The 57,671-nt window shown below is 62.3% G+C and carries 43 protein-coding genes and 1 pseudogene; 30 read left to right on the top strand and 14 right to left on the bottom strand.

All coding sequences use genetic code 11. The features are described 5' to 3' along the window. Positions 1-10 precede the first annotated feature (10 nt). The 4 genes from AOA59_RS10730 (at position 11) to AOA59_RS10720 (ending at position 4,068) form a co-directional block, all read left to right on the top strand. Positions 11-1,309 carry a urate hydroxylase PuuD gene (locus AOA59_RS10730; RefSeq protein WP_099487241.1) on the top strand — a complete coding sequence of 433 codons (1,299 nt, stop codon included), beginning with the start codon at positions 11-13 and terminating at the stop codon, positions 1,307-1,309. A 181-nt stretch (positions 1,310-1,490) separates the two neighbouring features. Next, complete coding sequence (locus tag AOA59_RS10725) at positions 1,491-2,837, top strand: nucleobase:cation symporter-2 family protein (protein WP_099487239.1); 1,347 nt, start codon at positions 1,491-1,493, stop codon at positions 2,835-2,837. 53 nt (positions 2,838-2,890) lie between these two features. Continuing rightward, complete coding sequence (locus AOA59_RS31975) at positions 2,891-3,259, top strand: hypothetical protein (protein WP_143522774.1); 369 nt, start codon at positions 2,891-2,893, stop codon at positions 3,257-3,259. A gap of 23 nt (positions 3,260-3,282) precedes the next feature. Beyond that, complete coding sequence (locus tag AOA59_RS10720) at positions 3,283-4,068, top strand: outer membrane protein OmpK (RefSeq protein ID WP_017137852.1); 786 nt, start codon at positions 3,283-3,285, stop codon at positions 4,066-4,068. Positions 4,069-4,192: 124 nt separating this feature from the next. On the opposite strand, the gene AOA59_RS10715 is transcribed toward AOA59_RS10720, so the two are convergent. Both AOA59_RS10715 and AOA59_RS10710 read right to left on the bottom strand, forming a co-directional pair. Beyond that, positions 4,193-5,323 carry a patatin-like phospholipase family protein gene (locus AOA59_RS10715; protein ID WP_099487237.1) on the bottom strand — a complete coding sequence of 377 codons (1,131 nt, stop codon included), beginning with the start codon at positions 5,321-5,323 and terminating at the stop codon, positions 4,193-4,195. A gap of 28 nt (positions 5,324-5,351) precedes the next feature. Then, on the bottom strand, positions 5,352-6,287 hold the full coding sequence (locus AOA59_RS10710) for a lipid A biosynthesis lauroyl acyltransferase (protein WP_099487235.1): 936 nt from the start codon (positions 6,285-6,287) through the stop codon (positions 5,352-5,354). A 118-nt stretch (positions 6,288-6,405) separates the two neighbouring features. On the opposite strand from AOA59_RS10710, the gene minC reads away from it, so the two are divergent. The 8 genes from minC (at position 6,406) to AOA59_RS10675 (ending at position 14,603) form a co-directional block, all read left to right on the top strand. Then, positions 6,406-7,143, top strand: coding sequence for a septum site-determining protein MinC (gene minC / locus AOA59_RS10705; protein WP_099487233.1), 738 nt, complete (start codon positions 6,406-6,408; stop codon positions 7,141-7,143). Between the two features lie 200 nt (positions 7,144-7,343). Beyond that, a complete protein-coding gene (gene minD, locus AOA59_RS10700; protein WP_056861097.1) occupies positions 7,344-8,156 on the top strand; it encodes a septum site-determining protein MinD in 813 nt (270 codons plus the stop codon). Positions 8,157-8,159: 3 nt separating this feature from the next. Beyond that, positions 8,160-8,414 (top strand): cell division topological specificity factor MinE, encoded by a 255-nt coding sequence (gene minE / locus AOA59_RS10695; protein WP_003175252.1) that lies wholly within the window; start codon positions 8,160-8,162, stop codon positions 8,412-8,414. Positions 8,415-8,509: 95 nt separating this feature from the next. Continuing rightward, complete coding sequence (locus AOA59_RS10690) at positions 8,510-9,145, top strand: pseudouridine synthase (protein ID WP_099487231.1); 636 nt, start codon at positions 8,510-8,512, stop codon at positions 9,143-9,145. Between the two features lie 196 nt (positions 9,146-9,341). Beyond that, the gene (locus AOA59_RS10685; RefSeq protein WP_017137857.1) at positions 9,342-10,631 is read left to right on the top strand and encodes a M18 family aminopeptidase; all 1,290 of its coding nucleotides are present in this window, start codon (positions 9,342-9,344) and stop codon (positions 10,629-10,631) included. 182 nt (positions 10,632-10,813) lie between these two features. Then, positions 10,814-10,990, top strand: coding sequence for a hypothetical protein (locus tag AOA59_RS32655; protein ID WP_164488409.1), 177 nt, complete (start codon positions 10,814-10,816; stop codon positions 10,988-10,990). Positions 10,991-11,062: 72 nt separating this feature from the next. Continuing rightward, positions 11,063-13,228 carry a mechanosensitive ion channel family protein gene (locus tag AOA59_RS10680; RefSeq protein WP_065911494.1) on the top strand — a complete coding sequence of 722 codons (2,166 nt, stop codon included), beginning with the start codon at positions 11,063-11,065 and terminating at the stop codon, positions 13,226-13,228. A 16-nt stretch (positions 13,229-13,244) separates the two neighbouring features. After that, positions 13,245-14,603: an amidohydrolase gene (locus AOA59_RS10675; RefSeq protein ID WP_065911496.1), complete on the top strand. Its 1,359-nt coding sequence runs from the start codon at positions 13,245-13,247 to the stop codon at positions 14,601-14,603. Between the two features lie 141 nt (positions 14,604-14,744). Here AOA59_RS10675 and AOA59_RS10670 read toward each other — a convergent pair whose 3' ends face one another. The 5 genes from AOA59_RS10670 to AOA59_RS10650 all read right to left on the bottom strand — a co-directional run bounded on the left by AOA59_RS10670 (position 14,745) and on the right by AOA59_RS10650 (position 19,533). Beyond that, complete coding sequence (locus AOA59_RS10670; protein WP_028617283.1) at positions 14,745-14,969, bottom strand: MbtH family protein; 225 nt, start codon at positions 14,967-14,969, stop codon at positions 14,745-14,747. 82 nt (positions 14,970-15,051) lie between these two features. Continuing rightward, complete coding sequence (locus AOA59_RS10665) at positions 15,052-16,464, bottom strand: aspartate aminotransferase family protein (RefSeq protein WP_099487229.1); 1,413 nt, start codon at positions 16,462-16,464, stop codon at positions 15,052-15,054. A 175-nt stretch (positions 16,465-16,639) separates the two neighbouring features. Beyond that, complete coding sequence (locus tag AOA59_RS10660) at positions 16,640-17,407, bottom strand: N-acetylmuramoyl-L-alanine amidase (RefSeq protein ID WP_099487392.1); 768 nt, start codon at positions 17,405-17,407, stop codon at positions 16,640-16,642. Between the two features lie 123 nt (positions 17,408-17,530). After that, on the bottom strand, positions 17,531-18,853 hold the full coding sequence (locus AOA59_RS10655) for an ATP-binding protein (RefSeq protein WP_065911500.1): 1,323 nt from the start codon (positions 18,851-18,853) through the stop codon (positions 17,531-17,533). Then, positions 18,853-19,533 carry a response regulator transcription factor gene (locus AOA59_RS10650; RefSeq protein ID WP_017134987.1) on the bottom strand — a complete coding sequence of 227 codons (681 nt, stop codon included), beginning with the start codon at positions 19,531-19,533 and terminating at the stop codon, positions 18,853-18,855. Before AOA59_RS10650 ends, AOA59_RS10655 begins: the two co-directional genes overlap by 1 nt. 163 nt (positions 19,534-19,696) lie before the next feature. Between AOA59_RS10650 and dsbD the strand changes: the two genes are divergently transcribed. The 4 genes and pseudogenes from dsbD to AOA59_RS10630 all read left to right on the top strand — a co-directional run. After that, a complete protein-coding gene (gene dsbD / locus AOA59_RS10645; RefSeq protein ID WP_099487228.1) occupies positions 19,697-21,424 on the top strand; it encodes a protein-disulfide reductase DsbD in 1,728 nt (575 codons plus the stop codon). Next, positions 21,424-22,275 carry a TlpA disulfide reductase family protein gene (locus AOA59_RS10640; RefSeq protein WP_099487226.1) on the top strand — a complete coding sequence of 284 codons (852 nt, stop codon included), beginning with the start codon at positions 21,424-21,426 and terminating at the stop codon, positions 22,273-22,275. Before dsbD ends, AOA59_RS10640 begins: the two co-directional genes overlap by 1 nt. Beyond that, positions 22,251-23,012, top strand: a complete 762-nt coding sequence (dsbG, locus tag AOA59_RS10635) for a thiol:disulfide interchange protein DsbG (RefSeq protein WP_099487224.1) — start codon at positions 22,251-22,253, stop codon at positions 23,010-23,012. Before AOA59_RS10640 ends, dsbG begins: the two co-directional genes overlap by 25 nt. A gap of 124 nt (positions 23,013-23,136) precedes the next feature. Further along, a pseudogene (locus AOA59_RS10630) lies at positions 23,137-23,244 on the top strand (thiol:disulfide interchange protein DsbG); the annotation flags it as partial. A gap of 117 nt (positions 23,245-23,361) precedes the next feature. Here AOA59_RS10630 and AOA59_RS10625 read toward each other — a convergent pair. Together AOA59_RS10625 and AOA59_RS10620 are read right to left on the bottom strand one after the other, a co-directional pair. Continuing rightward, positions 23,362-36,252 carry a non-ribosomal peptide synthetase gene (locus AOA59_RS10625; RefSeq protein WP_099487222.1) on the bottom strand — a complete coding sequence of 4,297 codons (12,891 nt, stop codon included), beginning with the start codon at positions 36,250-36,252 and terminating at the stop codon, positions 23,362-23,364. A 51-nt stretch (positions 36,253-36,303) separates the two neighbouring features. After that, the gene (locus tag AOA59_RS10620; RefSeq protein ID WP_065911512.1) at positions 36,304-37,056 is read right to left on the bottom strand and encodes a thioesterase II family protein; all 753 of its coding nucleotides are present in this window, start codon (positions 37,054-37,056) and stop codon (positions 36,304-36,306) included. A gap of 300 nt (positions 37,057-37,356) precedes the next feature. Here AOA59_RS10620 and AOA59_RS10615 point away from each other — a divergent pair, with 300 nt between their 5' ends. Beyond that, the gene (locus tag AOA59_RS10615) at positions 37,357-37,908 is read left to right on the top strand and encodes an RNA polymerase factor sigma-70 (protein WP_005789991.1); all 552 of its coding nucleotides are present in this window, start codon (positions 37,357-37,359) and stop codon (positions 37,906-37,908) included. 223 nt (positions 37,909-38,131) lie between these two features. Here AOA59_RS10615 and AOA59_RS10610 read toward each other — a convergent pair whose 3' ends face one another. Beyond that, a complete protein-coding gene (locus AOA59_RS10610) occupies positions 38,132-38,920 on the bottom strand; it encodes an ABC transporter substrate-binding protein (protein ID WP_099487220.1) in 789 nt (262 codons plus the stop codon). A gap of 93 nt (positions 38,921-39,013) precedes the next feature. Next, positions 39,014-39,637, bottom strand: coding sequence for a TetR/AcrR family transcriptional regulator (locus tag AOA59_RS10605; protein ID WP_056861083.1), 624 nt, complete (start codon positions 39,635-39,637; stop codon positions 39,014-39,016). 153 nt (positions 39,638-39,790) lie between these two features. On the opposite strand from AOA59_RS10605, the gene AOA59_RS10600 reads away from it, so the two are divergent. From AOA59_RS10600 to AOA59_RS10565, 8 genes are all read left to right on the top strand, one after another. Beyond that, entirely contained in the window at positions 39,791-41,569 is a 1,779-nt protein-coding gene (locus AOA59_RS10600; protein WP_099487218.1) for an acyclic terpene utilization AtuA family protein, read from the top strand. A gap of 12 nt (positions 41,570-41,581) precedes the next feature. Beyond that, positions 41,582-42,454: an SDR family oxidoreductase gene (locus AOA59_RS10595; protein WP_099487216.1), complete on the top strand. Its 873-nt coding sequence runs from the start codon at positions 41,582-41,584 to the stop codon at positions 42,452-42,454. Positions 42,455-42,457: 3 nt separating this feature from the next. Further along, on the top strand, positions 42,458-44,071 hold the full coding sequence (gene atuC, locus AOA59_RS10590) for a geranyl-CoA carboxylase subunit beta (protein ID WP_099487214.1): 1,614 nt from the start codon (positions 42,458-42,460) through the stop codon (positions 44,069-44,071). Positions 44,072-44,136: 65 nt separating this feature from the next. Then, positions 44,137-45,294, top strand: a complete 1,158-nt coding sequence (gene atuD, locus AOA59_RS10585) for a citronellyl-CoA dehydrogenase (protein WP_099487213.1) — start codon at positions 44,137-44,139, stop codon at positions 45,292-45,294. Next, on the top strand, positions 45,291-46,052 hold the full coding sequence (locus tag AOA59_RS10580) for an enoyl-CoA hydratase/isomerase family protein (protein WP_099487211.1): 762 nt from the start codon (positions 45,291-45,293) through the stop codon (positions 46,050-46,052). Before atuD ends, AOA59_RS10580 begins: the two co-directional genes overlap by 4 nt. Before the next feature lie 131 nt (positions 46,053-46,183). Next, entirely contained in the window at positions 46,184-48,100 is a 1,917-nt protein-coding gene (locus AOA59_RS10575; RefSeq protein ID WP_099487209.1) for an acetyl/propionyl/methylcrotonyl-CoA carboxylase subunit alpha, read from the top strand. A gap of 74 nt (positions 48,101-48,174) precedes the next feature. Beyond that, a complete protein-coding gene (locus AOA59_RS10570) occupies positions 48,175-48,717 on the top strand; it encodes an exonuclease domain-containing protein (RefSeq protein ID WP_017134973.1) in 543 nt (180 codons plus the stop codon). Between the two features lie 63 nt (positions 48,718-48,780). Further along, positions 48,781-49,065, top strand: a complete 285-nt coding sequence (locus AOA59_RS10565; protein WP_027603886.1) for a pyrimidine/purine nucleoside phosphorylase — start codon at positions 48,781-48,783, stop codon at positions 49,063-49,065. Between the two features lie 47 nt (positions 49,066-49,112). Here AOA59_RS10565 and AOA59_RS10560 read toward each other — a convergent pair whose 3' ends face one another. Together AOA59_RS10560 and AOA59_RS10555 are read right to left on the bottom strand one after the other, a co-directional pair. After that, the gene (locus AOA59_RS10560) at positions 49,113-49,919 is read right to left on the bottom strand and encodes an MOSC domain-containing protein (RefSeq protein WP_099487207.1); all 807 of its coding nucleotides are present in this window, start codon (positions 49,917-49,919) and stop codon (positions 49,113-49,115) included. 296 nt (positions 49,920-50,215) lie between these two features. Further along, a complete protein-coding gene (locus AOA59_RS10555) occupies positions 50,216-51,151 on the bottom strand; it encodes a chemotaxis protein CheV (protein ID WP_017134971.1) in 936 nt (311 codons plus the stop codon). 535 nt (positions 51,152-51,686) lie between these two features. Between AOA59_RS10555 and AOA59_RS10550 the strand changes: the two genes are divergently transcribed. From AOA59_RS10550 to AOA59_RS10540, 3 genes are all read left to right on the top strand, one after another. Then, positions 51,687-52,136 (top strand): hypothetical protein, encoded by a 450-nt coding sequence (locus AOA59_RS10550; RefSeq protein WP_170875815.1) that lies wholly within the window; start codon positions 51,687-51,689, stop codon positions 52,134-52,136. Between the two features lie 378 nt (positions 52,137-52,514). Beyond that, positions 52,515-53,408, top strand: a complete 894-nt coding sequence (locus AOA59_RS10545) for a sensor histidine kinase (protein ID WP_099487205.1) — start codon at positions 52,515-52,517, stop codon at positions 53,406-53,408. Next, on the top strand, positions 53,405-54,064 hold the full coding sequence (locus tag AOA59_RS10540; RefSeq protein ID WP_069788098.1) for a response regulator transcription factor: 660 nt from the start codon (positions 53,405-53,407) through the stop codon (positions 54,062-54,064). The genes AOA59_RS10545 and AOA59_RS10540 overlap by 4 nt, the downstream gene beginning before the upstream one ends. Here the strand turns inward: AOA59_RS10540 and yegS are convergent. Next, positions 54,023-54,943: a lipid kinase YegS gene (gene yegS, locus AOA59_RS10535; protein WP_065911540.1), complete on the bottom strand. Its 921-nt coding sequence runs from the start codon at positions 54,941-54,943 to the stop codon at positions 54,023-54,025. The genes AOA59_RS10540 and yegS overlap by 42 nt on opposite strands. Positions 54,944-55,141: 198 nt before the next feature. Between yegS and soxC the strand changes: the two genes are divergently transcribed. Beyond that, positions 55,142-56,434: a sulfite dehydrogenase gene (soxC, locus tag AOA59_RS10530; RefSeq protein WP_099487203.1), complete on the top strand. Its 1,293-nt coding sequence runs from the start codon at positions 55,142-55,144 to the stop codon at positions 56,432-56,434. Continuing rightward, positions 56,421-57,005 (top strand): c-type cytochrome, encoded by a 585-nt coding sequence (locus AOA59_RS10525; protein WP_099487201.1) that lies wholly within the window; start codon positions 56,421-56,423, stop codon positions 57,003-57,005. The genes soxC and AOA59_RS10525 overlap by 14 nt, the downstream gene beginning before the upstream one ends. Positions 57,006-57,671 lie beyond the last annotated feature (666 nt).

Raw genomic sequence — 57,671 nt, 5'->3', positions numbered from 1 at the left:
GGTAAAGACTGTGGAAGCACATTTGATGGAATGGCTGAACCTTAGCGTGCGCTGGGTTCACATGATCACTGGCGTCGCGTGGATCGGCGCTTCCTTCTATTTTGTCTGGCTGGAAAACAACCTTAATCGCGTCAACCCAAAGGACGGCCTGGCCGGTGACTTATGGGCGATCCACGGTGGCGGTATCTACCACCTGGAAAAATACAAACTGGCCCCGCCGACCATGCCGGACAACCTGCACTGGTTCAAATGGGAAGCCTATTTCACCTGGATGTCGGGCATCGCGCTGCTGTGCGTAGTGTTCTACGCCAACCCGACCTTGTACCTGCTGGCCCCGGGCAGCAGCCTCAGCGGTCCCGAAGGCGTGTTGCTGGGCATTGGCTCACTGTTCGTCGGCTGGTTCATCTACTCCTTCCTGTGCGACTCGGCACTGGGCAAACGCCCTGCCCTGCTCGGCTTTATCCTGTTTGTGCTGCTGATTGCAGCGGCCTACGGCTTCAGCAAGGTGTTCAGCGGCCGTGGCGCCTACCTGCACGTGGGCGCGGTGATCGGCACCATCATGGTCGGCAACGTGTTCCGCATCATCATGCCCGCCCAGCGCGCATTGGTGGCGGCCATCGCCGAGAACCGCACACCTGACCCGGCGCTGCCGGCCAAAGGCTTGCTGCGTTCGCGCCACAACAACTACTTCACCTTGCCGGTGCTGTTCATCATGATCAGCAACCACTTCCCAAGCACCTTCGGCAGCCAATACAACTGGCTGATCCTGGCCGGGATCGCGGTGGCGGCGGTGTTGGTGCGTCACTACTTCAACACGCGGCATAACAGCCAGAAGTATGCGTGGACCTTGCCGGTGGGCGCGTTGGCGATGATTTGCCTGGCGTATGTAACCGGTCCCAAGCCTGTTTCGACTGCCCCGGATGTGGCCAAGGCGCCCGCGGCCATCGAATACCAACCCTTGCCGGAAACCGCATTGGGCGGTGGTTTGAAACCTGCCGCGCCAGCCGCACCTGCTGCAGAACCTGCTGCGGCACCGGCCCAGGCGACGATTGATTTCGACAAGGTGCATGGCGTGATCCAGGAACGCTGCGCCGTGTGCCACTCGGCCAAGCCCACCAGCCCACTGTTCAGCACCGCCCCAGCCGGCGTGATGTTCGATACCCCGGCGCAGATCCAGCAGCAGGCGGCGCGCATTCAAGCGCAGGCCGTGGCCAGCCAGATCATGCCGCTGGGCAACATCACCCAGATGACCCAGCAGGAGCGCGATTTGATCGGCACCTGGATCAACCAGGGGGCGCGCACCAACTAACAGCCTGAGTAACACAAATCCAAAATGTGGGAGCTGGCTTGCCTGCGATAGCGGTGCATCAGCCACCAGATGAGTTGCTGAGCCACCGCCATCGCAGGCAAGCCAGCTCCCACAGGGATTTGTGGTGATTTACAGAGTGCGTTACGAACAACACAACAATAAAAAAGATCCGAGGTGTTGCATGACCGAGTTAGTCGAACCGCAGATCCCCGCCGCACCCGCCATGGTGCGGCTGCCCCTCTTGCAACTGATTCTGGTAGGCCTGCAACACGTCTTGCTGATGTACGGCGGCGCCGTCGCCGTACCCCTGATCATTGGCCAGGCCGCAGGCTTGAGCCGTGAAGAAATCGCCTTTCTGATCAACGCCGACCTGCTGGTGGCTGGCATTGCCACCATGGTGCAGTCATTCGGCATCGGCCCGGTGGGCATTCGCATGCCGGTGATGATGGGCGCCAGTTTCGCCGCCGTCGGCAGCATGGTGGCCATGGCCGGCATGCCGGGTATCGGCCTGCAGGGCATCTTCGGCGCGACCATCGCTGCCGGTTTTTTCGGCATGCTGATCGCGCCGTTCATGTCCAAGGTTGTGCGGTTTTTCCCGCCGTTGGTAACCGGCACCGTGATCACTGCCATCGGCCTGTCGCTGTTCCCCGTGGCCGTGAACTGGGCCGGTGGCGGCAGCGCTGCTGCAACGTTTGGCTCGCCGGTTTACCTGGCGATTGCCGCGCTGGTGCTGGCGACCATCTTGCTGATCAACCGTTTCATGCGCGGCTTCTGGGTGAATATCTCGGTGCTGATCGGCATGGCGCTCGGCTATGGCTTGTGCGGCCTGCTTGGCATGGTCGACCTCGGCGGCCTGGCCCAGGCGCCGTGGGTGCAGGTGGTGACGCCACTGCATTTCGGCATGCCCAAGTTCGAGTTGGCGCCGATCCTGTCGATGTGCCTGGTGGTGGTGATCATCTTCGTCGAGTCCACCGGGATGTTCCTGGCGCTGGGCAAAATCACCGGCCAGGCAGTCACGCCAAAGATGCTGCGCCGTGGCTTGCTGTGTGACGCCGGCGCCTCATTCTTCGCCGGTTTCTTCAACACCTTTACCCACTCCTCGTTCGCCCAGAATATCGGCCTGGTGCAGATGACCGGCGTGCGCTGCCGCTCGGTGACGATCATGGCCGGGGCGTTCTTGATCGTGCTCAGCCTGCTGCCCAAAGCCGCCTTTTTAGTAGCATCGATTCCACCGGCAGTATTGGGCGGCGCCGCCATTGCCATGTTCGGCATGGTCGCGGCGACCGGCATCAAGATCCTGCAGGAGGCCGACATTGCCGACCGCCGCAACCAGTTGCTGGTGGCGGTGAGCATCGGCATGGGCCTGATCCCGGTGGTGCGTCCGGAGTTCTTCGCGCAGTTGCCTTTGTGGATGAGCCCGATTACCCACAGCGGAATCGCCATGGCCACCCTCAGCGCCTTGTCGCTGAACATCCTGTTCAACATCCTCGGCGGTTCGGAACGCCCCGCCGTCGCCCACACGCATTGATTTCACCTGTTAGCAAAAAACAACAAAAATAATAACCGACAGGAAATACCCACATGCACCCCATTGACCTGGGGCCGGCCACAAGCCGCGCCCCATTCTCGCCCCCTGCGCTCTCTAACAGCGCACTTGAGCCAAGGCCTGGGAGCCAGTATTCTCCGCGCCCGCTCGAATCGACTCAAAAAAAAACAGCGAATGTAAAAGCTGACTGCAGGGCCAACTTATCCTGGCCCAATGTCTGCGGCCAACGTGCAGAAAAAACCACCGGATTCGACTGCATCAAGTGCAGCCGAAGGCCTTTTATTGGCTTTTTAAACACCTTGGCGCAGCTCTTGCTAAAAGCACTAAAGCTGACCAAACAGACGATTTTTGCAGCGAACCAAAAGGCGCCACACCAGAGCGCCTGCGTAGAAAAACAACCATAAAACTTTGACTCGGGAGCAACCGAATGAAACCTATGTTCAAAGGCCTGATGCTGGCAGGATCCCTGCTGGCCGGCGGCCAAGCCGTGGCAGGCGATTTGTTGCAGTGGCAGAACAACAGCCTGACGTACCTGTGGGGCAAGAACTTCACCGTCAACCCGCAGATCCAGCAAACCGTCACCTTCGAGCACGCCGATGCGTGGAAGTACGGCGACAACTTCCTGTTCGTCGACCGCATCTTTTACAACGGCAAGGAAGACGGCAACGTCGGCCCAAGTACTTACTACGGCGAGTTCAGCCCGCGCTTGTCGTTCGGCAAGATCTTTGACAAAGACCTCTCATTCGGCCCGATCAAAGATGTGCTGCTGGCCTTCACTTACGAGTTCGGCGAAGGCGATAACGAGTCGTACCTGCTGGGCCCGGGCTTTGACTTGAACATCCCTGGCTTCGACTACTTCCAGTTGAACTTCTACCAGCGCCAGACCGAAGGCAATCGCCCGGGTGATGGCGTGTGGCAGATCACCCCGGTGTGGTCGTACACCATTCCCGTAGGCAACTCCAACGTGCTGATCGACGGCTTTATGGACTGGGTGGTGGACAACGACAGGAACGCCCGTGGTACTTACCACGCCAACCTGCACTTCAACCCACAGGTCAAATACGACTTGGGCAAGGCGCTGCATTGGGGCGAGAAGCAGCTGTATGTCGGCTTCGAATATGACTACTGGAAGAACAAGTACGGGATCGAAGATTCCGGCGCGTTCAAGACTAACCAGGACACGGCGAGCTTCCTGGTCAAGTATCACTTCTGATTGAGCAACACCAATCCCCTGTGGGAGCTGGCTTGCCTGCGATAGCGATCTGTCTATGCCAAATGTACTGGCTGACACACCGCTATCGCAGCGGTTCGACGATTCGACAAGCCAACTCCCACATTCAGATCTGTGTAAGGCCCAGGAACCGCGACAATTCCTCGCGCTTGGCCAGCGCGTCTTTCCTGCCCAATTCAATCAACTCGCTGCAATACCCCGCCTCGAACAGCAAGTAACTCAACACCCCCGCCCCACTGGTCTTGGTCGCCCCCGGACCGCGCAAAAACAAACGCAACGCCGCCGGCAACTCCTGCCGATGCCGCGCTGCGATTTCATCGATCGGCTGGCTGGGTGCAATCACCAGCACCTCTACCGGCGCCAGCCCAGGTGCAACATGGCTGAATTGGTTCAGACGCTCCAACAGCTCGATATCGCTTTCCAGGCTGTCAATGAACGTGCTGTTGAGCATATGCCCACCAATCTGCGCCAAGGTCGGCTCCTGGCCGGTGTAGGTACGCTGCATCGAAGGTTCATTGCCCCGCGGGTTGCCGCTCACGCCCACCACCAGCACCCGGCTGGCCCCCAGGTGCAAGGCCGGGCTGATGGGCGCGGATTGGCGCACGGCACCGTCGCCGAAATATTCCTGATCGAGCTTGACCGGCGCAAACAGCAAAGGGATCGCGGAGCTGGCCAGCAAGTGCTCAACCGTCAGTTGGGTCGGCACACCGATGCGCCGATGACGCAGCCAGGCATCAATCTTGCCGCCGCCCTGATAGAAGGTCACCGCTTGCCCGGACTCATAACCAAAGGCCGTGACCGCGACCGCATGCAGATGCTTGTTGCGGATCGCCTCATCAATGCCGCGCAGGTGCAGTTTGTCGTTGAGCAAGTCGCGCAACGGCGTACTGTTGAGCAACGCCACCGGCACCTGGGCACCCAGGCCCAACAGGCTATGGATAAAAAAACGGCTGGCCTGGTGCACCACGCCCGGCCAATCGCTGCGCAATACCAGATGGCTGCGAAAGCCCTGCCAGAACGCGGTAAGGCGTTGGATGGCCGCCGTGAAATCCGTGGCGCCACTGGCCAGGCTCACCGCATTGATCGCGCCGGCCGAGGTGCCGACAATCACCGGAAAAGGATTAGGCGCCCCCGGCGGCAGCAACTCGGCAATCGCCGCCAGTACCCCCACCTGATACGCCGCTCGCGCCCCGCCACCGGAAAGAATCAAGCCTGTGACCGGTTCAGCTGGGCGCATTGCGTCACTCCATAGAAGAAAGTAGCGGTTACCGGCGGCGCGGTTCGTACAGCTTAGCCTCGCCCGGTGGCCGGCTCTTGAAGCGCCGGTGTGTCCACAGGTACTGCTCGGGGCATTCGCGCACCGAGGCTTCGACCCACTGGTTGATGCGCAGGCAGTCAACCTCGTCGCTCTCACCGGGGAAGTCGCTCAACGGCGGGTGGATCACCAGGCGGTAACCGCTGCCATCGGCCAGGCGCTCCTGGGTGAAGGGCATCACCAGCGCCTTGCCCAGCCGCGCAAACTTGCTGGTGGCGGTCACGGTAGCGGCCTGGATGCCGAACAGCGGTACGAAAATACTCTGCTTGGCGCCGTAGTCCTGATCCGGCGCGTACCAGATGGCGCGGCCCGAACGCAGCAGCTTGAGCATGCCGCGCACGTCGTCGCGCTCTACCGCCAGGGAATCGAGGTTATGCCGCTCACGGCCACGGCGCTGGATAAAGTCGAACAGCGGGTTGCCGTGCTCGCGGTACATGCCATCGATGGTGTGCTTCTGTCCGAGCAGGGCCGCGCCGATTTCCAGGGTGGTGAAGTGCAAGGCCATCAGGATCACACCCTTGCCATCCAGATGCGCCTGCTTCAAATGCTCAAGCCCTTCGACATGGGCCAGGCGCGCCAGGCGCGACTTGGGCCACCACCAGCTCATGGCCATCTCGAAGAAAGCGATGCCGGTGGACGCGAAGTTTTCCTTGAGCAGCCGTTTACGTTCCTTGGCGGATTTTTCCGGGAAGCACAGCTCGAGGTTGCGCGCGGCGATGCGGCGACGATCAGCAGCCACACGGTACATGCCGGCGCCAAGTAATCGACCAATGGTCAGCAATGCACGGTAGGGCAACTGGGTCATCAGCCACAACAGGCCGAGTCCCAGCCATAACAGCCAAAAGCGCGGGTGAAAAAATACAGCTCGAAAACGCGGGCGATCCATTACAGATTCCGGTAAAGACAAGGGCCGCGCATTCTACAACGTTCGACTCGGCTTGCGGCCCGCGGATGTTCTCGTTATAAGTCTCGACACTTTTCGTGACAAGCCGCTTTTGCCGACCATGAGCCAAACCGAACCGCTAGACCAAGATCCCGTGTTCCAGCTGAAAGGCAGCATGCTCGCCATTACCGTGCTGGAACTGGCCCGCAACGACCTCGACGCCCTGGACCGCCAGCTCGCCGCCAAGGTCGCCCTGGCGCCGAACTTCTTCAACAATGCCCCGCTGGTCCTGGCCCTGGACAAACTCCCGGCCGGTCAGGGCGCGATTGATTTGCCCGGCCTGATGCGCGTCTGCCGCTCCCATGGTTTGCGAACCCTGGCGATTCGTGCCAGCCGCATCGAAGACATTGCCGCGGCCATCGCTATTGAACTGCCCGTATTGCCACCTTCCGGTGCCCGCGAGCGCCCGCTCGAACCGCTCGAAGGTGAAGTGAAGAAAAAACCGGAAAAACCGCCGGAACCTGCGGTCAAGCCTACAAAGATCATCACCTCCCCCGTACGCGGCGGGCAGCAGATTTACGCCCAGGGTGGCGACCTGGTGGTGATCTCCTCGGTAAGCCCCGGGGCGGAACTTCTGGCCGATGGCAACATCCATGTATACGGCCCCATGCGCGGACGTGCCCTCGCCGGCATCAAGGGCGATACCAAGGCGCGGATTTTTTGCCAGCAGTTGAGCGCTGAGCTAGTGTCCATCGCAGGCCAGTACAAGGTTTCAGAAGATTTGCGCCGTGATCCGCTGTGGGGGGCCGGGGTGCAGGTCAGCCTGTCGGGCGATGTGTTGAACATCATCCATCTTTAACGGATACTGCCGCATTTTCCAAGCATCTCTAGACTCTGATAGCAAAGCGAAACCGGCAAGACTTGTGTAGGAATAATTGGAAGTTGGCGTTTCCCTGCGGAAACCACATCTTTTTCCTACAAAGGCTGTCCGCCTGCAGCGAGTTCCAAGAGATGTTTTTCAGGGGCTGAAAAGTCCTTTTTCCTTAGGGGTGAAACACCTTGGCCAAGATTCTCGTGGTTACATCCGGCAAGGGTGGTGTGGGTAAGACCACCACCAGCGCCGCTATCGGTACCGGCCTCGCTCTGCGCGGCCATAAAACAGTCATCGTCGACTTCGACGTCGGTTTGCGTAACCTCGACCTGATCATGGGCTGCGAACGCCGCGTGGTGTACGACTTCGTCAACGTGGTGAACGGCGAAGCCAACCTGCAACAGGCCCTGATCAAGGACAAGCGCCTTGAGAACCTGTACGTGCTGGCCGCCAGCCAGACCCGCGACAAAGACGCGCTGACCAAGGAAGGCGTAGGCAAAGTCCTCGCCGAACTGAAAGAAACCTTCGAATACGTGGTGTGCGACTCCCCGGCCGGTATCGAGACCGGTGCTCACCTGGCGATGTACTTCGCCGATGAAGCCATCGTCGTCACCAACCCGGAAGTCTCCTCGGTACGTGACTCGGACCGCATGCTCGGCCTGTTGGCCAGCAAGTCCCAGCGCGCCGAAAAAAATCAAGACCCGATCAAGGAGCACTTGCTGCTCACCCGCTACAACCCTGAGCGCGTCAGCAACGGCGAAATGCTCGGTGTTGAAGACGTGAAGGAAATCCTCGCAGTGACCCTGCTGGGCGTGATTCCGGAATCCCAGGCGGTCCTCAAGGCTTCCAACCAAGGTGTTCCGGTAATTCTCGACGACCAGAGCGACGCCGGCCAGGCGTACAGCGATGCAGTTGATCGCTTGCTGGGCAAGACCGTGGAACATCGCTTCCTCGATGTTAAGAAGAAGGGATTCTTCGAGCGTATCTTTGGAGGCAACTAAACAATGAAATTTCTCGACTTCTTTCGCGCCAACAAAAAGCCAAGTACCGCGTCGGTAGCGAAAGAGCGTCTACAGATCATCGTGGCGCACGAACGCGGCCAACGCAGTACCCCGGACTACCTGCCAGCCTTGCAGAAGGAACTGGTCGAGGTGATCCGCAAGTACGTCAATATCGGCAACGATGACGTGCATGTCGCCCTGGAAAACGACGGCAGCTGCTCGATTCTGGAACTCAATATCACCCTGCCTGATCGTTAATCGAACAGGCGGCCGCCACGGCGGCTCGATCACCTTGATCCCGTTCGGGAACCGGGTGGACGAGCCGCCGTTGGCGTTTGTTACGAGGCTGTTTAATGCCGCTGTCCACTATTCATATCCTGCATCAGGACGCCGCCGTCCTGGTGGTGAACAAGCCGACCCTGCTGCTCTCGGTGCCTGGCCGCGCCGACGACAACAAAGACTGCCTGATCACCCGTCTGCAGGAAAACGGCTACCCCGAAGCCCGTATCGTGCATCGCCTGGACTGGGAAACCTCAGGGATCATCCTGCTCGCGCGCGACGCCGACAGTCACCGCGAACTGTCGCGCCAGTTTCACGACCGCGAAACCGAAAAGGCCTACACCGCCCTGGCCTGGGGCCAGCCGGAACTGGACAGCGGCAGCATCGACCTGCCCTTGCGCTACGACCCGCCGACCAAGCCACGCCACGTAGTCGACTATGAGTTTGGCAAAAACGCACTGACCTTCTGGAAAGTGCTGGAGCGTTGTGGCGATTGGTGCCGCGTGGAACTCACGCCGATCACCGGGCGTTCGCACCAGTTGCGGGTGCACATGCTGTCGATCGGCCATCCGCTGCTCGGTGATGGCTTGTACGCCCATGAACAAGCCCTGGCCGCCTGGCCGCGTCTGTGCCTGCATGCGAGCATGTTGAGCTTTACGCACCCGCAAAGCGGCGAGCGGCTGCGCTTTGAGTGCCCCGCCCCCTTCTAAACTGCAAACACAGTCAAATGTGGGAGCTGGCTTGCCTGCGATAGCGATCTGTCTGTGCCCAATATATTGGCTGACACACCGCTATCGCAGGCAAGCCAGCTCTCACATTGGCCTTGCAGGTTTTTCAAGAGAGTAGCTTCACTTCAAATGTGGAGCCAATACGGTAAACTCCGCGCATTGCTGTCTGGAGCTATTTATGCGCGAAGCGTTGAATCAAGGCCTGATCGACTTCCTCAAGGCCTCCCCTACTCCTTTTCATGCCACTGCAGCCCTGGCCCAGCGCCTGGAAGCGGCCGGTTACCAGCGTCTCGACGAGCGCGAAACCTGGGCCACCGAGGCCAACGGGCGCTATTACGTCACCCGTAACGACTCCTCGATCATCGCCTTCAAGCTCGGTAAGCATTCGCCGCTGCAAGACGGCATCCGCATGGTCGGCGCCCACACCGACAGCCCGTGCCTGCGGGTCAAGCCCCAGCCGGAGCTGCAACGTCAGGGCTTCTGGCAGCTGGGTGTGGAAGTCTACGGCGGCGCGCTGCTGGCACCGTGGTTTGACCGCGACCTGTCGCTGGCCGGCCGCGTGACCTTCCGCCGCGACGGCAAGGTCGAGAGCCAACTGATCGACTTCAAGTTGCCGATTGCCATCATCCCCAACCTGGCCATTCACCTGAACCGTGAAGCCAACCAGGGTTGGGCGATCAATGCCCAGACCGAGCTGCCGCCGATCCTTGCGCAGTTTGCCGGTGACGAGCGGGTGGACTTCCGCGCCGTGCTCACTGAGCAACTCGCCCGCGAACACGGCCTGAACGCCGATGTGGTGCTCGACTACGAGCTGAGTTTCTACGACACACAAAGTGCTGCGGTGATCGGCCTCAATGGCGACTTCATCGCCGGCGCGCGCCTGGACAACCTGTTGTCGTGCTACGCCGGCCTGCAAGCCTTGCTCACCAGCGAAAACGACGAAACCTGCGTGCTGGTGTGCAACGACCACGAAGAAGTCGGCTCCTGCTCGGCCTGCGGTGCCGATGGCCCGATGCTGGAACAGACCCTGCGCCGTCTTCTACCGGAAGGTGAGGAATTCGTACGCACCATTCAGAAATCTCTGTTGGTGTCGGCAGACAATGCCCACGGCGTGCACCCCAACTACGCCGAGAAGCACGACGCCAACCATGGCCCGAAACTCAACGCCGGCCCGGTGATCAAGGTCAACAGCAACCAGCGCTACGCCACCAACAGCGAAACCGCCGGGTTCTTCCGCCATCTGTGCATGGCCCAGGAAGTGCCGGTGCAAAGCTTTGTGGTGCGCAGCGACATGGGCTGCGGCTCGACCATCGGCCCGATCACCGCCAGCCACCTGGGCGTGCGCACCGTGGATATCGGCTTGCCGACGTTTGCCATGCACTCGATTCGCGAGCTGTGTGGCAGCCATGATCTGGCGCACCTGGTGAAGGTGCTGGGCGCGTTTTATGCGAGTCGCGATTTGCCCTGAGACCGAGGCGCGGCCATCGCAGGCAAGCCAGCCCCCACAGGGAATGCATTCCAATGTGGGAGCGGGCTTGCCCGCGATGGCAGTTTCACTCACAGCCAACACTATCTGATTCACATCAACACCACTTTCCACAATCCGGCCTAGACTTGTCAGTATTCCCACTCCGACAAGGCCGTCGCCCCATGATCTCCATGTCCTCGTTCCACGCCATGCTCATTCCCATCATCATCGGCATGATCCTGCTCGCGACCGGCTTCAACTTTCGCGACAAGCCCGTGGGTGTGTTTGGCATGTGGATCGGCATGCTGTTGATCCTCGGCACCGTGGTTTACAAGATCCTCGCCAAACTCGCGGAATAACAAATGCACTCGCATTGGGCATAGCGGCCTCGTACACTCGGTCAATTCGTCGTTTTCAAGGTTGACCGCCTCGTGCTTTCCCGTCTGTTTGCCCTGCCCTGCTATTTTCTGATCGCCCTGCTCACGCTGCTGCCCCTTGCGCCGGCACACGCCGTGAGCCTGCCCGGCCTGTTGGGCAGCACCAACAAGACCCAGCCCCAGGCCGATGTGCCGCTGGGCCAGTCGCTGGACGAGGTGATCAAGACCCTGGAAAACGACCAGCAGCGCACCCAGCTGCTGAGCGACCTGAAGAAGCTGCGCGAAGCCACGCGAAAAGCCCAGCCCGCGACCGAACAAGGCGTGCTCGGCCTGATCGGCAGCACCCTGGCCGGGCTTGAATCCCAGTTTTCCGGGGCCGACAGCCCGCTGGGGCGCTGGTCCAACGAGGTCGACCTGGCCAAGGATGAACTCACGGCGTTGATGCTGCCGGCCACCGAATGGCTGCCGATCATTTTCGGTTTTGCCGTGATCCTGGCAGTGTGGAGCCTGCTGGCCGCCGCGCTGATCTGGCTCAGCCACCGCGTACGCGAGCGTTTCGGCTTGCCCGAAGAACTGCCGCAACACCCGCGCACCTGGGACATGGTGCGTTTCGCCCTGCGTAAATTAGGGCCATGGATGATTGCGTTGATCATCACCGTTTACCTCAGCTACGCGCTGCCTTCGTCCCTGGGCAAGTCCCTGGCGATGGTGCTGGCCTATGCGCTGGTGGTCGGCACCTGTTTCTCGGCCATCTGCGTGATTGCCTTCTCGGTACTCGACGGCCCGCACCGCCACCGGGCGCTGTATATCCTGCGTCATCAGGCCTTTCGCCCGCTGTGGTGGATCGGCAGTTTTGCCGCCTTCGGTGAAGCCCTGAGCGACCCAAGGCTGGTTGCGGCGCTTGGCCAGCATCTGGCCCACACCGCCGCGACCGTCGCCAATGTGATGGCCGCGCTGTCCACCGGCGTGTTTATCCTGCGCTTCCGCCGCCCGATTGCGCATCTGATCCGCAACCAACCGCTGTCGCGCCGCCTTACACGCCGCGCCCTCACCGACACGCTCTCGATTATCGGCTCCTTCTGGTACATCCCGGCGCTGTTGCTGGTGGGTATCTCGCTGTTCGCCACCTTCCTGTCGGCCGGCGACACCAGCACCGCACTGCGCCAATCGCTGCTGTGCACGGTGTTGCTGGTGTTGTGCATGGTGATCAACGGGCTGGTGCGCCGCCATGCGCTCAAACCGCAACGCGGGCACAAACGCCACGCGCTGTACTCCGACCGCCTGAAAAGCTTCGTCTATACCCTGGCCCATCTGGTGGTGTGGCTGGTATTCATCGAGCTGGGCCTGCGCGTGTGGGGCCTGTCGATGATTCGCTTCACCGAAGGTGACGGCCATGAGGTCAGCGTCAAACTGTTCGGCCTGGGCGGCACGCTGCTGTTTGCCTGGCTGATCTGGATCCTCAGCGATACCGCGATCCACCATGCCCTCACCCGCTCGCGCAAAGGCCTGGCCAATGCACGTGCGCAGACCATGATGCCGCTGATCCGCAACGTGCTGTTCGTGACCATTTTTATCATCGCCGCCATCGTCGCCCTGGCGAACATGGGCATGAACGTCACGCCGCTGCTGGCCGGTGCCGGTGTGATCGGTATCGCCATCGGTTTCGGCGCACAGTCGCTGGTAGCCGACTTGATCACCGGCCTGTTCATCATCATCGAAGACTCCCTGGCGATTGATGACTACGTGGATGTCGGCGGCCACCTCGGAACCGTCGAAGGCCTGACCATCCGCACCGTGCGCCTGCGCGACATCGACGGCATCGTGCACACCATCCCGTTCAGCGAAATCAAGAGCATCAAGAACTACTCGCGGGAGTTCGGCTACGCGATCTTCCGGGTGGCGATCCCCTTCAACATGGAAATCGACGACGCCATCAAACTGATGCGTGATGTTGGCCAGAAAATGCGCAACGACCCACTGCAACGCCGCAACATCTGGTCGCCGCTGGAGATTCAGGGCGTGGAAAGCTTTGAGTCCGGCAGCGCGATCCTGCGGGCGCGCTTCAAGACCGCGCCGATCAAGCAGTGGGAAGTGTCACGGGCGTTCAACCTGTCACTCAAGCGCCAGCTGGATGAAGCCGGGCTGGACCTGGCGACACCGCGCCTGAGCGTGCAGGTGGTGACCGCCGGTACGGTGCAGGAGAAAGATCAACAACAATAAACAAGGAGAGGTCTGTATGCGTTTGAACGGTCTGACACACCCATGGGTTTTCGGCATGCTCTGCGGGCTCGCCAGCAGCGCGGTGATTGCCGCCAGCAATGGCCAGGGCAATGACCTGGAGAGTGCCCGGGAAGCAATCGCCACCCAAGCCAAAATCCTCGAACCAGCGTTACTGGAAACCCGCCGCGATATCCACGCCCACCCCGAGCTGGGCAATACCGAAACCCGCACCGCCGAACTGGTCGCCAAACAACTGCGCGACCTGGGCCTTGAAGTCAAAACCGGCGTGGCCCGCACCGGCGTGGTCGCCATTTTGAAAGGTGCGCTACCCGGCCCGACCGTGGCCCTGCGTGCCGACATGGATGCGCTGCCGGTCAAGGAAGTCGCCGACCTGCCCTTCGCCTCCAAAGCCAAAGGCACCTACCTGGGCAAGGAGGTCGACGTGATGCACGCCTGTGGCCACGACGCCCACACCGCCATTTTGCTCAGCACGGCGAAAATCCTTACTGGCATGCGCGAGCGCCTGCCCGGCACCGTGGTGTTTTATTTCCAGCCGGCCGAAGAAGGCCCGAGCGACTTTATCCCCGACGGCAAAAACACCTGGGGCGCGAAAATGATGGTGCAGGAAGGCGTGATGAAGGCGCCCAAACCGGACGCGGTGTTCGGCCTGCATGTCTGGGCTGGTGTGCCTGCCGGGCAGATCGCCTATCGCCCTGGCCCGACCCTGGCCAGCTCCGATGACCTGCGCATCAAGATCCTCGGCAAACAGACCCACGCCGGCCGCCCGTGGGACGGCATCGACCCGATCACCGTCGGCGCGCAGACCATCGTCGGTTTGCAAACCGTGGTGAGTCGGCGCACCGACATCTCGTCATTTCCGTCGGTGGTGAGCATCGGCACCATCAATGGCGGCACCCGCTACAACATCATCCCCGAGTCGGTGGACATGAGCGGCACCCTCCGCTCCTACGACTACGGCATTCGCCAGAAGCTGCACGCGGACGTGCGCCAGACCGTGGAGAAAATCGCCGAAAGCGGTGGTGCCAAGGCCGAGGTCACGATCATCGAAAAATACGACCCGACCATCAACAACCCGGCACTCACCGAAAAAATGCTGCCAAGCCTGCGTTGGGCGGCCAAGGATGATGTGGTGCAAGGCCCACTGGTGGGCGGCGCCGAGGACTTCTCGTTCTACGCCAAGGAAGCGCCGGGGCTGTTTGTGTTTCTGGGGGTGACGCCGAGGGATCAGGACATGAGCAAAGCGGCGCCGAACCATAATCCGGGGTTCTTTGTGGACGAGTCGGCGTTGGTGGTGGGGGTGCGAACGCTGGCGTCGTTGGCGACGGATTACCTGTATACCAACACACCGCAGTAAGGTTTATGTGGGAGCGGCGGTGCGACGATTCGACTTGCTCGCGAATGCGTCGGATCAGTCAATAGTTGCGTTAACTGACACACCGCATTCGCGAGCAAGCCCGCTCCCACACAGGCCCGCTCCCACAGTTGATCTGGGGTGTCAGCCGGCCAGCGCAGCGCCATCCATCTTCTGGCGCAGGCTCAGCGGGCGCATGTCAGTCCAGACTTCTTCGATGTATGCCAGGCACTCTTTCTTCATGCCGCTCTTGCCCACGGTGCGCCAGCCTTCGGGCACAGCCTTGTAGTCGGGCCAGATGGAATACTGTTCTTCGTGGTTGACCACTACCTGAAACAGGATGTCGTCGCGGTCAAATACTGAGGTCATTGCTGTTCTCCATCGCTGAAAAGCCGGCTGCGCACCACGCGCAGCACTGATATCTGTAGAAACGTACCAGGCCCGCTAAAAATTAGACGCTGGCGACCGCTGCCGTCAGCGCGCGCCCGAAGATCTCGGCCACGCGGTCGACTTCAGCGGCAGTAATCACCAGCGGCGGCAGGAAGCGCACCACGCTGCCGTGCCGGCCGCCCAGCTCCAGGATCAAGCCACGCTTGAGGCATTCGCGCTGCACCCGCGGCGCCAGTTGGCGATGCACCGGCGGGTGGCCCTGGGTATCGGGCGTGCCGTCGGGGTCAACCAGTTCAACGCCCAGCATCAGCCCGCGCCCACGAATATCGCCCAAGTGCGGGAAGTCGCGTTGCAGGATGCGCAGGTGCTCAGCCAGGCGCTCGCCCATGGCTGCCGCGTGGCCGGCCAGGTCGTGTTCCTTGAGGTAGCGCATCACCGCCGAGCCTGCCGCCATCGCCATCTGGTTACCCCGGAACGTCCCGGCATGGGCGCCCGGCAGCCAGGTGTCGAGCCAGTCGCGATACACCACCACCGCCAGCGGCAAGCTGCCGCCGATGGCCTTGGACATCACCACCACGTCCGGGATGATGCCCGCATGTTCAAAGGCAAACATCTTGCCGGTACGACCGAAACCACTCTGGATTTCATCGACGATCAAGGCCACTCCGGCCTGCTCGGTGATGCGGCGCAGGCCGCGCAACCAATCGAGATCGGCCGGGATCACACCGCCCTCGCCCTGCACCACCTCGACAATCACCGCCGCCGGCAAGAGCACGCCGGCTTCCGGGTCGTTGAGCAGGTTTTCCAGGTAATGCAGGTTGACCCGCACGCCTTCCGCGCCGCCCAGGCCGAATGGGCAGCGGTAGTCATAGGGGTACGGCAGGAATTGCACGCCATTACCCAGCAGAGCGCCCAAGGGCTTTTTCGGCCCCAGGCTGCCCATCAGGCTCAGCGCGCCCTGACTCATGCCGTGATAACCGCCCTGGAACGACAACACCGTGCTGCGACCGGTGGCGGTGCGCACCAGCTTCAACGCGGCTTCCACCGCATCAGTGCCGGTGGGGCCGCAAAACTGGATTTTCGCTTCCTGTGCAAGCGTTGCCGGCAACAGGCCAAACAGATCCTGGACGAATTGGTCTTTGACTGGCGTAGTGAGGTCGAGCGTGTGCAGTGGCAGCTCGTCGCTCAGCACCTGCCGGATGGCTTCGATCACCACCGGGTGGTTGTGGCCCAATGCCAGGGTGCCAGCACCGGCCAGGCAGTCGATGAAGCTACGGCCTTCAACGTCTTCCACGTAGATGCCCTTGGCCCGCTTGAGCGCCAGCGGGATACGCCGAGGATAGCTGCGGGCGTTGGATTCCTGCAGGCGCTGGCGGGTCAGCAGCGGGGTTTCTTCGAAGTGGTAGAGCGTTTCCACCGGTGCTGCGCCTGCATGCACCGGTGCGTCTTCGATACGGCTGGTAGCGACTGACATCTCTCGATCCCTCAATACGCGGGTAGGGGTGACCAAACGGGCGATCCGCGTAGGTGCGGATTTCATGTTCTGGAGACGCACCAGCGCTGGGGGGATTTAGGCTTGTTGTGGTTTTTGATCGAAAGCGGGACGCGGAGCGTCCGGGGCGGCATTCCCACGCAGAGCGTGGGAACGATCAAATCCCCCGGTAGCGCTCATTCAACGCATACAAAATCGCACACGTCTCCCCATCCAGCACTCCGCCATAATCGCGCGGCCGAAAGTGCATCTGAAACGCCCGCGTCCTCCATTCAAACGCCTGTCGATTCCAGGCCGGTTTATACCCGCACCGCTGAAATGCCCGCTCCACCTCTACTTCCGGTGGCAACCCAAGACAAAACCGTCGCTGGTACATCCTGCGCGTAGTGTCATCAAACCAGGCGCCGATTCCGGCCTCGAACAAGCACCGCCAGGGCAACCGAGGCCCCGGATCACTCTTGCGCCAATACGCCACATCCGAATGCCCGAGCACATCCAGAGGCCCCACCTGCGGGTACCGCCCAAGCATGTCGCGAACCAACGCGATCAACGTATCAACCTGCTCCCGGCCATATTCGGGGAAGGTAAAGACCCCGGCATCATCGCGCGCCAAATTGACGATCTCGATGCCGATCGCACGGTTGTTGAGGTTATCCAGCCCGCCCCAGTGGCTCACCCCGGCATGCCAGGCCCGTTTGTCCTCGTCCACCAGGCGAAACACCCGCAGTTCGTCATAACCGGCAGCGCCATAGCTGGGCTCATCAGGGTCAGGAAGCAAATAGTGAGCGCTGACGCCCCCTCGGGTCAGTGTGCGTAAAGACGTTGCAAAGGGCGCTGCGGTGTAATGCAGGATGATCTGCCGCACGGGTTCGCCGTTGCGTTGATTAAAATCCTGGGCGGGGAAACTGCTGTCGATCACTAACACAAGAACCATCCTTTTCAATACAGGCCGAGTCATTCAGCCCGTTCAAACGCAAAAAAATTACCGCCATCCTGAAGGGATGGATTTCAGGCTGGCGGTAACTATTTAATGTTTGAAGAAAAGTGTTCAGCGCCGCAGCGGCATGCCCAAGTCGACCCGCAGGCCGTCCGGTTGACTGTCGAATTTCAGCGAGCAGGAGCAGCGCTGCACAATGGCTTGCACGATCGCCAGGCCCAAGCCACAGCCCTCGCTGCTGCCATTGCGCCAGAAACGTTGGGTGAGGTATTGCAGGTCTTCAGCAGAAATCTGCTTGCCATGGTCGCGCACGCGAAACACCACGGTGTCGGCGCTGGTGAACACGCTCAGCTCAACGCGAGTGTCACCCGGCGTATGGCGCAACGCGTTATCCAACAGGTTACGCAGGGCCGCTACCGCCAGCGCCACCGGCATCTCCACCGGGGATTGTGTGAGGTTTTCCGCCAGGATCAGGTCGATACGGCGGTTATCACCCGCATTGGCATCCTGAATCGCCAGCCGCGCCACTTGTTCGGCGCTTGATTGCAAGCCATCGTCAAACGACAGGCTGCCCTCGACCCGCGCCAGCAGCAGTAACTGCTCCAGGGTGCGATGCAAGCGGTCGGCGCCCTCTTCGGCGTGGGCCAGGGACTGGTCCCGGGCCGCGCCGTCGGTCATGCGGGCCACTTGCAGGTGGGTCTTGATCGCCGTCAGCGGGCTGCGCAGTTCGTGGGCGGCATCGCCGGTCAGGCGGCGCTCGCGCTCAATGGTCTTGGCGATGCGCTGCAACAGTTGGTTCTGGGTGTCGAGCAGCGGTTTCAATTCGCTGGGCAGCGGGTGAATCTGCAGCGGTTCGAGGGAATCGGCACTGCGGCGCATCAGGGCATCACGCATGCGGTTAAGGGGCAGCAGACTTTGGCCGATGCCCAGCCACAACAGGCACAGGCAACCCAGCAGGGCCACGCCCACCGGCACCGAGGCCGCCAGCAGGATCGACAGGTTCAGCGCCTCACGCTCCACCTGGCGGTCGGCGGTGGTGATCAGCAGGTCGCCACGGGACAAGGTGAAGCTGCGCCAGCCCACACCGTCAATCATCTGGTCGCGAAAGCCGCTTTTGCGCGACTCCAAACCTTCATCCGGGGTCATGTGGCTGCGCGCCAGGATTTCCCCGCGCAGGGAGCTGACCTGGCAGGCCATACCGCCTGGCACGTTGAGTTGTTCAGTGCGCAAATGCGTAGGCGCGCCGCTCACACTGGCCAGGCCGGGCATCTGCTCGGTCAGCCCGGCCACCATGCGCGCCGATGCCACCAGGCGCTGGTCGAGGGAAAACATCATCTGGTTGCGCAGATCGTTGAGCATCCAGGCAGCTGCCAGGACCCAGATCAACACAAAAGCAGCGCCCAACTTGAACGTCAGGCGCAGGCGCAAACTCATCACGACGCGTCCTCTCCCCCATCCGCCGTGCCCAGGCGATAACCCAGGCCGCGCACGGTTTCGACGATGCCGTTACCCAATTTGCGCCGCAGGTGGTGGATGTGCACGTTGAGGGCGTTGCTTTCCAGTTCGTCGTTGAAACCGTAGACGCTGTCTTTGAGTTGCTCGCTGGACAGCACGCGGCCCTTGTTATGCAACAGCGCCTGCAACAAGGCTTGCTCGCGACGTGACAGGTCGACCGGCTGGCCGGCCAGGAAGGTTTCGCGGCTGCTGGGGTCGTAGGCCAGTTGGCCATGTTCGATCAGGTTGACCCGACGCCCCGCCACCCGACGCAGCAACGTTTGCAGGCGTGCGGCAAGTTCACGCAGGTCGAAGGGCTTGAGCAGGTAGTCGTCGGCACCGGCTTGCAGGCCGTCGACACGGTTGGTGACCGAGTCGCGGGCGGTGAGGATCAGCACCGGAATTTCCAGGCCCTGGCTGCGCTGTTGTTGCAGCAACTTGAGGCCGTCTTCATCGGGCAAGCCCAGGTCGAGCACCATGATGTCGAACGTGGCGGCCTTGAGCATCGCGCGTGCGGCGGCGGCCGAGGCCACGCGCTCGACGGTAAAACCCTGGGCGCCAAGCCCGGCCACAATGCCGCTGGCGATCAGTTCGTCGTCTTCACAGACCAGTACGTGCATGGTTAACCCTTCATGAAAGATAAGGGAATTAAAGGTCGGGCGGATTAAGCGCCGATTATGCCGTGAAAACCGACAGCCTCAGTTTAGAATAGCGCCCGGTTAATCATCGGTTAATCAACACCACACATTGTGTGCCTAACTTGCATCGAACTAAGGCTTGACCATGCGGCATCTGTTTACCTTTCTGCTGGTGTTATTCGCAGGGTTCGCCCAGGCCGCGCCGGGCAACCCATTCGAGACCAAACCCGATTTCCTGCCGGTGGGCAAAGCGTTCACCTTTACCTCCGAGCGTCTTGAAAGCGGCGAAACCCAGCTGTATTGGCAGATTGCCGACGGATATTACCTTTACCAGCAACGCATGAAGTTCGACGGCCTGGCCGAAAAACCCGTGCTGCCGCAAGGCGAAGCCCATAGCGATGAGTTTTTCGGCGAGCAGCAAGTGTACCGCCAGGGCCTCGAAGTGAAGATCCCGGCCGGTGCCACCGGCCAGGTCAAGCTGGGCTGGCAGGGCTGCGCCGATGCGGGCCTGTGCTACCCGCCGCAGTCGATCACCGTGGACCTGGGCGGCAACCCGGCCGTAGCGGCCACCGCACAAGCCCAGGACCAAAGCCTGGCCAGCGGCCTGCAACAGCGCAGCCTGGGCTGGAGCCTGCTGGTGTTCTTTGGCCTGGGCCTGCTGCTGGCATTTGCCCCGTGTTCGCTGCCGATGCTGCCGATTCTCGCGGGCCTGGTGGTCGGCAGCGGTGCCAGCCCGCGTCGTGGTTTTGCCTTGGCCAGCAGCTACGTGGTGTGCATGGCGCTGGTGTATGCGGCGCTCGGCGTACTGGCCGCGCTGCTCGGCGGCAACCTTGCCGCCCTGCTGCAAACGCCGTGGATCCTTGGCAGCTTCGCCGCGCTGTTTGTGATCCTGGCCCTGCCGATGTTCGGCTTCTTTGAACTGCAACTGCCGGCCTTCCTGCGTGATCGCCTGGACAACGTCAGCCGCCAGCAAAGCGGCGGCAGCCTGGTCGGCGCCGGGATTCTCGGTGCGCTGTCCGGCCTGTTGGTCGGCCCGTGCATGACCGCACCACTGGCCGGCGCCCTGCTGTATATCGCCCAGAGCGGCAACGCGCTGCACGGCGGTTTGATCCTGTTCGCCATGGGCATCGGCATCGGTATTCCGCTGTTGCTGCTGGTAACCGTGGGCAACCGTTTCCTGCCCAAGCCGGGCACCTGGATGAACGTGCTCAAGGGTGTCTTCGGTTTCCTGTTCCTCGGCACCGCCGTGCTGATGATTCGCCCGGTGGTCGGCGAAAGCCTGTGGCTCGGCCTGTGGGGCGTCTTGGCGCTGGTGATGGCCTACTGCGGCTGGACCCTGGCCCGCGAATACGGGCTGGCGGCCAAGGTATTCGGCGCCGGCTCCCTGGTGCTGGGCCTGTGGGGCGCAGTGCTGGTAGTGGGCGCGGCCGGTGGCAGCGACGACCTGTGGCAACCGTTGAAGGTCTACAGCGGCTCGAAGATGGCTGCTGCGCCCAGCGCCCACGACGCCTTCATGACCATCAACGACCCGGCCGTGCTGCAAAGCCAGCTCGACAGCGCCAAGGCCCAGGGCCAATGGGTGCTGGTGGACTACTACGCCGACTGGTGCGTGTCGTGCAAGATCATGGAAAAACAAGTCTTCGGCCAACCCCAGGTGATGGACGCCCTCAAAGACGTGCGCCTGTTGCGCCTGGACGTCACCGCCGACAACGCCGCCAGCCGCGAACTGCTCGGGCGCTACAAGGTGCCGGGGCCACCGAGCTTCGTGTGGATCGGCCCGGACGGTGAAGAACGTCGCGCCCAACGCATCACCGGCGAAGTGGATGCCGCCGCCTTCCTGCAACGCTGGACGCAAACCCGAGACGCGCGCTGATGCTGACCCTGACCATCGGTACGTTCGCCATCGCCCTGAATCACATCCTGCTGATCAGCGCGCTGATCCTCGCCACGCTGGTGGGCTGGCGCGTGGCCAAGCGTGGCGGTGAAAACCCCGAATCGGTGCTGTTCAGCCTGTTTTTGCTGGGCATGCTGGTGGCACGCTTAAGCTTTGTACTGATGTACTGGAGCGACTACAGCCACGACCCACTGCAAATGGTCGACCTGCGCGACGGCGGCTTCCTGGCCTGGCCCGGCGTGATCGCACTGGTGCTGGGCGCCGTGTTCTACGGCTGGCGCCGCCCGGCCATGCGCACCCCGCTGAGTGCCGGGGTGGTCACCGGGCTGGTGTTCTGGGGCCTGACCAGCGTGTCCCTGAGCCTTTACGACAAGGGCTCGCAACTGCCGGACATCACCTTGCGTAACGCCAATGGCGACGTGGTGCAACTGACCGACTACAAAGGCGGCCCGCTGGTGATCAACCTCTGGGCCACCTGGTGCCCGCCGTGCCGCCGCGAGATGCCGGTGCTGGAGCGTGCGCAACACCAGCGCCCGGACGTGACCTTCCTGTTCGTCAACCAGGCCGAAAGCATGCAAAGCGTCAGCACCTTTCTCGCCACCCAAGGCCTGACCCTCGACAACGTGCTGTTTGATGCCAGCGGCCGCCTCGGCCAGGCCGTGGGCTCCATGGCCCTGCCGACCACCCTGTTCTACCAAGCCGATGGGCGCCTGATCAACAGCCACCTGGGCGAGTTGTCCCAGGCCAGCCTGGCCCGTGCCATGGAACCCTTCGACACTGCCCCTGCTGCCACAAGGAAACCGACATGCCAAGACTCCGCCACCTGCTGACCCTGCTGCCGCTGACGCTTGCGGCCACACTGGCCCAGGCCGAAGACTGGCCGGCGCCGATCAAACAGATCGAAGCCAAGGGTGCCAAGATCCTCGGCAAGTTCGACGCGCCCAGCGGCCTCACCGGCTACGCCGCGCAATACCAGAACCGTGGCATGGCCCTGTACCTGACCGCCGACGGTAAAAGTGTGCTGGCCGGTAACCTGTACGACGCCCAAGGCAATGACCTGAGCAGCGCGCCCCTGGAAAAACTGGTGTACGCGCCGATGGCCAAGGAAGTCTGGGCCAAGATGGAACACAGCAACTGGATCCAGGACGGCGACAAAAACGCGCCGCGCATCGTCTACCTGTTCAGTGACCCCAACTGCCCGTACTGCAACATGTTCTGGGAACAGGCACGCCCGTGGGTCAAGGCCGGTAAGGTGCAATTGCGCCACATCATGGTCGGCATCATTCGCGAAGACAGCCCAGGCAAATCCGCCGCGCTGCTGGCCGCCAAAGACCCGCAAAAAGCCCTGGAAGAACACGAAGCCGCCGGCAAGGGCAGCAAATTGCAGGCACTGGACAAGATCCCGGCAGATATCGAAGCCAAGCTCGATGCCAATATGAAGTTGATGGAAGAGCTGGAACTGTCGGCGACGCCGGCAATTTTCTATCGCGATGACAAGGGCGGCTTGCAGCAACAGCAAGGCGCGCCGTCGCCAGACAAGCTGGTGAAGATTCTCGGGCCAAAATAGCCCATCAGATCGTTCCCCACGCTCTGCGTGGGAATGCCTCAGGTGACGCTCTGCGTCACGCTTTGGGACGCAGAGCGTCCTGGGCTGCATTCCCACGCAGAGCGTGGGAACGATCAGTGAAGCTCTGTCGGCGACGCCAGCGATTTTCTATCGCGATGACAAGGGCGGCTTGCAGCAACAGCAAGGCGCGCCGTCGCCAGACAAGCTGGTGAAGATTCTCGGGCCAAAATAGCCCATCAGATCGTTCCCCACGCTCTGCGTGGGAATGCCTCAGGTGACGCTCTGCGTCACGCTTTGGGACGTACAGCGTCCTGGACTGCATTCCCACGCAGAGCGTGGGAACGATCAGTTACAAGCCTTCCAACTCCGCCATCAAATCACTCAAGCGATCCACCTTCTCCGCACTGATCTCATTGGCCGCCAGCCCGTCGATGTACTCGGCCAACTCCGCTACTGTGCTGCACTCGAACATTGCCCGCAGTGGCACATCCCGTTGCAGGGTTTTCTGCACCCGCGAAGCAATCTGCGTGGCCAGCAATGAATGCCCGCCCAACTCGAAGAAGTTGTCCTGCACGCCTACCCGTTCAACCTTCAGCACCTCGGCCCAGATCGCCGCCAAGGTCGCTTCCAGTTCGTTGCGCGGCGCCAGGTAGTGCTGGCTGTGCAGTTGGCCAATCTCCAGGGCCGGCAGAGCCTTGCGGTCCAGCTTGCCATTGGCGTTCAGCGGCAAGCGGTCGAGCCATAGCCAGTGCAGCGGCACCATGTATTCCGGCAATTGCGCGCGCAGGCGCTGCTTGATACGGTCCATGCGCTCACCTGGGTTCAAGGCTTCATCGGCCGCCACCAGGTAACCCACCAAATGCTTGCCGTTGACGCCTTCCTGCACGCCGACTGCCGCATCCCGCACTTCTGGCTGTTCATGCAGGCGCGCTTCGATTTCACCCAGTTCGATGCGGTAACCACGAATCTTCACCTGATGGTCGATACGCCCGACATACTCCAGCACACCATCGCTGCGCCGACGCGCCAGGTCGCCGGTGCGGTACAAGCGCTCGCCCGGCGCGCCAAACGGGTTCGGCACAAACACCTGGGCGGTGCGCAACGGGTCGCTGACATAACCACGCCCTACGCCCGTGCCTGCCACACACAACTCGCCCACAGCCCCTTGCGGCACCAGCTCCAGCGCACCGTCGAGCAGGTACAAACGGTTGTTGTCGGTTGGCGTGCCAATCGGCAGATACGTGCCACGGGTCGACGCCAGGTCAACGCGGAAGAACGCCACGTCATCCGAGCACTCCGCCGGGCCATAAGCGTTGACCAAGCCGATCTCGGGGTAACGCAGCAACCACTGGTGCGCCAGCTCCGGCGGCATGGCTTCACCCGTCGGCAGCATCCAGCGCAAGCCATCCAGGCTCATGCGTTCTTGAGCGAGCATGCCCTGGATCAGCGACGGCACACTTTCCAGCACAGTGATGCCTTGAGCCTGCACATGCGCCAGCAAACCCTGCGGATCATGGGCGATGCTGTTCGGCACAATATCCACCCGCGCGCCAAACAGCGGCGCGGCGAGGAACTGCCACACGGAAATATCGAAGCTCTGCGAAGCGGTCTGCGCGATCACATCTGCCTCGCTCAGTTGCAGATACGGCACCTTGCTCAACTGGTTATTGAGCATGCCGCGCTGTTCCACCATCACGCCTTTGGGCAACCCCGTGGAGCCGGAGGTGTAGATCACATAGGCGAGGTTATCCGGCGCGCTGTAGATGCCCGGGTTTTCCCCACGGCCGGGCACTTCTTCCCAGACCAGCAACTGGCAGTCGGTGCCGTCCAGCAATTCAATCGCCTGCTCGCGGCACGCTTCGGTGCACACCAGCAACGGCGTGCGGCTCAGGTCGATGATGCGGCTCAAACGCTGGCTTGGCAGGCCAGGGTCCAGCGGCAGGTAACCGGCACCGGCCTTGAAACTGCCGATGATCATGCCGAGCAAATCCAGGTTACGCTCGGCCAGCAGCGCCACCGGCTGATCCAGCCCGACACCGGCCTCGATCAGCGCGTAGCCCAGACCGTTGCTGCGGCGATTCAATTCATCGTAGGTCCATTGCTGGTCGAGGCAACTGGCGGCGATGCGCTGCGGATGTTGCGTCACCTGCGCTTCGAACAACTCGATGTAACTGCGCTCCAGCGGGTAGTCGTGCTCGCTCTGGTTGCAGCCGTCGACCAGAAACGCCCGCTCCTGCTCACCGATCAGCGGCAGCTCGGCCATATCACCATGGAAGCCCTGCACCAACGCCAGCAGCAGGCGCTTGAACTCGCCAAGCATGCCTTGCACGGTGGTTTCATCGAAATAACGCTGGTCGTAAGACAGGTGCAGCCCCAGGTCATCACCCGGATAACACACCGCCGTCAGCGGGAAGTTGGTGTGGGTGCGGCCGGAATCCGAGGTGGCGTTCAGGCTTTGCGCACGGTCCAGCACCGACACTTCCACCGGCGCGTTTTCAAACACAAACAGGCTGTCGAACAGCGGCTGGCCCTTGGGCAGTTCGCTGTGTTCCTGGATAGTCACCAGCGGCAGGTATTCGTATTCACGCAGTTGCATATTGCTGTCGAGCAGGCCGCTCAGCCACTGGCGCACGCTGCAAGGCTGGTCGTCTTGCGGCAGTTTCACCCGCAGCGCGATGCTGTTGATGAACAGGCCGACGGTGCGTTGCATCTCGGGCATTTCCACTGGGCGCCCGGCCACCGTGACGCCGAACAACACGTCTCGCTCACCGCTCAATCGCCGCAGCACCAAGGCCCACGCCGCCTGGGCGAAGGTGTTGACGGTGAGTTGATGGGCCTGGGCCAGTTCGCGCAATTGCGCACCGTCGCGGGCATTCAGGCGGGTGTAGCAATCGCCCACCACCATGCCGCCGCTGTGGCCTGCGTGTTCACGCAGGAACGGCCGGTCGCTCGGGATCGGCGTGGTGCGCTCGAAGCCTTGCAGGTTCTGCTGCCACCACTGGCGCGCTTCATTCAGGTTCTGGCGTTGCAGCCAGGCGATGTAATCGCGGTAGCGTGGCGGTGTGGCCAATTGTGCATCGCGGCCCTCGCCCAAGGCCATGTAGATATCGAAGAAATCATTCATCAGCAACGAGCGGCACCAGGCATCGATGAGGATGTGGTGGTTGCTCATCATGAACCAGTAGCGCGCCTCGCCCACGCGGATCAGGCGCAGGTGGAACGGCGCCTGGTTGAGCAGATCAAACCCGGCTTCGCGCTCGGCCTTGAGCAAGGCTTGCAGACGCGGCTCCTGTTCGGCTTCGGCGTCATTGCTCCAGTCCAGGTAGTCAATCGGCGTGCTGCCCGGCTTGTGGATCACTTGCAGCATGTCCTCGCCGACGTTCCAGCAGAACGACGCACGCAAGGCTTCATGCCGGGCGATCACCGCCTGCCAGGCCTGGGCGAAACGCTCGGGGTCCAGAGCGCTGTTGATGCGGTAGCGGTCCTGCATGTAATAGAGGCCGGTGCCCGGTTCCAGCAAGGTGTGCAGCAGCAGGCCTTCCTGCATCGGCGTCAGCGGGTAAACGTCTTCGATGACATTGGCCGGCACCGGCAGGCTGTCGAGCTGTGCTTGAGTCAGGTGCGCCAGCGGGAAGTCGGACGGCGTCAGGCCGCCCGCCTCGTCGTTGAGGCAATGCGCGATCAGGCTTTGCAGCTCGCTCAAGTACGCCTGCGCCAGTTCACGGATGGTCTGTGGGTCATGGCGCTCACGGCTGAAGGTCCAGCGCAGCAGCAACTCACCGCCATACACCTGGCTGTCGACACTCAGCTCATTGGGCAGCGGCGCATCCGGATCGTGGGCCAGGCCCGCCGATTCATCCAGCGGATGAAACAGCGCATCGGCGCCAAAGCTCTGGTCGAACTGACCGAGGTAGTTGAAGGTGATCTGCGCCGTCGGCAGCGCGGCCATGGCCTGCTTGCACTGGTCGTCCGCCAGGTAGCGCAGCACGCCATAACCCAGGCCTTTATGCGGCACGCCGCGCAGTTGTTCCTTGATGGCCTTGATCGAGTCGCCCTGCCCGGCGTGCGGTGTCAGGCGCAGCGGGTAAGCGCTGGTGAACCAGCCGACGCTGCGGGTCAGGTCGATCTCATCGAACAGGGGTTCACGGCCATGGCCTTCCAGTTGAATCAAGGTCGAGGCGTGCCCCGTCCAGCGGCACAGCACGCGGGCCAAGGCGGTCAGCAGCAGGTCGTTGACTTGGGTGCGATACGCGCTCGGCGCCTGTTGCAATAACTGGCGGGTGTGTTCGGCGCCCAGGCGCACGCTGACGGTCTCAGCCTCGCGGTTGCGCAGCGAACCCTGTGCACGCGCCACTGGCAGTTCCACCGCAGGACCGGCCAGTTGGTCTTGCCACAGGCTCAACTCTTCACGCAGGGATTCGCTGCCGGCATAAGCGCGCAAGCGCGCAGCCCAATCGCGCAATGCGCTGGTTTTGGCCGGCAGGCTGACGGACTGGCCGTCGCTCAACTGGCGGTAAACCGTTTGCAGGTCCTCCAGCAGAACGCGCCACGACACGCCGTCCACCACCAGGTGATGAATCGCGATCAACAGGCGTTGCTGGCCTTGCGGGCCGTCCACCAGCAAAGCCCGTAACAGGGGGCCATGCTCAAGGTTCAGGCTGCGTTGAGTGTCAGTGAACAGCGCGGTGCAACCCTGCATGTCGCGCACTTGCGCCTGCATCAGCACGCCGCCTTGGGGCACGGCCAAGTGCTCGGCATGCCAGTGTGCGTCGCGCTTGGAGAAGCTCAGGCGCAAGGCGTCGTGATGCTCCAGCACCGCCAGCAGCGCTTGCTCCAGGCGATGGGGCTCCAGCAATTGCAGGGGCTTGAGCAGCAATGCCTGGTTCCAGTGCTGACGGTTGGGGATCTCGGTATCAAAGAACCAGTGCTGGATCGGCGTCAGGCCCGAGCTGCCGGTGAGCAGGCCTTGCTCGGCGGTCACCTGTTCGCTACGCGTGGCCACAGCGGCCAGGGTTTGCACGGTCTGGTGCTGGAACAAATCCCGTGGGCTGAAATGAATCCCGGCCTGCCGCGCACGGCTGACCACCTGGATCGACAGGATCGAGTCACCGCCCAGCTCAAAGAAGTTATCGTCCAGGCCGACTTGCTGCACGTTCAACACCGCGCACCAAATGGCCGCCAGGCTCTGCTCCAGCTCATTGCGCGGCGCCACGTAGGTTTGGCGATTGGCCTCAGGGTCGGGCTGCGGCAAGGCGCGGCGGTCGAGTTTGCCATTGGCGGTCAGCGGCATGCTGTCGAGCACGATCAGGTGCGCGGGCACCATGTAGTCCGGCAGCTGCGCCTTGAGGTGCGCCTTGAGTGCATCACGCAAGGCAGCAGGGTCGGCGTCGCTGACCAGGTAGGCCGCCAGCTGTTTACCACTGGCTGAATCCAGCGCCAGCACCACGGCTTCGCGCACGGCTGCGTGCTCCAGCAGCCGGGTTTCAATTTCGCCCAGTTCAATACGGAAACCGCGAATCTTCACTTGATGGTCGACACGGCCCAGGTACTCCACCAGGCCGTCGGCGCGTTGGCGCACCAGGTCGCCGGTGCGGTACAAACGGCCGCCATCGGCAGCAAACGGATCGGCGACAAAACGCTCGGCCGTCATGCCCGCACGTTCGTGATAACCCTGGGCCAGACCTGCCCCGCCGACATACAGCTCGCCGGTCGCGCCTTGGGGCACCAGCGCCAGGTCGGCGTCGAGAATGTAAGCCACGCGAGCACCGATGATGCTGCCGATCGGCACGCTGGCGGCGCCCTCTTCCAGCACCTGCGGCGCCAGGCTGGCCAGCGGCATCACCACGGTTTCGGTCGGGCCATAGGCATTAAAAAATAGCTCGGGCTGGAACGCTGCACGGATGCGCTGCAAGTGCTCGCCGGTCAGCGCCTCGCCGCCGGTAATGCACATGCGCACCGGCAGAGTCTGTTGCTGGGTGGCCAGCCATTGCGCCAACTGGCTGCCGTAGCTGGGGGTAAAGCCGAGGATAGTGATGCCATGGGCGCGGATCAGCGCGCAGATTTCTTCGGCATCCCACTGGCCTTGGGCGCGCAACACCACCTGCGCACCGCTGAGCAGCGGCACCAGTAGACGCTCGGTGGCGGCGTCAAAGTTGATGGAGTAGAAGTGCAGCTCGCAATCATCCGCGCGCATGCCAAAGCGCTCGATCACGGCCTGGCAATGCATGGCGATTTCACCATGGGACACCACCACGCCTTTCGGCTTGCCGGTGGAGCCGGAGGTGTAGATCAGGTACGCCTGATGTTGCGGCAGGCTGATAAAGGGCAGCGCGTCGGTGGGGTAGTTGGCCAACACCGGCAAGTCATCTTCCAGGCACCAGCAGGCGACCGTCGCCGGCAATTCGCCAAGGGCTTCGAACATCGCCGCATCGCTGAGCAGCAGGCCGATGCCGCTGTCTTCGATCATGTAGTGCAGGCGGTCGAGCGGGTATTCCGGGTCCAGCGGCACATAAGCGCCGCCGGCCTTGAGGATCGCCAGCAGGCCGATAACCATTTCCAGCGAACGCGGCAACGCCAGGCCGACCCGCACCTGCGGGCCAACACCGCGCTCACGCAGCATCCACGCCAGGCGGTTGGCGCGCTCATCCAGTTCGCGATAGCTGAGCGTCACCCCGGCAAAGGTCAACGCCGGTGCATCGGGGCGGGCCAAAGCGTGTTGGCTGAACAGCGGGTGAAGGCACTGATCCAGACGGTGTTCACCCGCCTCGATACCCAGACTGCTCTGCAAGGCGCGCTGCTCAGTGGCGGTCAGCAAGGGCAACTCGCTCAGTCGCTGTTGCGGGTTAGCGATCAACGCTTCCAACAGGTTTTGCCAATGTGCGGCCATCCGCGCAATACGCGGCTCGTCGAACAGGTCGGTGCTGTAGGTCAGGCAGCAACCCAGGCGATGGTCGAGGTCGGTGACTTCCAGGTTGAGGTCGAACTTGGTCGCCCGCGCATCGTTGACCAGGTACTCGACGGTCATGCCTGCCAGTTGGCGGCTCTGCTGGAATTCCCAGCGCTGCACGTTGCACATCACCTGGAACAGCGGGTTATACGCCGCGCTGCGCGGTGGCTGCAGGGCTTCCACCAGATGATCGAATGGCAGGTCCTGGTGCGACTGGCCTTCGATCACGGTATGGCGTACCTGCTCGAACAACTCGGCCACATTCATCTGTCCATCGAGCTGGCAACGCAGCACCTGGGTGTTGAGGAACGCGCCGATCAGCCCTTCGCTTTCCGGGCGAATGCGGTTGGCCACCGGCGCGCCGATGCGCAGGTCGGTCTGGCCGCTGTAGCGGTAGAGCAGCACCGCCAGGGTGGCGGTCATGGTCATGAACAAGGTCAGGCCGCGTTCGGCATTGAAGGCACGCACGCGAGCGGCCAAATCATCGCTCAGGTCAAAGCGGTACAGCTCGCCCTGATGGCTTTGCACGGGCGGGCGTGGGCGGTCGGCGGGCAGTTCAAGCAAAGGATGTTCATGGCCCAGCTGGGCGGTCCAGTAGTCCAGTTGGCGCTGGCGCTCGCCAGCCTCCAACCACTGGCGCTGCCACACGCTGTAGTCCAGGTATTGCACCGCCAGCGGCGCCAGCGGCGAATCGCGTTCGTCGATAAATGCCTCGTACAGCGCGCCGAGTTCACGGGCGAAGATGTCCATGGCCCAGCCTTCGGTGACGATATGGTGCAGGGTCAGCACGAAGTAGTGCTCCTGCTCGCCGGCCTTGACCACGCAGGCGCGCAACAACGGCCCGGTTTCCAGATTGAACGGGGTGTGGGCTTGTTGATCGGCGAAATCTTGCAGGCGCTGCTGACGCTCGGTTTCATTGAGCGCGGAGAAATCCTGCCAATCCATGCGCAGGCCGGTTTGCGCCGAGACCTTTTGGTACGCCACGCCATCGACGCTCGGGAAGGTGGTGCGCAGGGTTTCGTGGCGCATGATCAAGGCTTGCAACGCGGCCTCAAAACGCCCCACATCCAGCACGCCACGCAGGCGCGCCATGCCGCCGACGTTGTAGGCCGGGCTGTCGGGTTCCATCTGCCAGAGGAACCACATGCGTTGTTGGGAATAGGACAACGGCACCGGCGCGCTGCGGTCGACCCTGGCAATAGCGGTTTGCTGATTGCGTTGGCCAGAGGCCTGGATCAAGCCGACCTGCTCGGCAAATGTGCCCAGTTCGCTGGCTTCGAACAAGGTGCGCAACGGCAATTCGACGTCACAGGCCTGGCGGGTGCGCGAGATGATTTGCGTGGCCAGCAACGAATGGCCACCCAGGGCGAAAAAGTCGTCGCGCAGGCCGATACATGGCTGGCCTAACACCTCGCGCCAGATCGCGGCAATTTGTTGTTGCAGCGGCGTTGCAGGCTCGATGTGTTCACGGGTTTGCCACACCGGTTCGGGCAAGGCCCGGCGGTCGAGTTTGCCGCTGGGGCTCAGGGGCATGGCGTCCAGGCGCATCAGTAATGCGGGCACCATGTACTCCGGCAACTCGGCGGCCAGGGCGGTTTTTACCGCTTGCTCGGTAAGCTGCGCATGCGCGGTGTAGTAGCCGATCAGTTGTGCATCACGCACCAGCACCACGGCTTGTGCGATGCCGTCCAGGGCTAGCATCCGGGCTTCGATTTCTTCGGGTTCTACACGAAAGCCACGCAATTTGACTTGTTGATCGAGGCGGCCCAGGTACTCGAGCACGCCATCGGCGCTCCAACGCACGCGGTCACCGGTGCGATACAGGCGTGTGCCGGGTTCGCCCAACGGGTCGGCGACAAAACGCTCGGCGGTCAGCCCGGCGCGGCCCAGGTAACCGCGCGCCAGGCCGATGCCGCCGATGCACAGCTCGCCCGGCACACCGGCCGGCAACGGGTTGAGTTGCTCATCCAACACGCGGCAGATCACATTGCCCAGCGGCCGACCGATGGGCGAGCGCTCGCCGTCCTCGGCGTGACAATGCCAGTGGGTCACGTTGATCGCGGTTTCGGTCGGGCCATACCGGTTGTGCAGTTGCACCGCCGGCAACTGCGCCAGCACGCGGTTACGCAGCTCGGCAGGCAAGGCTTCACCGCCGGAGAACAGACGTCGCAGGCTGGTGCACTCAGTCACCAACGGCTCATCGATAAACAGCTGCAGCAGCGGCGGCACAAAGTGCAGCGTGGTGACGCCGTGTTCCTGTACCAGCTGCGCAATGCGGTGCGGATCGCGATGTTCGCCAGGGCCGGCCAGCACCAGGCGGCAGCCGGTGATCAGCGGCCAGAAGCACTCCCACACCGACACGTCAAAACTGATCGGCGCCTTTTGCATCAGCACATCGGTGTCGTTGAGTTGATAGGTGGCCTGCATCCACTGCAAGCGTTCGGCCAGCGCCGCATGGGTATTGCCCACGCCTTTGGGCTGGCCGGTGGAGCCGGAGGTGTAGATAACGTAAGCGAGGTTGTCGCCATTCAAATGCAGGCCCGGCGCCTGGGTCGGCCAGCTGTCCAGATGCAGGCTGTCCATGGCGATCACGCACACGCCTTCGGTGGCCGGCAGCAGTTCAAGCAGTGCGGTTTGAGTCAGCAGCAGGTGCACGCCGCTGTCCTTGAGCATGTAGGCCAGACGCTCGGCGGGGTAATCCGGGTCGAGGGGCACATAGGCGCCACCGGCCTTGATGATTGCCAACAGGCCAATCAGCAGCTGCGGCGAACGCTCGGCGGCGATGGCCACGCACACATCCGGGCCGACGCCTTTGTCACGCAGGTAGTGGGCCAGGCGATTGGCCTGGGTGTGCAGTTGGGCGAAGGTCAGGCTGCCGTCTTGCCAGACCAGCGCGGTGCTGTCCGAAGTCTGTTGGCCGAGCAATTCGGGCAGCCACTGCCGGGCCGGAGCACACGGAGCCTCGCTCCATGGCTGCTGCTCGTCTGTGTGCATCAGCTTGAGGTCGCCGATGGCTTGCTCGGGCTGCTCGCACACTGCTTGCAGCAGGCTGACGAAATGCTCGGCCAGGCGCTGGATGGTCGCGCTGTCGAACAGCTCATCGGCGTAGTCGAACGCCAGGCTCAGGCGCCCGTTGCGGTCTTCTTCAGAGTGCAGTTGCAGGTCGAACTTGGCTTCGCGGCTATGCCATGGCAGCTCTTCGGCAAGCATGCCCGGCAAGCGGCGCAAGGCGCTCAAGTCGCGCTGCTGGTGGTTGAACATGACCTGGAACAGGCCTTGTTCGCGGGCCTGGGGGAAGGCTTCCAGCAGTTGTTCGAAGGGCAGGTCCTGGTGGGCCTGGGCACCCAGTGCAGCCTGGCGCGTGGCAGCCAACAGCTGATTGAATGGCAGGCGCCCGTCCAGTTCGGCGCGCAGCACCAAGGTGTTGATGAAGAAGCCGATCAGGCCTTGGGTTTCCTGGCGCGGGCGGTTGGCGTTGGGCACGCCGATACGGATATCGCGCTGGCCGCTGTAGCGGTAGAGCAGGCTCTGGAACGCCGCCAGCAACACCATGAACGGGGTGGACTCATGGGCTTGAGCCACCTGGCGAATCGCTTCGCTGAGCGCTGCGTTCAAGCGCACGCTATGGCGCGAGGCACTGTTGATGCGCTGCGCAGCGCGTGGATGGTCGGTGGCCAGGCTCAGGGCCGGGTGCTCGTCACCCAATTGCGCCTTCCAATAAGCCAATTGCCGCTGGCCTTCGCCTTCGGCCAGCCATTGGCGTTGCCAGCTGCCGTAGTCGGCGTATTGCAGGGCCAGTGGCGGCAGCTTCAGGCTTTGGCCCTGGATCGCGGCGGCGTAGAGGCGCGAGAATTCGTCGATCAGAATGTTGAGCGACCAACCGTCGGCGATGATGTGATGCAGGGTCACCAACAGTTGGTGATCTTCATCGTCCAGGCGCACCAGCGTTACCCACAGCAACGGGCCTTTTTCCAGGTCGAACAGGGTGCGCGCCTCGTCCTCGCGGATCTGCTGTGCGCGGGCTTCGCGTTCGGTGGTTGGCAGGTCGCTGAGGTCGATCACTTGCAGCTCGAAACCCGTGCTGGCCTCGACGCGCTGGAAGGCTTGGCCATCGCGCTCATAGAAGCGCGTGCGCAGGGCTTCGTGGCGCTGGATCAATTGCTGGAAGCTGGCGCGCACCGCATCCTCGTCCAGCTCGCCGCGCAACCGCAGGGCACCGGGGATGGTGTAGGCGCTGCTGTGCGGGTCCAGTTGCCAGGTGATCCACAGGCGGTTCTGTGCCAGGGATTGCGGCAGGTCGTCCTGGCGTGACAAGGCCTGGATCGCGCCTTGAGCAATGCCGCCGTCCTGCTGCAGCTGCGCCACCTTGGCGGCGAACGCCGAGAGCGTCGGCGCTTCGAACAGCAGGCGCAGGTTCAGCTCCAGGCCCAGGGTTTCACGCAGGCGCGCGACCACTTGGGTGGCAGTGATGGAATTACCGCCAAGCAGGAAGAAATGGTCATCGGCCGCCACCGTTGCGACCTGCAACTGCTCGCACCAGATCGCTGCAATCTGCTTTTGCAGCTCGGATTCAAGCAGCGATTCACCGGCCTGAGCTTGCAGATTCGGGAACTGCGCGTAGCTGTCGAGGCTGCCATCGGCATGACGCAGCGCGCAGGCCGAACGCTGCACCTTGCCGCTGGAGGTTTTGGGCAAGGCGCCGGGGTTGAGCAGTACCACCACGCTCGGGGCTTCTTGATACGCCTCGGCCACCGCTTGGCGAATCGCCTTGATCAAGGCGTCGGGCGGCAGGATTTTCTGCACGCTGCGGCTGATTTCTGCGGCGATGCCGATGCCTTCCAGGCCTTGGTGATTCACGGCAAACGCCGCGACCCGGCCTTTGCGCACCACCTCGACTTCGCGCTCGACGGTCTGCTCGATGTCCTGCGGATACAGGTTGTGACCGCGCACGATCAGCAGGTCTTTGAGGCGGCCGGTGATGTACACCTCGCCGTCGCGGATAAAGCCCAGGTCGCCGGTGCGCAGCCAGGTGCGGCCGGCGTGTTGCACGAAAGTTTTGGCGCTGGCCTCGGGGTTGCGCCAGTAGCCGTGGGCGATGCTGGGGCCGGCGGCCCAGAGTTCGCCGACACGGTTGTCGGGCAGTTCGGTGAGGGTGTGCGGATCGACGATCAGCACCGCATGCTCCGGCTGGCTGGTGCCGCAACTCATGATCGCGCTGCCCTGCCCCGGTTCGGCACGGTTGGCGGCCAGCGCCTGCTCATCCACACGCAACGCGGGGATGCCTTGACCACGGGAGCCACCGGCAACGAACAAGGTCGCCTCGGCCAGCCCGTAGGAGGCGAAAAAACTGTTCGGGGTGAAACCACAGACCGCGAACTTTTCGGCGAAGCGTTCCAGGGTGTCGAGGCGGATCGGCTCGGAACCCGAATAGGCCACGCGCCACTTGCTCAAATCCAGACGTTCCAGCGCGGTTTCACTGACCCGCTCACTGCACAGCCGATAGGCGAAATCCGGCCCGCCGCTGATGGTGCCGCCGTATTCGCTGATCGCTTCGAGCCAGCGCAATGGCCGGCCGAGGAAGTACGCCGGCGACATCAACACACAGGGCACGCCACTGAAGATCGGTTGCAGCAAGCCGCCGATCAGGCCCATGTCGTGGTACAGCGGCAGCCAGCTGACGATCACATCATCCGGGTGCAGATCAATGCCGAAGCCACGACGGATCAGCACTTCATTGGCCACCAGGTTGCCGTGGCTGACTTGCACGCCTTTAGGCAGTGCGGTGGAGCCGGAGGTGTATTGCAGGAAGGCGATGTCGTGCGCTTGCAGCTCGGGCTCGACCCAATTGCCGGCGTTTTCGAGCGTATCGACGCTCAACACCGGCGGCGCGTTTTCGATCTGCGCCAGGCCGTCGGCGAGGCTGGCGATGGTCAGCAGCAAGCGCGGCTCGGCATCGCTGATGATCGACAGCAGGCGCTCCTGATGATGGCGCTTGGTGGACTCCGGCGGATAGGCCGGCACCGCGATAACCCCGGCGTACAGGCAACCAAAGAACGCCGCGACGTAATCCGGGCCGCTGGGAAACAACAGCACCGCACGGTCGCCCAATGCCGCATTGGCCTGCAAGGCGGCGGCGATGGTGCGGGCGCGCTGGTCGAGGTCGCGGTAACTGAGCACAACGCTGTCTGTGGCGGATTCGGCCAGGAAGCGCAGGGCTACCTGGTCCGGGGTCTGCGCGGCGCGATGTTGAAGGGACTGGACCAGGGTGCGGGGAAGTTCGAAGGCGTCCATCATGGGGTTCCTGCCTGAAATCGGCTTACGGGAAAATCGGGAATTGGGGCCGTGCTAAACGGCAGCCAGTTGGCGCGCCGCATCATTGCGCCAGCGGGCCAGGTGCTCGTCGGCATAGCGGCGCAGGCAGCGCAGCACCGCGCTTTCGTGCTGCACGAGGAAGAAGTGGTGACCGTCGAACATGTCGAGGGAAAAGCCGCTGGCGGCATCGAGCTGCCAGTCGAGCAACTGGTCGGCGCGTACGCTGTCCTGCTTGCCGCCAAATACGTGGATCGGCATGCCCAGCGGCGCGCGCTCGCCATAGGTGAAGCTGCCGCACAGCAGGAAGTCGGCGCGCAGAATCGGCAGCATCAACTGCATCAATTCCGGATTTGCCAGGGCCTCTTCGGCCGTGCCCTGCAGCTCGCGCAGGCGGGCGATCAGTTGTTCATCGGTCTTTTCAATCGCGTATTCGCTGACATCGCGGCGCGCCGGGCCGGCGGTACCGGAGGCAAATAACGCCAGCGGCGCGGGCAGATTGCGTGCCTTCAGGGCATGCGCCAGTTCAAAGGCCAGCAGGCCGCCCAGGCTATGGCCGAACAGTGCATAAGGGCTACCCAGGTCACGACCGATCTCGTCGGCAAGCTGCGCCGCCAAGGTTTTGATATCGCGCTGCAACGGCTCATCCATGCGCATGCCGCGACCCGGCAATTCCAGCGGGCACACCTGCAACCAGTCAGGCAGCGCCCGGCGCCAGCGCACATAGACCATCGCGCTGGCACCCGAGTAGGGCAGGCAGAACAGGCGCAACCGCGTGGAAACGCTCATTGGTCGCGGCCTCCAAACTGAAACACGCGGCCTGCACGATAAAAACCCATTTCGCCCTCCTGCGGGTGCTGATCCCTGGCCGTTCGCTAACGGACCTGTCACCCAGAAGAACGGACGGCCCCGGCAAATAATTAGTCGCCGGGGGCGAGCGAGACGTGGTTCACACTCAACAGGAAAGCATAAGATTAGTTCGCCTTCTCATTTGACAATCATTATCATTAAGCATAATTTGTTGCCCGATGTGTAGGAGGCCTCAGCCAGGACGCCCTCCCCCAACTCTTTCGCAACAAGGTGATTTCCATGACGGAACAAGTATCCACAGGCAGGTGCGACTCACCCCTTTTGCAGGCATTCGTCGACAATCGTCTTATTTTGGTGAAGATCGCCGCCCGGATTACCGGCTGCCGCTCGCGTGCCGAAGACGTCGTGCAGGACGCCTACTTTCGGCTGCAATCAGCGCCGACCATCACCTCGTCGTTCAAGGCGCAATTGAGTTACCTGTTCCAGATCGTGCGCAACCTGGCGATCGATCACTACCGCAAGCAGGCCCTGGAGCTCAAGTATTCGGGGACGGAAGAGGAAGGCTTGAATGTGGTTATTCACGGCGCTTCACCGGAAACCTCGCATATCAACTTCAACACCCTGGAAAACATCGCCGACGCCCTGACGGAGTTGCCCCAGCGAACCCGCTACGCGTTCGAGATGTACCGCCTGCACGGCGTGCCGCAAAAGGACATCGCCAAGGAGTTGGGCGTATCGCCGACCCTGGTGAACTTCATGATTCGTGATGCACTGGTGCATTGCCGCAAGGTGTCGGGCAGCCATAGCGATACGTTTGCGCGCAGGGTGTGAAGCTGTAGGGATATGTGGCGAGCAGGCTTGCCCTGTGTTGGGCGCGAAGCGGCCCTAAAACCGGACACTCGGTCCTAATTGGAAGAGCGCGGTGGCCTTACTGGGGCCGCTTCGCAGCCCAACGCAGGGCAAGCCTGCTCGCCACAACAAGCCTGCTCGCCACAGCAAGCCTGCTTGCCCCAACAAGCCAGGTGGCCACAACAGGCCTGCTCAACCCAGATAATCAGGGCACCGGCATCACATCAATGCGATACGGCTCGAAGATCTTCAACAGCTCCCCGCTGTCACGCAGGTGTTTGAGCAGCTCAGCGAACGCAGGCCCCGTGATCGGCGCGTTGGGGCGTACCAGCGCGTAGTGGTGATACACCTGGTCAATCCGCTCCGAGACCAGGAACTGCCCGGCCATGTCCGCGTTACGCACCATGAAATCGCTCAGGTACGAACGCGTGACCAGCGCAATATCGGCACGCCCGCGCGCCACCATCAGCAGGTTGCTGTCATGGGAGTAGGTCAACGTGGCGTTGAAGTGTTCGGCCATGTTCCTGGGGTCGGAGTTGAAACCGGCAAAGGCGTAGTGATAACCGCTGAACACCGCCAGGCGCTTACCGGCAAGGTCGGTGAAATAGCCTTGGTCGCGGCCGGGTTTACGTTGGGCGACGAAAATTTCTGCATCTTCCAGGCCCATGTCGACACTGGTGTGGGGAATACCCTGCCAACCCCAGTCGGGGTTTTCGAAGATGGCCATGTCGACCCGGCCTTGCTCGAAATCACGAAAGCGCCGTGGAATCGAGGTAGGCACCAGCACAAACCGGTAGTCGGTTTGCGCAGCGTTCAGGGCTTCTATCAATTGCGGCAATAAACCGGTGTCGGCGCCCTGCTCGGGCCGAACGGTGTAGGGCGGGAAGTGTGCGGCGCCGATCCTGACCCATTGCGCGGCCGACACCGGCAGCCACCACGCGGTGCCCAGTGCCCATATAGTCAGTCCTGCAGCCAGCCGCCATGGCGAAAACATTGAGGCACACACCGTTTAACACTCTGATGGCAATAAGCTAGGCGTTTTTGTCAGGTGAGACAACTTTCCGTCGGCAAATTAATAGCTTGCGCCTCAATCGGCTTTAAGCACCATCAACAGCGCCTCCTCGGCCAACTGCTCGAGGGTCAGGCTGCCTTCGGCGCGAAACCAGGTGGTGGTCCAGGACAAGGCGCCGGTCAGGAAGCGCCGAGTGATAAACACATCCCCGCGGATGTAACCCGCCGCCTTGGCCTCGCCCAGCACTTGCAGCCAGATGTCCTCATACACATCGCGCAGCGCCAGCACCTGGGCCTGGCCCTCGGCCGACAGTGAACGCCATTCGTAAACCAGCACCGCCATCGCCTCGCCACTGCCGCCCATGATCGACTGCAACTCGCAGCGGATCAGCGCCAGCACGCGTTCGCGCACGTTGCTGGCCTCTTCAAGTGAAGCGCGCATCATCGCGGTGTTGTAGTGGATGGTTTCCTCCATCACGGCACGCAGGATCTCGTCCTTGCTCTTGAAGTGATGAAAGATACTGCCGGACTGAATGCCCACGGCACTGGCCAGGTCACGCACGGTGGTGCGCTCGAAACCCTTGTTGCGAAACAGGTGAGCCGCGGTTTGCAGCAACTTGCCCCGGGCACTGTCGGGGTCGGTCAACTGGCCGCCGTCGACCATGGTGCGCATCACCCGCAGGGCTTTGTGCTCATCCATGCTGCTCTCCTTCATCTCTACTGACGTCTTGGGCGGCAATTTAGGCCGTGGCCGTCAGCCAAGCAAGCGCTTGGGCAAAACTTATGTCAACGGTTTACAAACCAAGCGCTTGCTTGGTAGTCTCGATGCCAGCCATCGGAGGAGGGATTTCTCATGAGCAAGACGGTTCGTATCGGCTGCGCCAGCGCCTTCTGGGGCGACACCTGCACGGCTGCCGCCCAACTGGTGCACGGCGGCGCCCTGGATTACCTGGTGTTCGACTACCTGGCGGAAGTCACGATGTCGATTCTTGCCGGTGCGCGGATGAAAGATCCCCAGGCCGGTTACGCCACGGACTTTGTCGAGGTGCTCACGCCGTTGCTCGGCGATATCCAGCGCCAGGGCATCCGCGTGATCAGCAACGCCGGCGGCATCCACCCCCACGCCTGCGCCGCCGCCCTGCAAGCGGCCTGCGACAAGGCCCATGTGCCGCTGAAAATCGCGGTGCTGCTGGGCGATGACCTGCAACCTCAACTCAAGCAACTGCACAACATCACCGATATGTTCAACGGCGCGCCCCTGCCGCCAGTGTGCGTCTCGGCCAATGCCTACCTCGGCGTACCCGGCATTGCCCAGGCACTGGCGCTGGGCGCCGATATTGTGATTACCGGGCGCGTGGTCGACAGCGCCGTGGTCAGCGCCGCGTTGGTGCATGAATTCAACTGGTCGTGGCAGGACTACGACCGCCTCGCTCAAGCCGCGCTCGCCGGGCATATCATCGAATGTGGCGCGCAGTGCTGCGGCGGTAACTTCACCGATTGGCGTGATGTACCGGACTACGAGCACATCGGTTTTCCCATCGTCGAGGTCAGCGCCGACGGCCAATTCAGCGTGAATAAAGTCGCCGGCACCGGCGGGCTGATCAGCGAACTCAGCGTGGCCGAACAGTTGCTGTATGAAATCGGCGACCCGCGCGCGTATTTACTGCCCGATGTGATCTGCGATTTCAGCCAGGTCAACCTGCAGCAGCAAGGCCCAAACTGCGTGCGCCTGCACGGCGCCAAGGGTTTGCCGCCCACCGACCAGTACAAGGTCAGCGCCACTTACCCCGACGGTTTCCGCTGCACCGCCAGTTGCCTGATCGCCGGTATCGACGCGGTGGCCAAGGCGGAACGGGTCAGCCAGGCAATCATCAACAAAACCTCGGAACTGTTCAGCCAACGCGGGTGGGCGCCTTACACCGAGGTCAATATCGAATTGCTTGGCAGCGAAGCCACCTACGGCGCCCACGCCCAGCGCCAGGATTGCCGCGAGGTCGTGGTGAAATTGGCGGTACGCCACCCGAGCAAGCAGGCCTTGGTGCTGTTCGCCCGCGAGATCGCTCAGGCAGCGACCGGCATGGCGCCCGGCTTGACCGGCATTGTCGGCGGGCGGCCGACGGTGTACCCGCTGATTCGGCTGTTTTCATTCCTGATCGACAAGTCATCCTGTGCGCCGCTGGTCGACTTCCAAGGCGAGCGTCACACCGTTGCGTTGCCTTTATCAGCGCCCATGCGCACACCCGCCGCGCCGATTGATCCGCCCAAGCCGCAAGGCCGCGCCGATGCCAGTGTGCCCCTGGTGAAACTGGCCGTGGCGCGCTCCGGCGACAAGGGCAACCACAGCAATATCGGCGTGATCGCTCGCCACCCCGACTACCTGCCCTGGATTGCCGAAGCACTCACGCCGGAGGTGATCGTCGACTGGATGAGCCATGTGCTCGACCCACTTCACGGCCGTGTCGAGCGCTGGTACTTGCCCGGCAGCCACAGCTTGAATTTTCTGCTGGAAAACGCCTTGGGCGGCGGCGGCATCGCCAGCCTGCGCATCGACCCGCAAGGCAAGGCTTTCGCCCAGCAGTTGCTGGAAATTCCCATCGCCGTGCCGCAATACCTAGCCGATCAACTCTCCTAAAGGACCGTCGCCGTGGCCTTCGACTCGATCTTCAAAGCCGACCTGTTCCAGGGGCAAACCGTGATAGTCACCGGCGGCGGCAGCGGCATTGGCCGCTGCACCGCCCATGAACTGGCGGCCCTTGGCGCCAGCGTGATACTGGTGGGGCGCAAGCCGCAAAAGCTGCAAAACGTCGCGGCCGAAATCGCCGAAGACGGCGGCACCGCGCACTGGCAAGCCTGCGATATTCGCGATGAAGAAGCGGTGAAAGCGCTGGTCACGCAGATCCTCCGCGAGCACGGGCCGATCCATGGATTGGTCAACAACGCCGGCGGCCAATACCCGTCGCCACTGGCGTCGATCAATCAAAAAGGCTTTGAAACCGTGCTGCGCACCAACCTGGTCGGCGGTTTCCTGATGGCGCGGGAAGTGTTCAACCAGTCGATGAGCAAGCACGGCGGCGCCATCGTCAACATGCTCGCCGACATGTGGGGCGGCATGCCCGGCATGGGCCACTCGGGCGCAGCACGTTCAGGGATGGACAACTTCACCAAGACCGCCGCCTTCGAATGGGGTTACGCCGGGGTGCGCGTCAACGCCGTTGCGCCGGGCTGGATCGCCTCCAGCGGCATGGACACCTACGAAGGCGCGTTCAAGGCGGTGATCCCCACCTTGCGCGAACACGTGCCGCTCAAACGCATCGGCACCGAATCGGAAGTCAGCGCGGCCATCGTGTTTTTGCTCAGCCCCGCCGCCGCGTTTATCAGCGGCAGCACCTTGCGCATCGACGGCGCCGCCAGCCTGGGCAACCGCGCCTGGCCGCTGCACAAAGCGCAGCCGCCGAGCGAGGCGTTCAATGGTTTCCACCGTGCGTATTTGCCCGATGTGCTGAAGACGGAGCACTAAACCATGCCGGTGATTGAAAGCCTGATCGACGCCCACAGCCCACAGTTCGCGCAAAACCGCGAAGCCATGCTCGCAAGCATCCAGCAGTTACGCCAGCTGGAGCACAACCTGCTCGCCAAAGCCCAGGAAGCCAAGCCCAAGTTCGACAAACGCGGCCAACTGTTGCCCCGCGAGCGCCTCAACCTGCTGCTGGACCCCGGCGCGCCGTTTCTGGAGTTGGCCAGCCTGGCCGGCTACAAACTCCACGACGACAAAGACGGCAGCGCCGCCGGTGGCGGTCTGATCGCCGGCATCGGCTACGTCAGCGGCGTGCGCATGCTGGTGGTAGCCAACAACAGCGCGATCAAGGGCGGCACCATTTCGCCGTCCGGCCTGAAAAAATCCCTGCGCCTGCAACAGATCGCCATGGAAAACAAACTGCCGGTGGTGACCCTGGCCGAAAGCGGCGGTGCCAACCTCAATTACGCGGCGGAGATTTTCGTCGAAGGCGCGCGCAGCTTCGCCAACCAGGCGCGCATGTCGGCCATGGGCTTGCCGCAGATCACCGTGGTACACGGCTCGGCTACCGCTGGCGGCGCGTATCAACCGGGGCTGTCGGATTACGTGGTGGTGGTGCGCGGCAAGGCCAAGCTGTTTCTGGCCGGGCCGCCGCTGCTCAAGGCCGCCACCGGCGAAGTCGCGACCGACGAAGAATTGGGCGGCGCCGAGATGCACGCGCAAACCGCCGGTACGGCCGAATACCTGGCGGAAAACGATGCCGACGGCGTGCGCATCGTGCGCGAAATCGTCAGCCTGCTGCCTTGGGATGATCGCCTGCCGCCTGTTCCACAACGGGCTTACAAGGAGCCGCTGTATCCGATTGATGAGTTGCTGGGACTGATCCCCGACGACCCGAAAAAACCCTACGACGTGCGCGAAATCCTCGCGCGCCTGGCCGACGGCTCACACTTTCTGGCATTCAAAGACGAATTCGACGCCCAAACCGTCTGCGGCCACTTGCATATCCAGGGCCGCGCCGTCGGTGTGATCGGCAACAACGGCCCCATTACGCCCAAGGGCGCGAGCAAGGCGGCGCAATTTATCCAACTGTGCGACCAGAGCCGCACGCCGCTGCTGTTCCTGCACAACACCACCGGCTTTATGGTCGGCACCGAGTCGGAGCAACAAGGCGTGATCAAGCACGGCGCGAAGATGATCCAGGCGGTGGCCAATGCGCGGGTGCCTAAACTCACGGTAGTGGTCGGCGGCTCTTATGGTGCAGGCAACTATGCGATGTGCGGCCGTGGCCTGGACCCACGGTTTATCTTCGCCTGGCCCAACAGCCGCACGGCGGTGATGGGCGGCGCGCAGGCGGGCAAGGTGCTGCGCATCGTGACGCAGGCCAAGCAATTGAAAGACGGTTTGGTGCCCGACCCCAAGATGCTGGACATGCTCGAACAGGTCACCGCGCAGAAGCTCGACAGCCAGTCCACCGCCCTCTATGGCAGCGCCAACCTGTGGGACGACGGGCTGATTGATCCACGCGATACCCGCACGCTATTGGGGTTCTTGCTGGACATCTGCCACGAGGCCGAAGTGCGGCAGTTGCAGCCGAACAGCTTTGGTGTAGCGCGCTGATCGTTCCCACGCTACGCGTGGTAACGCAGCCAAGGACGCTCCGCGTCCCAACAAGGAGAACAACCATGATCTTCACCCAGGAACACCAGGAACTGCGCCGCACCGTGCGCGCCTTCGTCGACCGCGAGATCAACCCGCATGTGAACGAGTGGGAAAAAGCCGGGCGCTTCCCCATTCACGAGATCTTCCGCAAGGCCGGCGACCTCGGCCTGCTGGGCATTTCCAAGCCGGAACAATTTGGCGGCATGGGCCTGGACTACAGCTACTCAATCGTGGCCGCCGAAGAGTTCGGCACCATTCACTGCGGCGGCATCCCCATGTCCATCGGCGTGCAGACCGACATGTGCACGCCCGCCCTCGCCCGCTTCGGCTCCGATGAGCTGCGCGATGAGTTCCTGCGCCCGGCCATCAGCGGCGAGCAGGTGGGCTGCATCGGCGTCTCGGAAACCGGCGCCGGCTCCGACGTGGCGGGGCTTAAAACCCACGCGCGCAAGGACGGCGACGACTACGTGATCAACGGCAGCAAAATGTGGATCACCAACTCGCCCAGCGCCGACTTTATTTGCCTGCTGGCCAACACCTCCGACGACAAGCCGCATATCAACAAATCACTGATCATGGTGCCGATGACCACGCCAGGCATCAGCGTCAGCCCGCCGCTGGAAAAGCTCGGCATGCACAGCTCCGAGACCGCCCAGGTGTTTTTCGACGGTGTGCGCGTGCCGCAACGCAACCGCATCGGCCACGAAGGCGCGGGGTTCATGATGCAAATGCTGCAGTTCCAGGAAGAACGCCTGTTCGGCGCGGCCAATATGATCAAGGGCCTGGAGCACTGCATCGACAGCACCATCGAATACTGCAAAGAGCGCCAGACCTTCGGCAAGGCGCTGATCGACAACCAGGTCATCCACTTTCGCCTGGCCGAGTTGTCCACCGAAATCGAATGCCTGCGCGCGCTGGTCTACCAGGCCACCGAGCAATACATCAAAGGCCAGGATGTGACCCGCCTGGCCTCCATGGCCAAACTCAAGGCCGGGCGCCTGGGCCGTGAAGTCAGCGACAGCTGCCTGCAATACTGGGGCGGCATGGGCTTTATGTGGGACAACCCGGTGGCCCGCGCCTACCGTGACGTGCGGCTGGTGTCGATTGGCGGCGGCGCCGACGAAATCATGCTGGGCATCATCTGCAAATTGATGGGCACCCTGCCCGAGAAAAAATCATGAACACCCTGCTGCTCGAACCACACAACGGCGTGCTGCACATCACCCTTAACCGCCCCGCCAGCCGTAATGCGATGAGCCTGGAGATGGTCAACGAACTGCAGGCGGTCTTGGCACAATTGGACAACCAGGTGCGCGCCGTGGTGATCAGCGGCGCCGGCGGGCACTTCTGTGCCGGGGCGGATGTGAAAGACATGGTCATGGCGGGCGGGCAGTTGCAGGCGCTGAACCGCGCCTTCGGTACCCTGTTGCAAGCCGTCGAAGCCGTGCCGCAAGTAGTGATCGTGGTGCTGCAAGGCGCCGTGCTGGGCGGGGGCTTTGGGCTGGCGTGCGTGAGTGATATCGCGATTGCCGACCACCAGGCCCAGTTCGGCCTGCCGGAGACCAGCCTGGGCTTGTTGCCGGCGCAGATTGCGCCGTTTGTGGTCAAGCGCATTGGCTTGACCCAGTCGCGGCGGCTGGCGCTGACGGCGGCGCGGTTTGATGGGGTTGAGGCGCAGCGATTGGGCGTGGTGCATTACGTCGAGGGCGATGCACAAGCCTTGGCAGAGCGGCTGGATGAAGTGCTGGGGCAGGTGTTGCGCTGTGCGCCGGAGGCGAATGCGCGGACTAAAGCGCTGTTGCTCGCCAGTGTGGAACAGCCGGTCGGTCCACTGTTGGATCAGGCCGCAGAATGGTTTGCTGAGGCGGTGACGAGTGAGGAAGGGATTGAGGGGACGCAGGCGTTTGTGCAGAAGCGTAAGCCTGGGTGGTGCAAATGACGCTATCGCAGGCAAGCCAGCTCCCACATTTTGATGTGCGAACCCCTTCAAATGTGGGAGCTGGCTTGTCGGGTCGCCGCACCGCTGCGATGAGGCCCGAACATTCACCCAATGTGCCAAGGGATAAACCCATGCCTGCATTCACCAAAATCCTGATCGCCAACCGCGGCGAAATCGCCTGCCGCATCCAGCGCACCGCCCAGGCCCTGGGTTACAGAACCGTCGCCATCTACAGCGACGCCGACGCCCAGGCCCTGCACGTGCAAATGGCCGACGAAGCCGTCCACATCGGCCCCGCGCCAGTGCAGCAGTCGTACCTCAACACTGCGGCCATCCTCGACGCCGCCAGACGCACAGGCGCCGACGCCATCCACCCAGGTTACGGTTTCCTCTCCGAAAACGCTGGATTCGCCCAAGCCTGCCTGGATGCCGGCCTCACCTTCATCGGCCCCAGCGCGGCCGCCATCGAGTTGATGGGCAGCAAACGCCAGTCCAAACTCGCCATGCTCGACGCGGGTGTGCCGTGCATCGCCGGTTATCAAGGCACTGCCCAGGATGACGCGACCTTGCAGCAAGAGGCTGAGCGCATCGGCTACCCGTTAATGATCAAAGCCAGTGCCGGCGGTGGCGGGCGTGGCATGCGCCTGGTCCACGGCAGCAGCCAGCTGCTCGACCAACTGCGCACCGCACGCTCCGAAGCCCTCAACGCGTTTGGCAGCGACGAACTGATCCTCGAACAAGCCCTGATCGACCCGCGCCACGTTGAAATCCAACTGTTCGGCGACAGCCACGGCCACCTCATCTACCTGGGCGAACGCGACTGTTCGATCCAGCGCCGCCACCAGAAAGTCATCGAAGAAGCGCCCTGCCCGGTGATGACGCCCGCGCTGCGCCAAGCCATGGGCGAAGCGGCGCTGAAGGCCGGGCGTGCGGTCAATTACGTCGGTGCAGGCACGGTGGAGTTCCTGCTCGACCGCAACGGCCACTTCTACTTCCTGGAAATGAACACCCGCCTGCAAGTGGAGCACCCGGTCACCGAACTGATCACGGGGTTGGACCTGGTTGAGTTGCAACTGAACATCGCCGCCGGCGAAGCGCTGCCGTTGCAACAGGCCGACGTGACCCTGACCGGGCACGCCATGGAGGTGCGCCTGTACGCCGAAGATCCGGCCCAGGGCTTTTTGCCGCAAACCGGCGATGTGCTGCGCTGGGAACCGGCTGGCGGCGTACGCATCGACCACGGCGTGCTGGAAGGCCAGCGTATCAGCCCGTTCTATGACGCCATGCTGGGCAAAATCATCGCCCATGGCGCCACCCGCGAAGAGGCCCGGCGCAAATTGCTGCGCGCAGTGCAAGACACGGTGTTGCTGGGCATCACCACCAACCAGGCTTTGCTGGTGGACCTGCTCAGGCACGCGGACTTTATCGCGGGCGAGTTCAGCACCGGGTTTATCGCCGAGCACTTCAATCACATTCCGCGTCACGCCGCGACAGATGAGCAGCTTGCCCTGGCCGCCGCGCTGTTTTACCAACACAGTGCCAGCGCCCACCGCCAAGGCTTGTCGGGATGGCGCAACAATGCGCCCTGGCGCTATCGCCTGGCGGTGAATGACGTGATGCAGGAGCTCGACCTCAGCGTACTGGAGGGCAACCACCTGCACGCCAACGGCATCGAGACCCACGACCTGACCACCGACGGCCGCTGGGCCACGCTGGTGATCAACGGCGTTCGCCGGCGCCTGCCCTATCACCTGGACGACACTCAACTCTGGCTGCCGGGCGTGAAGATCATCAACCACACCCAACAGGTCGCCAGCCGCCAGGCCGACGCCAGCACCGGCGTCGTCAAGGCGCCGATGGACGGCGCGATTGTCGATATTCGCGTAAGCGCCGGTGAGCGCGTCAGCAAAGGCCAACTGCTGCTGGTGCTCGAAGCCATGAAAATGGAGCATCCGCTGACGGCCGGCATCGACGGTGTGATCAAGGGTGTGCAGGTCGTCGCAGGTGATCAAGTGCGCAATCGCCAGGTTTTGCTGGAGATCGAATAACCCCCTAGGCGGAACTACACGGCCCAGCTACGCTCTATCCCCATCAGGAAAGGACGAGTACGGGAACCTGCACGATGCCCCATTGGCTGATTATTGACCTTGAAGCCACAACGGATGAAGGCGGCTGGCCCGTGACGGAGATGGAAGTCATCGAGATCGGCGCCAGCCTGGTGAACCGCCAGGGCCGCGAGCTGGATCACTTCCAGCGCTTTGTGCGACCGCTGCGCCGGCCCCTGCTGACGCCGTTCTGTCGCCAACTCACGCATATTACCCAGGCCAACATCGACGCGGCGGCGCCGATCACCGAGGTGTGGCCCTTGTTCGAGCGTTGGCTGGGCCAGCATCAAGCGCGCCTGGAAGGCTGGGCCAGCTGGGGCGACTACGACCGGGCGCAGCTTGAACTTGAGTGGCAACGCCATGGCCTGACCAGCGCGCTCGCCCAGACCGCGCATGTGAACCTCAAGCAGCGTTTTGCCAAGGCCCGGCGCCTGGACAAACCGCTGGGGCTCAACGGCGCGCTGCAATTGGCGGGGATGCAGTTCCATGGCCAGCAACATCGGGCACTGGAAGACGCGCGCAACACCGCACGCCTGCTGCCGTTGATTTTGCCGGTCTAGGCAGCTCCCCTGGCCTTGGGCATACTGGCCGACCTTTACAGACCCTTTTCCGAGGATTCACCCATGTTCAAAGTCAACGAGTACTTCGACGGCACCGTCAAGTCGATCGCTTTCGGCACCGCAGAGGGCCCTGCGACCATCGGCGTGATGGCCCCGGGTGAATACGAATTCGGCACCGCCCAGCGTGAAATCATGCACGTGGTGTCCGGCGCCCTGTCCGTCAAGCTGCCAGACGCCAATGACTGGGAAACCTTCGCCGCCGGCAGCCAGTTCAATGTGCCGGCCAACAGCAAGTTCCAGCTGAAGGTCGCCGTAGACACCGCTTACCTGTGCGAATACCGCGGCTAAGGGTTACAGCGCAAAAAAATGCCCGTCTCGCAGGAGACGGGCATTTTTTATTCCAGGATCGTCACGGGCATTCCGACGGCTAGTTCACCGCTGCCATCGTTAACCAGGTTCTGGCCGAACAGGACGTTACCGTCCTGCTCACGGTAGGTCTTGAGAGTCGCCAGCGGTTCGCGGTCGTCGTTGCGCTCGCCGCTGGCCGGGTCGATGGTGGTGAGGATGCAGCGCGAGCACGACTTGACCACGCGAAACTCCACATCGCCGATACGCAGGCGTTTCCAACCGTCTTCGGCGAAGGCCGCGCTGCCTTCAATCACTAGATTGGGACGGAAACGCAACATCTCCATCGGGCGGCCGATGCGCTGGCACAAGTCGTCCAACGAGGCCTGGCCGATCAGCAGCAGCGGGAAACCATCGGCAAAACCGACCTGATCGTCGTCCTTGCCATAACCCGCTTCAGTGGTACGTGCGCGTGCCAGCGGCACCTGCACCAGCCGCGTGGGCTTGCCGATAAAGTCACTGACCCAGGCCGCCGCCGCATCGCCGGCATCCGGCACACGCAGGGTGTCGCGCCAAATAGTGACGCCGCGCAACTCGGCATCGCTGCCCGGCAGCGCCACGTCCAGCGCGGCAAAGCCAGGCGAATTCAGAGTCAGGCCACCGGCGCTGTTCCACAATGCCGACAACTGGCTCATCTTCGCGACTGCCCGCTGGGTGAGGAATCGGCCGCTGGCTTCGTCCACCAGCATCCAGCGTCGATCCCCGTCCAGCCCGAGTTTATCCAGGCCGACGTGCTGCAAGGGTTCGGCCTTGCCGGACTTCAAGGGGTAACGGTACAGCGCGCTGAGACGAAGCATGGGCCTGCATTCCTGAGGGGGACGAAGCGCCACCCTATAGGACGGGACTTCCAGAATCAAAGGTCGCTGGAGCTCTTGTGACCGGTAAGCTCACTGTGGCGAGCAGGCTTACCCTGCGTTGGGGCGCGAAGCGGCCCTGAAACCAGGCGCTTTGGTTTTGCCTGGAAGTACGCGGCGCCTTTATTGGGGCTGCTTCGCAGCCCAACGCAGGGCAAGCCTGCTCGCCACAACAAGCCTGCTCGCCACAACAGGGCTGCTTGCCATAACAAGCCTGCCTGCCACAACAGGCTCCCTGCTCAGGCGGGCACTTCGTCCAACATCAAGCGTTGGCGCACCACATCCACCAGCTTGTCGGGCTGGAATTTGGACAGGAAGTTGTCGCAGCCGACCTTCTTGACCATCGAGTCGTTGAAGCTGCCCGACAGCGAGGTGTGCAGCACCACGTAAAGGCCACGCAGGCGCGGGTCGTTGCGGATTTCGGTGGTCAGGCGGTAGCCATCCATCTCGGGCATTTCGGCGTCGGTGAAGATCATCAGCAACTTGTCGGTCATGACCTGGCCGCTGTCGGCCCAGGCCTTGAGCATGTTCAGGGCCTTGAGGCCGTCGCTGGCAATGTGCATCTTCACGCCGAGTTGCCCCAGGGTGTCGCGCAGTTGCGAGAGGGCCACATTGGAGTCGTCCACCAGCAGCACTTCGCGGCCACGGGCACGTTCCAGCACCGGGTCTTCAAGTTTTTCACGCGAGACTTTGGCGTTATACGGCACGATTTCGGCGAGGACTTTTTCCACGTCGATGATTTCCACCAACTGGTCGTCGACCTTGCTGATGGCCGTGAGGTAATGCTGGCGCCCGGCGCTGGCCGGTGGCGGCAGGATGGCTTCCCAGTTCATGTTGACGATGCGATCCACACCGCCCACCAGGAAGGCCTGCACCGAACGGTTGTACTCGGTGACGATAATCGTGCTGTTCGGCCCCGGTACCAGCGGGCGCATGCCGATGGCCTGGGACAGATCGATCACCGGCAGGGTCTGGCCACGCAGGTTGACCACGCCGCAGACAAACGGGTGACGCTGGGGCATCAGGGTCAACTTGGGCAGTTGCAGGACTTCCTGAACCTTGAACACGTTAATCGCAAACAGTTGCCGCCCGGCCAGGCGAAACATGAGGATCTCCAGGCGATTCTCACCCACCAATTGCGTGCGTTGATCTACCGTGTCGAGAATGCCGGCCATTAAAAGCTCCTGATGTGGGATTGTGCAGCTCACTTAAGGCTTGTTATCGGCGGCAAGCGCCAGACCTTGACCCTGGTAAAATGCCATGTAGATTCATTGATGTCACACTGACATCATGGTTTACTGCAATCTGCTCTCCAGACGGCAGTACAGCGACCTTGCGCGACCTTCAAATCGGCGCAGGGTTCCGCTGCGTAAGGGATTCCCCTATGCACAATCAGGCCCGACCTGATATTCGCGATATCTAATAGCCATTAATGTGACGCCATTCTCATTGCATGAATGGAGTCAGGCTTTTGTTTGCCATACCAAGCCCTCGGCCCACGGGTCTTCCAGACTTATACGTGGCGGCAACCAAAGTTGTGCAAATGACCCGAATGACCAGGGCCTTCCACGGATACTCTGATCATTCAAGTAACGGTCCTACTGGAATTTCAGAAGCAGGCTACAGATCTCAGTCACATTTCAGCGGTAGTTTTACGCCATTCACCCAGTGCGGCATCTCATCACCCGACCTTATGTTGCGGAGACTTGTATGATGAATAGCGCAAACGAATGGCAAACTGCACTTCCCGAGTTTCTGCTCGAAGCCGAAAAGCTGTTGGCCAAGTCAGAAGAGTGCTTGCACCATTTACATCTGATTCGCAATGACAGCGATGCCGTCGACTGCATAAAAACCAGCCTGGCCAAGCTCGCGGAAAAGGCCGAAGGCCTGGCCCTGCAGGCAATCAGCGAGTTTTCCCGACATATCCAATGCCTGATCGCCAACGCCGCCAGCCCCATGGAGCTGCATGACCAGGCGCTGAATGCCCTGCATGACTGCCTGACGTTACTGGCCTGGCAACTGGAACTGATCGACATCCGTACGGGCGAACTGACGCTGGACGACAGCGAACAAACCACACTGATCGCGACCGTCACCTTGCAGATCCCACAGAAAGACTTCACGCATAAACCACAACAGCGCGTACATCACGCGTCCTGAGTGCCGGCAGGTCGTATTTGATCGTCGAGTTATCTAAAAACGACCGTACATTAAGCGGCCGACAATGATGCGCGGGCTATATATCAATTAGCCATCACCGCACTATCGATACAAACAAACCCAATTAATATAATTACCCTGGGTAAACGGCTGACTCTTTTAACTACAGAGTCAGGTTCCTCGGCGTTTGGCGCAGATTAAACCGCACCGGGTAAGGCGCCAGGCGACCAACGGTAATAGTGGTGGTACTATGCCCCGCTCGAAGTGACTCAACTTCATCATGTTAAAAAAAACGTTCCAGCACCGCATTCCACACAGAGCCCTGTCAGCCGCCATGACCGGTCTTCCCGCAGCGAACCTTCAGTGGCTCCATCCGCTATGTACGCCAGCCTAAAGTCACTCGTCGCAAGGTCCGTGTCCCGCAGCAATGCCCGCCGCCTGGTCCTCGCCCTGTGCCTTTGCTCGCTGTTGGTCAGCCTGTGGGCCTACACCCGCGCCGCGCCGCTGCCCTTGCTGATACTGCTGCTCAACCTGGCCACCCTGGTGGTGGTAGGGCTGCAGCAGTGGCGCTCGCGCAAGTCGATCAAGTTCCAGCCGCAGGAACTGGCCGACCGTCTGCTGCAGGTCCAGGAAAACGAGCGCCACCGCCTCAGCCGCGAATTGCATGACGATATCGGCCAACTGCTGACCGCCGCCAAACTGCAAAGCGAATGGCTCAAGCGCCGCCTGCCCGACGACCTGCAAAGCCAATGCACGGTGTTATGCAATACCTTGAACGAAACCCTGGCCAAAGTGCGCGACGTGTCCGCCATCCTCAACCCCCGCCAGTTGGCCAGCCTGGGCCTTGAGGCAAGCCTGCGCGCGCACTTGCTCAAGACCCTGGAAAACACCTCGGTGCACTGGAGCCTGGAATGCCAGCAGCGCCTGACCGGCATCCCGGAAGAAATGGCCGTGGCAGCCTTTCGCATCACCCAGGAAGCGGTGACCAATATGTTGCGCCATGCCCAGGCGCAGAATCTGCTGGTACGCCTGCAACGCCTGCCCGAAGGCCTGTCGCTGATGATCTGCGATGATGGCCTGGGCTTTTCACCGGCGCTCAACCCCAGCCTGGAAGGCCAACGGGGCATGGCCGGTATGAGCGAGCGCATCGACCAACTGGGCGGTGCGTTGTCTGTCAGCAGCCAGCCAGGCAAAGGCACGCGCATCGAAGCGCTTTTCCCCTGGGCGCCCCGCGCCCTCGAACGGGCCAATTCCCCTAAGGTTCTCGAGTGACTTGCAACTTACTCCTGGTGGATGACCACGCACTGATCCGGGCCGGCGTACGCGCGCTGATCCAGGACATCCCGGGCTACAGCGTGATCGGCGAGGCCAGCGATGGCGCGCAATTGCTGGAGACATTCAGCGCCCTGCAGCCGGATATCGTGCTGCTCGACCTGTCGATGAAATACACCGGCGGCCTCGACGCGCTACAGCAACTCAAGGCGGCGTACCCCAAAAGCAAGGTGCTGATCCTGTCGATGCACACCGACCCGGAGCTGATCATGCGCGCGCTGGAGGCCGGCGCCCATGGCTACCTGCTCAAGGACACCACCGCCAGCGAGCTGGAACACGCCCTGCTGGCCTTGCGTAACAACGAGCGCTACCTGAGCCCTGCGATTGCCCACACGGTGATCAACCAGGCGCTGATCCGCAGCCAGGGGCCGATCTCCCCCGCCGCCGACAGCCACAACCTCACGGCGCGCCAGCTGGAGATCCTGCGTTTGATCGTGCGCGGCAAGTCCACGCGGGAAATCGCCCAGGGCCTGGGCTTGAGCATCAAAACGGTGGAAGCGCACCGCTCGCAGATCATGAAACGCCTGCAGATCTTCGACGTGGCGGGCCTGGTGTTATTCGCCGTTCGCGAGCAGATCATCAGCCTGGACGACTAACGGCGAACCCAGCGGCAAATGCACGCGCAGGGCCTTGGGCAGCGCGGAAAAACGCAGGTCATCGCCTTTCAATGGCTCGCCATCAAGGTTGATATACAGCCCTTCGGCCACCTTGATCTCGACCCAGGGCAGACGCGCACGGACAAACATATTGTCCAGGCCCCAGCCGTCACTCATCAGGGTCATCAGCGTGCCGACCACTTCCTGGGGCGCCGGCAAAATACTGATATCAAGCAAGCCATCATCGGCCAGCGCGCCGGGGCACAGCACATGCCCACCGCCCGCCTGGCGGCCGTTGCCGATACCCAGCGCAAGCAAATCGCCCTTCCAGTGAAAGCCCGGCCCTTCCAGCTCGCCATACGCCGCCTTCAACTCGCTGAAACGCGACAGCCCGGTGAACAGATAGGCCGCGCCGCCCAGCACTTTTTTCAGGTCTTCGGAGGTATTGGCGGTGACCTGGCTGCCAAAGCCGCCGGTGGCCATATTGAGGAACATCTGCCCACCGGCCTGGCCGAGGTCGATGGCCCTGGGCGGCACATCCAGCAGCGCCAGCGCACTTTGAGGCTCCAGCGGCACACCGGCGGCGCGGGCGAAGTCATTGGCGGTGCCCAGCGGCATCAACACCAGGCTGGCGTCGGTCTTGGCCAGGGCCATGGCCTCGGCCACGTCGCGCAAGGTGCCGTCGCCGCCACCGGCGATCAAGTGGGTATAGCCATCGGCCAAGGCTTCATTGACCAGGCGCTGGGCATCGCCGCCCTCCCACGTTACCCGTACCGCCAGCTCCCAACCCTGCTCGCGCCGGGCCTGCACGGCAGCGCGCACGTCCTCATTGAGGGCTTGCTTGCCGTGCAGGATCAACAGTGCTTTGGGGGTGGTCATGGGGTCATTCTCCTGGGTTCAAGGGTTCCTGAAGGATGTGGACCTTTGCCGAGGAGAAAAAAGTCATTCGCTTGAAAATTAATTTGCCGCCGGTTGCACCGATTTCTACGCCTGTGATTAAAACCCGACTACATTAAAACCCAGGGTGCAGCGTGAACCGCTGGTGAGTCGCCAAAATTTTTGCTCAGGAGAGCCGGAATGAAGGACGACTCTACAGACGATAAACCTGCAATCACCGCCCCTTTGGCCCGTCGGGACTTCCTCGGCAAGACCGGCCTGCTGGTGGGCAGCGCCGCGCTCGGGGCTACGTTTGGGCCGCTGGCACGCGCGGCACAATCGCCCACTTCAACTGATGCCCAACTGGAAGTGCCGGCCTGGACAAAAACCCTGGGCGGCCCCACCGGAGTGCCCTACGGCAAGCCGTCCGGGTTTGAGACACGTGCGATACGCACTCTTTACCCCGGGCTTACCGAACGCATGTCGGCCTACAGCACGTCGCCCCTGCAGGAACTGGACGGCATCATTACGCCCAACGGGCTGTTTTTTGAACGCCATCACGCCGGTGTGCCAGCGATTGATCCGGCCAGGCACTTTCTGGTGATTCATGGGCTGACCGACACTGCCCTGCTGTTCACACTCGATGAGCTGCGCCAGTTTCCCGCCGTCTCGCGTATCCACTTCATCGAATGCTCGGGCAACCCTTCATTCCTGCCGCCCTGGGGCAAAACCGCCGCTGAAGTCGCAGGCCTGGTCAGCTGCGCCGAGTGGACCGGCGTGCCGTTAAAAGCCCTGCTGCACGCGGCAGGCCTCAAGCCTGAGGCGAAATGGATTGTGGCAGAGGGTGCCGATGGCGCCGCCATGAACCGCAGCCTGCCGCTCGACAAATGCCTGGATGACGTATTGGTGGCCTACAGCCAGAACGGCGAAAGGCTGCGCCCCGAACAGGGTTACCCTCTGCGCCTTATCGTGCCGGGTTACGAAGGCAATACCCACATCAAGTGGCTGCGCCGCCTGCATGTCACCGACGCCCCGGCGTACAGCCGTGAGGAAACGGCCAAATACACCGACTTGATGCCGGATGGGCGGGCCAGGAAGTTCTCCTTCGTGATGGAATGCAAGTCAATCATCACTGCCCCGTCCGGCAGCCAGACACTCACCCGTAAAGGCCCGCATGAGCTACGCGGAATCGCCTGGAGCGGCAACGGCACAATCACCCGCGTGGACGTGTCCGTCGACGGTGGGAACAACTGGTATGCGGCCACGCTGCAGGCGCCGGTGCTGAACAAATGCCTGACGGTGTTTCGTGCGCCCTTCGAATGGCAGGGCAAAGCAATGCTCATCATGAGCCGCGCCATTGACGAGACCGGCTACGTGCAACCCAGCCTGGAACAACTGAAAGCGGTGCGCGGGGACTTTTCGTTTTACCACAACAACGCCATCCAGCCCTGGCGCATCAATGCCAACGGGGAGGTGACCAATGGCCGTGCATAAGCTTACCGCCATCGCATTGGGGTTACTGGGCATCGGCGTGGTTTCGTGCGCATCGACGGCGCCGAAATCCGACTTGGGGCAGCCGGTGACAGAGCACTACATCGCCCGCTGGACCATCGACGTCGCCCCTGACGGCAAGAACCTGCCCGCCGGGCAAGGCACGGTCATGGAAGGCGAAAAGGTCTATCAAACCGCCTGCCTTGGCTGCCACGGCGCCCACCTCGAAGGCGGCACAGGCCCGGCATTAGTCGGCGGTGCCGGCTCGCTGCCCACGCCCAAACCGATCAAAACCGTCGGCAGTTATTGGCCCTACGCAACCACCCTGTTCGACTATGTCAGGCGCACCATGCCCTTCCAGCAACCACAGTCGTTGAGCAATGATCAGGTGTACGCCGTGGTGGGTTATATCCTCAACAAAAACCAGATAGTGGAAGCGAACGCCACGGTGGATGCTGCCACCCTCACCCATCTGAAGATGCCCAATCGCGATGGATTCTACGTCGACGACAGGCCGGATGTGCGTGTGGAGCCTTGCTATAAGGATTGTCTCGGTAACCCGAAAACACGTTGATGTGCTTTTGGGCTTGGTACTGTGCAGGTTGAGTGGTGTGCATATCCGTTGCTGCGGTAACGGCGGCTTAGGGTTCCGCCCTGACGGCGGCTCACTTTTGCAAGGACGCAAAGTAAGCAAAAGGTCCTCGCCCCACCACTCGGTGCCTCGCTATGCCTCGGCATGCCGGCAATCCGACAGCAACAGCAACAGCAGAGCCATACTCGGTCAAAGGTGGGAGCGGGCTTGCCTGCGATGGCATCAACTCGGTGTGCCTGATACACCGAGGTGTCTGCATCGCAGGCAAGCCAGCTCCCACAGAAAAGCAGATCTTCAGTGCATGAAAATCCGCAGCCGATCTCATTTTCAAAGCTGCATGCGGTCAATTGTGGGAGCGGGCTTGCTCGCGAATGCGGTTTATCAGTGACAGATGAATTGACTGACACACCGCATTCGCGAGCAAGCCCGCTCCCACATTTAGACCGCGTTGCATCAGGTAGATAGGCTTTTGCTTTGCACTTGATCTGGCTTTTGCTTCAACCACTCAGGTCGGCTTTCAGGCCGCCGTGCTGTAGATCTTGATCTTGATTTTGATCTGAGGCGCCCCGTTAACCACGATGGCCGAACGCAGGCTTGAATCCGTGGGTAACCCGGCAGGACGCCGGGTTAGCCGCGCTGGGCCAAGGA

The sequence above is a fragment of the Pseudomonas sp. 2822-15 genome (genome assembly GCF_002742515.1).
GTDB lineage: Bacteria > Pseudomonadota > Gammaproteobacteria > Pseudomonadales > Pseudomonadaceae > Aquipseudomonas > Aquipseudomonas salomonii.
The sequence above is the reverse complement of the archived record's forward strand: the minus strand, read 5'-3'. Positions and strand labels throughout refer to the sequence as shown.

Bases quoted from the DNA above. Each gene is read 5' to 3' on its own strand.
- AOA59_RS32655 (WP_164488409.1), top strand. From the start codon at position 10,814: ATGATCTCCATGTCCTCGTTCCACGCCATGCTCATTCCCATCATCATC.
- AOA59_RS10525 (WP_099487201.1), top strand. From the start codon at position 56,421: ATGGCCGTGCATAAGCTTACCGCCATCGCATTGGGGTTACTGGGCATC.
- yegS (WP_065911540.1), bottom strand. From the start codon at position 54,943: ATGACCACCCCCAAAGCACTGTTGATCCTGCACGGCAAGCAAGCCCTC.
- dsbD (WP_099487228.1), top strand. From the start codon at position 19,697: ATGCGGCATCTGTTTACCTTTCTGCTGGTGTTATTCGCAGGGTTCGCC.
- AOA59_RS10545 (WP_099487205.1), top strand. From the start codon at position 52,515: ATGTACGCCAGCCTAAAGTCACTCGTCGCAAGGTCCGTGTCCCGCAGC.
- AOA59_RS31975 (WP_143522774.1), top strand. From the start codon at position 2,891: ATGCACCCCATTGACCTGGGGCCGGCCACAAGCCGCGCCCCATTCTCG.
- AOA59_RS10620 (WP_065911512.1), bottom strand. From the start codon at position 37,056: ATGAGCGTTTCCACGCGGTTGCGCCTGTTCTGCCTGCCCTACTCGGGT.
- AOA59_RS10665 (WP_099487229.1), bottom strand. From the start codon at position 16,464: ATGTCAGTCGCTACCAGCCGTATCGAAGACGCACCGGTGCATGCAGGC.
- AOA59_RS10550 (WP_170875815.1), top strand. From the start codon at position 51,687: ATGATGAATAGCGCAAACGAATGGCAAACTGCACTTCCCGAGTTTCTG.
- AOA59_RS10555 (WP_017134971.1), bottom strand. From the start codon at position 51,151: ATGGCCGGCATTCTCGACACGGTAGATCAACGCACGCAATTGGTGGGT.
- atuD (WP_099487213.1), top strand. From the start codon at position 44,137: ATGATCTTCACCCAGGAACACCAGGAACTGCGCCGCACCGTGCGCGCC.
- AOA59_RS10560 (WP_099487207.1), bottom strand. From the start codon at position 49,919: ATGCTTCGTCTCAGCGCGCTGTACCGTTACCCCTTGAAGTCCGGCAAG.
- AOA59_RS10615 (WP_005789991.1), top strand. From the start codon at position 37,357: ATGACGGAACAAGTATCCACAGGCAGGTGCGACTCACCCCTTTTGCAG.
- AOA59_RS10720 (WP_017137852.1), top strand. From the start codon at position 3,283: ATGAAACCTATGTTCAAAGGCCTGATGCTGGCAGGATCCCTGCTGGCC.
- AOA59_RS10650 (WP_017134987.1), bottom strand. From the start codon at position 19,533: ATGCACGTACTGGTCTGTGAAGACGACGAACTGATCGCCAGCGGCATT.
- dsbG (WP_099487224.1), top strand. From the start codon at position 22,251: ATGCCAAGACTCCGCCACCTGCTGACCCTGCTGCCGCTGACGCTTGCG.
- AOA59_RS10655 (WP_065911500.1), bottom strand. From the start codon at position 18,853: ATGAGTTTGCGCCTGCGCCTGACGTTCAAGTTGGGCGCTGCTTTTGTG.
- AOA59_RS10685 (WP_017137857.1), top strand. From the start codon at position 9,342: ATGCGCGAAGCGTTGAATCAAGGCCTGATCGACTTCCTCAAGGCCTCC.
- AOA59_RS10610 (WP_099487220.1), bottom strand. From the start codon at position 38,920: ATGTTTTCGCCATGGCGGCTGGCTGCAGGACTGACTATATGGGCACTG.
- AOA59_RS10725 (WP_099487239.1), top strand. From the start codon at position 1,491: ATGACCGAGTTAGTCGAACCGCAGATCCCCGCCGCACCCGCCATGGTG.
- AOA59_RS10690 (WP_099487231.1), top strand. From the start codon at position 8,510: ATGCCGCTGTCCACTATTCATATCCTGCATCAGGACGCCGCCGTCCTG.
- AOA59_RS10675 (WP_065911496.1), top strand. From the start codon at position 13,245: ATGCGTTTGAACGGTCTGACACACCCATGGGTTTTCGGCATGCTCTGC.
- AOA59_RS10565 (WP_027603886.1), top strand. From the start codon at position 48,781: ATGTTCAAAGTCAACGAGTACTTCGACGGCACCGTCAAGTCGATCGCT.
- AOA59_RS10600 (WP_099487218.1), top strand. From the start codon at position 39,791: ATGAGCAAGACGGTTCGTATCGGCTGCGCCAGCGCCTTCTGGGGCGAC.
- minE (WP_003175252.1), top strand. From the start codon at position 8,160: ATGAAATTTCTCGACTTCTTTCGCGCCAACAAAAAGCCAAGTACCGCG.
- minC (WP_099487233.1), top strand. From the start codon at position 6,406: ATGAGCCAAACCGAACCGCTAGACCAAGATCCCGTGTTCCAGCTGAAA.
- AOA59_RS10580 (WP_099487211.1), top strand. From the start codon at position 45,291: ATGAACACCCTGCTGCTCGAACCACACAACGGCGTGCTGCACATCACC.
- atuC (WP_099487214.1), top strand. From the start codon at position 42,458: ATGCCGGTGATTGAAAGCCTGATCGACGCCCACAGCCCACAGTTCGCG.
- AOA59_RS10605 (WP_056861083.1), bottom strand. From the start codon at position 39,637: ATGGATGAGCACAAAGCCCTGCGGGTGATGCGCACCATGGTCGACGGC.
- AOA59_RS10575 (WP_099487209.1), top strand. From the start codon at position 46,184: ATGCCTGCATTCACCAAAATCCTGATCGCCAACCGCGGCGAAATCGCC.
- AOA59_RS10710 (WP_099487235.1), bottom strand. From the start codon at position 6,287: ATGGATCGCCCGCGTTTTCGAGCTGTATTTTTTCACCCGCGCTTTTGG.
- AOA59_RS10570 (WP_017134973.1), top strand. From the start codon at position 48,175: ATGCCCCATTGGCTGATTATTGACCTTGAAGCCACAACGGATGAAGGC.
- AOA59_RS10715 (WP_099487237.1), bottom strand. From the start codon at position 5,323: ATGCGCCCAGCTGAACCGGTCACAGGCTTGATTCTTTCCGGTGGCGGG.
- soxC (WP_099487203.1), top strand. From the start codon at position 55,142: ATGAAGGACGACTCTACAGACGATAAACCTGCAATCACCGCCCCTTTG.
- AOA59_RS10640 (WP_099487226.1), top strand. From the start codon at position 21,424: ATGCTGACCCTGACCATCGGTACGTTCGCCATCGCCCTGAATCACATC.
- AOA59_RS10670 (WP_028617283.1), bottom strand. From the start codon at position 14,969: ATGACCTCAGTATTTGACCGCGACGACATCCTGTTTCAGGTAGTGGTC.
- AOA59_RS10625 (WP_099487222.1), bottom strand. From the start codon at position 36,252: ATGATGGACGCCTTCGAACTTCCCCGCACCCTGGTCCAGTCCCTTCAA.